Source organism: Streptomyces sp. NPDC008139, from assembly GCF_042957025.1.
In the GTDB taxonomy this organism is placed as follows: Bacteria; Actinomycetota; Actinomycetes; order Streptomycetales; family Streptomycetaceae; genus Actinacidiphila.
On the sequence record NZ_JBIBHM010000015.1, the window covers coordinates 56,006 to 112,016 of the forward strand.

Annotated in this window: 56 protein-coding genes, 1 tRNA gene and 3 pseudogenes (2 of these 60 cut by a window edge); 24 read left to right on the forward strand and 36 right to left on the reverse strand. The window is 69.9% G+C overall.

Going from position 1 to position 56,011, the window contains the following annotated elements:
• The 4 genes from ACFZBB_RS28645 to ACFZBB_RS28660 form a co-directional block, all read left to right on the forward strand.
• Positions 1-664, forward strand: the 3' portion of a protein-coding gene (locus tag ACFZBB_RS28645) for a zinc-binding dehydrogenase (RefSeq protein WP_391128177.1). The gene continues 329 nt to the left of window position 1, outside the view; only the last 664 of its 993 coding nucleotides appear in the window; its start codon lies off the left edge, out of view; its stop codon occupies positions 662-664.
• Between the two features lie 149 nt (positions 665-813).
• Positions 814-1,269, forward strand: coding sequence for a TerB family tellurite resistance protein (locus ACFZBB_RS28650; protein ID WP_391128180.1), 456 nt, complete (start codon positions 814-816; stop codon positions 1,267-1,269).
• A 371-nt stretch (positions 1,270-1,640) separates the two neighbouring features.
• Entirely contained in the window at positions 1,641-2,492 is an 852-nt protein-coding gene (locus ACFZBB_RS28655; RefSeq protein WP_391128183.1) for a hypothetical protein, read from the forward strand.
• A 155-nt stretch (positions 2,493-2,647) separates the two neighbouring features.
• Positions 2,648-3,406, forward strand: coding sequence for a hypothetical protein (locus ACFZBB_RS28660; RefSeq protein WP_391128186.1), 759 nt, complete (start codon positions 2,648-2,650; stop codon positions 3,404-3,406).
• Between the two features lie 105 nt (positions 3,407-3,511).
• Here ACFZBB_RS28660 and ACFZBB_RS28665 read toward each other — a convergent pair whose 3' ends face one another.
• On the reverse strand, positions 3,512-4,441 hold the full coding sequence (locus tag ACFZBB_RS28665) for an endonuclease/exonuclease/phosphatase family protein (RefSeq protein WP_391128189.1): 930 nt from the start codon (positions 4,439-4,441) through the stop codon (positions 3,512-3,514).
• A gap of 559 nt (positions 4,442-5,000) precedes the next feature.
• On the opposite strand from ACFZBB_RS28665, the gene ACFZBB_RS28670 reads away from it, so the two are divergent.
• Positions 5,001-6,383, forward strand: a complete 1,383-nt coding sequence (locus tag ACFZBB_RS28670; RefSeq protein WP_391128192.1) for a ricin-type beta-trefoil lectin domain protein — start codon at positions 5,001-5,003, stop codon at positions 6,381-6,383.
• Positions 6,384-6,535: 152 nt separating this feature from the next.
• Entirely contained in the window at positions 6,536-8,212 is a 1,677-nt protein-coding gene (locus ACFZBB_RS28675) for a beta-1,3-glucanase family protein (protein ID WP_391128196.1), read from the forward strand.
• A gap of 75 nt (positions 8,213-8,287) precedes the next feature.
• Here ACFZBB_RS28675 and ACFZBB_RS28680 read toward each other — a convergent pair whose 3' ends face one another.
• The 4 genes from ACFZBB_RS28680 to ACFZBB_RS28695 form a co-directional block, all read right to left on the reverse strand.
• Positions 8,288-9,214 (reverse strand): teichoic acid biosynthesis protein C, encoded by a 927-nt coding sequence (locus ACFZBB_RS28680; RefSeq protein WP_391128199.1) that lies wholly within the window; start codon positions 9,212-9,214, stop codon positions 8,288-8,290.
• Between the two features lie 180 nt (positions 9,215-9,394).
• Positions 9,395-10,210, reverse strand: coding sequence for a sugar phosphate nucleotidyltransferase (locus tag ACFZBB_RS28685; RefSeq protein ID WP_391128202.1), 816 nt, complete (start codon positions 10,208-10,210; stop codon positions 9,395-9,397).
• Between the two features lie 120 nt (positions 10,211-10,330).
• The gene (locus ACFZBB_RS28690; protein ID WP_188280613.1) at positions 10,331-10,759 is read right to left on the reverse strand and encodes a hypothetical protein; all 429 of its coding nucleotides are present in this window, start codon (positions 10,757-10,759) and stop codon (positions 10,331-10,333) included.
• 312 nt (positions 10,760-11,071) lie between these two features.
• The gene (locus ACFZBB_RS28695) at positions 11,072-12,202 is read right to left on the reverse strand and encodes a sn-glycerol-3-phosphate ABC transporter ATP-binding protein UgpC (RefSeq protein WP_391128205.1); all 1,131 of its coding nucleotides are present in this window, start codon (positions 12,200-12,202) and stop codon (positions 11,072-11,074) included.
• A 184-nt stretch (positions 12,203-12,386) separates the two neighbouring features.
• Between ACFZBB_RS28695 and ACFZBB_RS28700 the strand changes: the two genes are divergently transcribed.
• A tRNA-Thr gene (locus tag ACFZBB_RS28700) sits at positions 12,387-12,460 on the forward strand.
• 70 nt (positions 12,461-12,530) lie between these two features.
• Here the strand turns inward: ACFZBB_RS28700 and ACFZBB_RS28705 are convergent.
• The 12 genes and pseudogenes from ACFZBB_RS28705 to ACFZBB_RS28760 all read right to left on the reverse strand — a co-directional run bounded on the left by ACFZBB_RS28705 (position 12,531) and on the right by ACFZBB_RS28760 (position 18,630).
• Entirely contained in the window at positions 12,531-12,677 is a 147-nt protein-coding gene (locus ACFZBB_RS28705) for an integrase (protein ID WP_391128208.1), read from the reverse strand.
• 58 nt (positions 12,678-12,735) lie between these two features.
• The gene (locus ACFZBB_RS28710) at positions 12,736-12,963 is read right to left on the reverse strand and encodes a hypothetical protein (protein WP_391128211.1); all 228 of its coding nucleotides are present in this window, start codon (positions 12,961-12,963) and stop codon (positions 12,736-12,738) included.
• Positions 12,960-13,448: pseudogene (locus tag ACFZBB_RS28715) on the reverse strand (hypothetical protein); the annotation flags it as partial. The gene ACFZBB_RS28710 and the pseudogene ACFZBB_RS28715, both read right to left, overlap by 4 nt.
• A gap of 42 nt (positions 13,449-13,490) precedes the next feature.
• Positions 13,491-13,676 carry a hypothetical protein gene (locus tag ACFZBB_RS28720; RefSeq protein WP_391128213.1) on the reverse strand — a complete coding sequence of 62 codons (186 nt, stop codon included), beginning with the start codon at positions 13,674-13,676 and terminating at the stop codon, positions 13,491-13,493.
• A pseudogene (locus ACFZBB_RS28725) lies at positions 13,676-13,878 on the reverse strand (excisionase family DNA-binding protein). The gene ACFZBB_RS28720 and the pseudogene ACFZBB_RS28725 overlap by 1 nt, the downstream one beginning before the upstream one ends.
• Positions 13,871-15,149, reverse strand: a pseudogene (locus ACFZBB_RS28730) (replication initiator). Before ACFZBB_RS28730 ends, ACFZBB_RS28725 begins: the two co-directional pseudogenes overlap by 8 nt.
• Before the next feature lie 168 nt (positions 15,150-15,317).
• Complete coding sequence (locus ACFZBB_RS28735; RefSeq protein ID WP_391128216.1) at positions 15,318-15,512, reverse strand: hypothetical protein; 195 nt, start codon at positions 15,510-15,512, stop codon at positions 15,318-15,320.
• Between the two features lie 16 nt (positions 15,513-15,528).
• On the reverse strand, positions 15,529-15,720 hold the full coding sequence (locus ACFZBB_RS28740; protein WP_391128219.1) for a mobile element transfer protein: 192 nt from the start codon (positions 15,718-15,720) through the stop codon (positions 15,529-15,531).
• Positions 15,721-15,736: 16 nt separating this feature from the next.
• Entirely contained in the window at positions 15,737-15,868 is a 132-nt protein-coding gene (locus ACFZBB_RS28745; protein ID WP_391128222.1) for a hypothetical protein, read from the reverse strand.
• 53 nt (positions 15,869-15,921) lie between these two features.
• Positions 15,922-17,298, reverse strand: coding sequence for an FtsK/SpoIIIE domain-containing protein (locus ACFZBB_RS28750; RefSeq protein WP_391128225.1), 1,377 nt, complete (start codon positions 17,296-17,298; stop codon positions 15,922-15,924).
• A gap of 5 nt (positions 17,299-17,303) precedes the next feature.
• A complete protein-coding gene (locus ACFZBB_RS28755; protein WP_391128228.1) occupies positions 17,304-17,654 on the reverse strand; it encodes a hypothetical protein in 351 nt (116 codons plus the stop codon).
• Between the two features lie 187 nt (positions 17,655-17,841).
• Complete coding sequence (locus ACFZBB_RS28760) at positions 17,842-18,630, reverse strand: UTRA domain-containing protein (RefSeq protein WP_391128231.1); 789 nt, start codon at positions 18,628-18,630, stop codon at positions 17,842-17,844.
• Positions 18,631-18,736: 106 nt separating this feature from the next.
• On the opposite strand from ACFZBB_RS28760, the gene ACFZBB_RS28765 reads away from it, so the two are divergent.
• The 5 genes from ACFZBB_RS28765 to ACFZBB_RS28785 all read left to right on the forward strand — a co-directional run bounded on the left by ACFZBB_RS28765 (position 18,737) and on the right by ACFZBB_RS28785 (position 21,189).
• Positions 18,737-19,144, forward strand: a complete 408-nt coding sequence (locus ACFZBB_RS28765) for an NUDIX domain-containing protein (RefSeq protein ID WP_391128524.1) — start codon at positions 18,737-18,739, stop codon at positions 19,142-19,144.
• Between the two features lie 46 nt (positions 19,145-19,190).
• Positions 19,191-19,604 (forward strand): ATP-binding protein, encoded by a 414-nt coding sequence (locus ACFZBB_RS28770; protein ID WP_391128234.1) that lies wholly within the window; start codon positions 19,191-19,193, stop codon positions 19,602-19,604.
• Positions 19,601-19,861, forward strand: coding sequence for a hypothetical protein (locus ACFZBB_RS28775; RefSeq protein ID WP_391128237.1), 261 nt, complete (start codon positions 19,601-19,603; stop codon positions 19,859-19,861). The genes ACFZBB_RS28770 and ACFZBB_RS28775 overlap by 4 nt, the downstream gene beginning before the upstream one ends.
• Positions 19,862-19,864: 3 nt before the next feature.
• Positions 19,865-20,386: a DUF6907 domain-containing protein gene (locus ACFZBB_RS28780; protein ID WP_391128240.1), complete on the forward strand. Its 522-nt coding sequence runs from the start codon at positions 19,865-19,867 to the stop codon at positions 20,384-20,386.
• A 548-nt stretch (positions 20,387-20,934) separates the two neighbouring features.
• Positions 20,935-21,189 (forward strand): hypothetical protein, encoded by a 255-nt coding sequence (locus ACFZBB_RS28785; protein WP_391128243.1) that lies wholly within the window; start codon positions 20,935-20,937, stop codon positions 21,187-21,189.
• Positions 21,190-21,409: 220 nt separating this feature from the next.
• Here the strand turns inward: ACFZBB_RS28785 and ACFZBB_RS28790 are convergent, their stop codons facing one another.
• The 3 genes from ACFZBB_RS28790 to ACFZBB_RS28800 form a co-directional block, all read right to left on the reverse strand.
• Complete coding sequence (locus ACFZBB_RS28790; RefSeq protein WP_391128246.1) at positions 21,410-22,606, reverse strand: DNA methyltransferase; 1,197 nt, start codon at positions 22,604-22,606, stop codon at positions 21,410-21,412.
• Positions 22,607-22,828: 222 nt separating this feature from the next.
• A complete protein-coding gene (locus ACFZBB_RS28795; protein WP_391128249.1) occupies positions 22,829-23,524 on the reverse strand; it encodes a hypothetical protein in 696 nt (231 codons plus the stop codon).
• Complete coding sequence (locus ACFZBB_RS28800; protein ID WP_391128252.1) at positions 23,525-24,571, reverse strand: DUF262 domain-containing protein; 1,047 nt, start codon at positions 24,569-24,571, stop codon at positions 23,525-23,527. It abuts the gene before it with no gap.
• 885 nt (positions 24,572-25,456) lie between these two features.
• Between ACFZBB_RS28800 and ACFZBB_RS28805 the strand changes: the two genes are divergently transcribed.
• Complete coding sequence (locus tag ACFZBB_RS28805) at positions 25,457-26,005, forward strand: Uma2 family endonuclease (RefSeq protein WP_391128255.1); 549 nt, start codon at positions 25,457-25,459, stop codon at positions 26,003-26,005.
• A gap of 208 nt (positions 26,006-26,213) precedes the next feature.
• On the opposite strand, the gene ACFZBB_RS28810 is transcribed toward ACFZBB_RS28805, so the two are convergent.
• From ACFZBB_RS28810 to ACFZBB_RS28840, 7 genes are all read right to left on the reverse strand, one after another.
• Entirely contained in the window at positions 26,214-27,785 is a 1,572-nt protein-coding gene (locus ACFZBB_RS28810; protein WP_391128527.1) for a DoxX family membrane protein, read from the reverse strand.
• 290 nt (positions 27,786-28,075) lie between these two features.
• Positions 28,076-29,035, reverse strand: a complete 960-nt coding sequence (rlmB, locus tag ACFZBB_RS28815; RefSeq protein ID WP_355342096.1) for a 23S rRNA (guanosine(2251)-2'-O)-methyltransferase RlmB — start codon at positions 29,033-29,035, stop codon at positions 28,076-28,078.
• Between the two features lie 176 nt (positions 29,036-29,211).
• The gene (gene cysS / locus ACFZBB_RS28820; protein WP_355342093.1) at positions 29,212-30,603 is read right to left on the reverse strand and encodes a cysteine--tRNA ligase; all 1,392 of its coding nucleotides are present in this window, start codon (positions 30,601-30,603) and stop codon (positions 29,212-29,214) included.
• 150 nt (positions 30,604-30,753) lie between these two features.
• The gene (locus ACFZBB_RS28825) at positions 30,754-31,143 is read right to left on the reverse strand and encodes a TIGR03618 family F420-dependent PPOX class oxidoreductase (protein WP_391128258.1); all 390 of its coding nucleotides are present in this window, start codon (positions 31,141-31,143) and stop codon (positions 30,754-30,756) included.
• 97 nt (positions 31,144-31,240) lie between these two features.
• Entirely contained in the window at positions 31,241-31,858 is a 618-nt protein-coding gene (gene ispF, locus ACFZBB_RS28830) for a 2-C-methyl-D-erythritol 2,4-cyclodiphosphate synthase (RefSeq protein WP_391128261.1), read from the reverse strand.
• Positions 31,848-32,579, reverse strand: coding sequence for a 2-C-methyl-D-erythritol 4-phosphate cytidylyltransferase (gene ispD, locus ACFZBB_RS28835; protein WP_391128530.1), 732 nt, complete (start codon positions 32,577-32,579; stop codon positions 31,848-31,850). Before ispD ends, ispF begins: the two co-directional genes overlap by 11 nt.
• 322 nt (positions 32,580-32,901) lie before the next feature.
• Entirely contained in the window at positions 32,902-33,384 is a 483-nt protein-coding gene (locus ACFZBB_RS28840) for a CarD family transcriptional regulator (RefSeq protein WP_033174074.1), read from the reverse strand.
• 544 nt (positions 33,385-33,928) lie between these two features.
• Here ACFZBB_RS28840 and ACFZBB_RS28845 point away from each other — a divergent pair.
• Positions 33,929-34,546, forward strand: coding sequence for a DUF461 domain-containing protein (locus tag ACFZBB_RS28845; RefSeq protein WP_391128264.1), 618 nt, complete (start codon positions 33,929-33,931; stop codon positions 34,544-34,546).
• 132 nt (positions 34,547-34,678) lie between these two features.
• Here ACFZBB_RS28845 and ACFZBB_RS28850 read toward each other — a convergent pair whose 3' ends face one another.
• Together ACFZBB_RS28850 and ACFZBB_RS28855 are read right to left on the reverse strand one after the other, a co-directional pair.
• The gene (locus ACFZBB_RS28850; RefSeq protein ID WP_093716893.1) at positions 34,679-35,359 is read right to left on the reverse strand and encodes a response regulator transcription factor; all 681 of its coding nucleotides are present in this window, start codon (positions 35,357-35,359) and stop codon (positions 34,679-34,681) included.
• Complete coding sequence (locus tag ACFZBB_RS28855; RefSeq protein WP_391128266.1) at positions 35,356-36,708, reverse strand: ATP-binding protein; 1,353 nt, start codon at positions 36,706-36,708, stop codon at positions 35,356-35,358. The genes ACFZBB_RS28850 and ACFZBB_RS28855 overlap by 4 nt, the downstream gene beginning before the upstream one ends.
• 182 nt (positions 36,709-36,890) lie before the next feature.
• Between ACFZBB_RS28855 and phoU the strand changes: the two genes are divergently transcribed.
• The 4 genes from phoU (at position 36,891) to ACFZBB_RS28875 (ending at position 39,555) form a co-directional block, all read left to right on the forward strand.
• Positions 36,891-37,574 carry a phosphate signaling complex protein PhoU gene (gene phoU / locus ACFZBB_RS28860; protein WP_355342077.1) on the forward strand — a complete coding sequence of 228 codons (684 nt, stop codon included), beginning with the start codon at positions 36,891-36,893 and terminating at the stop codon, positions 37,572-37,574.
• 263 nt (positions 37,575-37,837) lie between these two features.
• Positions 37,838-38,011, forward strand: coding sequence for a hypothetical protein (locus tag ACFZBB_RS28865; RefSeq protein ID WP_188280588.1), 174 nt, complete (start codon positions 37,838-37,840; stop codon positions 38,009-38,011).
• A 561-nt stretch (positions 38,012-38,572) separates the two neighbouring features.
• Entirely contained in the window at positions 38,573-38,923 is a 351-nt protein-coding gene (locus ACFZBB_RS28870; RefSeq protein WP_391128270.1) for a hypothetical protein, read from the forward strand.
• On the forward strand, positions 38,920-39,555 hold the full coding sequence (locus ACFZBB_RS28875) for a UTRA domain-containing protein (RefSeq protein ID WP_391128273.1): 636 nt from the start codon (positions 38,920-38,922) through the stop codon (positions 39,553-39,555). Before ACFZBB_RS28870 ends, ACFZBB_RS28875 begins: the two co-directional genes overlap by 4 nt.
• A 61-nt stretch (positions 39,556-39,616) precedes the next feature.
• Here ACFZBB_RS28875 and ACFZBB_RS28880 read toward each other — a convergent pair whose 3' ends face one another.
• Positions 39,617-40,375, reverse strand: a complete 759-nt coding sequence (locus tag ACFZBB_RS28880) for a phosphoglyceromutase (RefSeq protein WP_391128276.1) — start codon at positions 40,373-40,375, stop codon at positions 39,617-39,619.
• 92 nt (positions 40,376-40,467) lie between these two features.
• On the opposite strand from ACFZBB_RS28880, the gene ACFZBB_RS28885 reads away from it, so the two are divergent.
• On the forward strand, positions 40,468-41,850 hold the full coding sequence (locus ACFZBB_RS28885; protein ID WP_391128279.1) for an MFS transporter: 1,383 nt from the start codon (positions 40,468-40,470) through the stop codon (positions 41,848-41,850).
• Positions 41,851-42,007: 157 nt separating this feature from the next.
• On the opposite strand, the gene ACFZBB_RS28890 is transcribed toward ACFZBB_RS28885, so the two are convergent.
• The 3 genes from ACFZBB_RS28890 to mshA form a co-directional block, all read right to left on the reverse strand.
• Complete coding sequence (locus ACFZBB_RS28890) at positions 42,008-43,720, reverse strand: glycosyl hydrolase family 28-related protein (RefSeq protein WP_391128282.1); 1,713 nt, start codon at positions 43,718-43,720, stop codon at positions 42,008-42,010.
• Between the two features lie 114 nt (positions 43,721-43,834).
• Positions 43,835-44,425: a YbjN domain-containing protein gene (locus ACFZBB_RS28895; protein WP_391128285.1), complete on the reverse strand. Its 591-nt coding sequence runs from the start codon at positions 44,423-44,425 to the stop codon at positions 43,835-43,837.
• Positions 44,418-45,713 carry a D-inositol-3-phosphate glycosyltransferase gene (gene mshA / locus ACFZBB_RS28900; RefSeq protein WP_391128533.1) on the reverse strand — a complete coding sequence of 432 codons (1,296 nt, stop codon included), beginning with the start codon at positions 45,711-45,713 and terminating at the stop codon, positions 44,418-44,420. The genes ACFZBB_RS28895 and mshA overlap by 8 nt, the downstream gene beginning before the upstream one ends.
• Positions 45,714-46,971: 1,258 nt before the next feature.
• Here mshA and ACFZBB_RS28905 point away from each other — a divergent pair.
• The 3 genes from ACFZBB_RS28905 to ACFZBB_RS28915 all read left to right on the forward strand — a co-directional run bounded on the left by ACFZBB_RS28905 (position 46,972) and on the right by ACFZBB_RS28915 (position 50,693).
• On the forward strand, positions 46,972-47,772 hold the full coding sequence (locus tag ACFZBB_RS28905; protein WP_391128287.1) for a class I SAM-dependent methyltransferase: 801 nt from the start codon (positions 46,972-46,974) through the stop codon (positions 47,770-47,772).
• Between the two features lie 139 nt (positions 47,773-47,911).
• Entirely contained in the window at positions 47,912-48,973 is a 1,062-nt protein-coding gene (locus ACFZBB_RS28910) for an NlpC/P60 family protein (protein WP_391128290.1), read from the forward strand.
• 277 nt (positions 48,974-49,250) lie between these two features.
• A complete protein-coding gene (locus tag ACFZBB_RS28915) occupies positions 49,251-50,693 on the forward strand; it encodes a SpoIIE family protein phosphatase (RefSeq protein WP_391128293.1) in 1,443 nt (480 codons plus the stop codon).
• A gap of 177 nt (positions 50,694-50,870) precedes the next feature.
• Here the strand turns inward: ACFZBB_RS28915 and ACFZBB_RS28920 are convergent, their stop codons facing one another.
• The 3 genes from ACFZBB_RS28920 to ACFZBB_RS28930 form a co-directional block, all read right to left on the reverse strand.
• Complete coding sequence (locus ACFZBB_RS28920; RefSeq protein ID WP_355342053.1) at positions 50,871-51,224, reverse strand: DUF2516 family protein; 354 nt, start codon at positions 51,222-51,224, stop codon at positions 50,871-50,873.
• Between the two features lie 124 nt (positions 51,225-51,348).
• Positions 51,349-51,954, reverse strand: a complete 606-nt coding sequence (locus ACFZBB_RS28925) for a hypothetical protein (protein WP_391128296.1) — start codon at positions 51,952-51,954, stop codon at positions 51,349-51,351.
• Positions 51,951-52,427: a helix-turn-helix domain-containing protein gene (locus tag ACFZBB_RS28930; RefSeq protein ID WP_391128299.1), complete on the reverse strand. Its 477-nt coding sequence runs from the start codon at positions 52,425-52,427 to the stop codon at positions 51,951-51,953. Before ACFZBB_RS28930 ends, ACFZBB_RS28925 begins: the two co-directional genes overlap by 4 nt.
• Positions 52,428-52,562: 135 nt before the next feature.
• On the opposite strand from ACFZBB_RS28930, the gene ACFZBB_RS28935 reads away from it, so the two are divergent.
• Positions 52,563-52,877, forward strand: coding sequence for a trypco2 family protein (locus ACFZBB_RS28935; RefSeq protein ID WP_391128302.1), 315 nt, complete (start codon positions 52,563-52,565; stop codon positions 52,875-52,877).
• Positions 52,874-56,011: the 5' portion of a trypsin-like peptidase domain-containing protein gene (locus tag ACFZBB_RS28940; RefSeq protein ID WP_391128305.1), read on the forward strand. The gene runs 417 nt beyond the window's last position; only the first 3,138 of its 3,555 coding nucleotides appear in the window; its start codon is at positions 52,874-52,876; the stop codon falls past the right edge of the window. The genes ACFZBB_RS28935 and ACFZBB_RS28940 overlap by 4 nt, the downstream gene beginning before the upstream one ends.

A 56,011-nucleotide genomic window follows, 5' to 3' on the forward strand; every position in this document is an offset into this window, starting at 1 on the left:
GCTGCACGCGCTCCCCGACGGCCTGGACGCCGCCGCGGCCGTCGCGATGATCGGCACGGGCCGTACGACGGTGGGCATCCTGCGGCTGGCGGAACTGCGGGCGGCCGACACCGTGGTGGTGCTGGCCGCCGCGGGCGGCATCGGGACGCTGGTGGTGCAGTACGCGCGGCAGCTCGGCGCGACCGTCGTCGGGGCGGCGGGCGGGGCGGAGAAGACCGAACGGGTCCGCTCGCTGGGCGCGGGTCTCGCCGTCGACTACGGGCGGCCGGAATGGACGCGGGAGGTGCGGGACTTCCTGGGGGGCGCGGGCGCGACCGTCGTCCTCGACTCCGTGGGCGGCGGCCTCGCGCGCGCCGCGGTCGGCCTGCTGGCGCCCGGCGGCCGGCACCTCGTCTACGGCTGGTCCTCGGGCGAACCGTTGCGTTTCGCCGACAGCGAACTCGCCGAACGCGGCATCACCTCGCGGGTCGTCGTGGGCCCGGCCCTCCAGGAGTTCACCGGCACCCCGGAAGGGATGCGCACGCTGGAGACCGAGGCGTTGGAGGCCGCCGCCGACGGCCGGCTGCGGCCCGCCGTACAGCGTTTCCCGCTCGCGGACGCCGCCGGGGCGCACCGGGCGCTGGAGTCGCGGGCGACGATGGGCAAGGTCGTCCTGATCCCGTAGCCGGGGCCTCGGGCGGGCGACGGCGTACGGCCCGCACACGTGCTCGCCGGGTGCCGTCTTTCCGACTTGGGAACTCCTTTACGCTCCCCGAGAGTTCTCAGATCGCGTACGGACCACGTACCGAACCCCGCCCGAGGAGAGACCCGCTCATGGCCCTGTGGGACCGCTTGAAAGACTCCACCAAGACGATGCAGACCCAGCTCAACGCGAAGAAGAACGACCTGAAGAGCGGGGCCTTCCGCGATGCCAGCATGGCGATGTGCGCGCTCGTGGCCGCCGCCGACGGCTCCGTCGACCCGTCGGAGCGGCAGCGCGTCGCGTCGCTGATCGCGACCAACGACGTATTGCAGAATTTCCCGGCGCCCGACCTCCAGCGCCGTTTCGAGGACTACCTGACCAAGCTCACCGCCGACTTCGCCCTCGGCAAGGTGGCGATCCTCCAGGAGATCGCCAAGGTGCAGAAGAAGCCGACGGAGGCGCGTGCCGTCATCCAGATCGGCATCGTCATCGGCGGCGCCGACGGCGACTTCGACAAGACCGAGCAGGCCGTCGTGCGCGAGGCGTGCTTCGCGGTGGGCCTCAACCCGGCGGAGTTCGACCTCTGACCGGGCCCGCGTGACCGGGGGTTTCCGTCACCGGGGGCTTCCGCGACCGGGGTTCGTGGTCCGGTCGAGATCGTGATCCGGCGCCCCTGCCTCCGGCGGTGCGCGGCCTGGTGACGGCCGCGCCGCCGGGGCGGGTGCGGGCGGCGCGCGGCGCGTCCGTACGTCGAGAGGCGCGTCGGTACGCCGTAGGGCGCGTCGCTACGCCGTCAGGCGCGTTCTTACGCCGTAAGGCACGTCCGCGCTGTGCGGCGCGAGTCGGGCGCGATGTGTCGTCCGCCGAGCGTCCCGTTCCGTGCGGCACATGCCGCGTGCCCATTTTTGGCCATATTGGGCTGTTCGAATGACATGACCCTCTGCGTCACCATATCTTCGTGCTGATACCAGCGGAAACCGGTACAGCACTGCGCGCCACCGGGCGACTCCTGGGAAGCGAGGTGCTGACCGTGCCGGTGGGGGGCTCTGCGTGCCGCGCGGCGGCCGTGGCGGCACGAGCCGTCACACCGGTCGCCGTCGCCGTCTTTGCCGTCGCTGTCCTCGTCGGCTTCGTGGCCGGGGCGGGCCGGGCGTCGGCCGCGACGGAGACCAGCAGCGGCGGGGAAGCCGGGAGCGGCGCGCACGAGCCGGTGACCGTGGCGGTGTGCGTCAACGGCAGGATCGTCAGCCGACTGCTGAATCTGGATGTCTCCTTACGGCTCCCGGTGGGCCGCCTCACCGTGAAGGTCGGTGCACCCTGCGGCCCCCGGCCGCCGTCCGGCGGGGGCACGCCGACACCCACGCCGACGTCGTCCCCGACCCCCACCTCTTCCCCCTCCCCCACGTGCGCCCCCACCGCGGCCCCGACGGCCTCGGGCCCCGTAGCCGTACCGCCGCCCGTGACGCCGCCGCCCACGAATGGCGCGGGCCGCCCGACACCGTCCCCCACGGGCTCCGCGCCCGTTCCTCCCCCGTCCGCCGCGCCGGCCGCCGCCGCGTCCGCCCGGCACCGTACGGCCGCCGCGTCCGATGTACGCCCGGCCGCGCCCTTGTCACCGACGCCGTCGTCGGCCGGGGACGACGACGCGAAGCCGCGCGGCACGGGCGCCGAACCGCCCTTCGACGCGCAGCCGCCGCCGTCGCCCGGCCCCGGCGAGAGCGTGTCGCGCTGGTGGCTGCTGTCGATGCTGGCCGTCCTGCTGCCCGCCGTCCTCGCGGCCCTGCCGCGCTTCGTCGCACGTCGCCGCTGACCTCGGTTCGTCCGGAGCGGTCGCGTCGTCCGGAGCGGTCGCGTCGTCCAGAGGTCACCTCATCCAGAGGTCGCGTCGTCCAGAGCAGCCGCGCACCCGCGCGCATCGCCCTACCTGAGACCTGAGCACCGCCGTACCGAAGCCCCAGGAGTCGTATGTCCATGTACGTCGTCTCGCTGCTGTCCGTCCTCGGCGGTGTCGCCTTCGCCGCCCTGCTGGGCCGCTTCCTCGGCCAGGAACAGCGGCTGGCGAGCGTCGAGTTCAACGGTCAGGCGCTGTCGCTCATCGGCGGTGTCCTGCTCAGTTCCTTTATCCTGCTGACCGGTTTCCAGGTCGCCGGCAGCTGGTCCGCGCTGAGCACCGCGCGGTCCCGTACGTACGACGAGGCCAGGGCGCTGGGTGACACGTACTGGGCGGCGGGCGGTCTCGCGAGCCCCGACCGCGTCAAGGTGCGGGCGCTGCTGCGGGAGTACACCTCCGACGTCAGGACCGTGGAGTTCCCCGAACTCGCCCACGGGCACACCAGCCCCGAGGCGTGGCATGCCCTCGACCAGGTGCGCGCGGCCATCGGCACCTCCGCTCCCGGCCACCAGACGGCGGAGTCCGCCGCCACGACGGCGCTGGCCACCGTCTACGAAACGCGCACCGACCGCGCCGCCGAGGTCAAAGCGGGCATGCCCCGGATCACCTGGCTCGCCATGCTGGTCGCCGGCGGGTTCCTCATCGCCTTCCCCCCGGTCCTCGGCCTCACCGCCACCGCCCGCCATCTCGTCGCCCTCTGCTTCGTCGGCGCCGCCATCGCCTTCGCCATCTGCCTCACCGCCCAGCTCAACCACGCCTTCCAACACCCCTTCGGCGTCCGCGACACCGCCTTCACCTTCGCCGAGTCCCGCTTCCACCAAATGGACGGCTGACGTCCTGCGGACGGCTCCCTGCCGCGAGCGCGCCTCAGCCGTAACGAACGGCAGCCCGTTCCCGCGCGGGTGGACGGCAGGGGCGCTACAGGGGGGCCGGGGGGGTCACCACTGCACGTCCGCCACCAGGGGGCGGTGGTCGGAGAGGGGGGTCAGGGGGGCGGTCGCCGGGGTCAGGGGGGCGGTCGCCGAGGTCAGGGCGGGGCGGACCGAGGAGGGCGGGACGCCGTTCGTCAGGATGTGGTCGAACTGGACGAGGGGGCGGTGGGCGGGGTAGGTGGGGGTGCGGGCGAGGTCGTGCCAGCGCTCGCGGCCGGTGGCGGCGAGGACGGTCCTCGGTACGGCGCCGATCAGGTTGAAGTCGCCCAGGAGCAGGTAGGGGCGGGGCAGGTCGGCGATCCAGCGGCGTACGGCGGCGAGTTGGCGGGCATTCCAGCCGGGCACGAAGGACAGGTGCAGGGCGACGGCCGTGAACGGTCCGCCGTTGCCCTCCAGTACGGCGGCCAGCACGGCCCGCGGCTGGTCCCGTACCCATACGAGCCCCGGCCGTCCGGCCACCCGCAGCGGCAGTGCGAAGGGCGCGGGCGCGAGCCGCCGGGCCCGCCAGTGCCGTACCGGCAGCCGGGTGAGCAGGGCGACCCCGTGCGCGGGCGCCTCGCCGTACACCTCCACCCCGCCATCCGCATCCGTACGTGCACCCGCACCCGTATCCGTATCCGTATCCGTATCCGGCGGACCGTAGACCCGGAGGTCCGGCGCTTTCGGGTCCAGGACCCATCCCTCGCCCGGGACGGACCGGCCGTGGACGGCGGAGGCGAAGCGCCAGTGCGCGGCGCCCATCGCGTCGGCGGCGACCCGCGCCTGGTCGATCCGCCCGGACCGTTCCTGGGCGCGGTCGACCTCCTGGAGTGCCACGACGTCGGCGTCCAGCCCCGCCACGGCCGCGCCCAACGGTTCCCCCGCCGCCTCCCCCACCCCGAACGCCACCGGCCGCCCCCCGGTCATCGCCTGCCCATGCAGCACGTTAAACGTCACAAAGCGCACACTCCGACGATAGCCACACCCCCTGACCAGCAGCGCCCGACGGGGCGGGCCGTACCCGCGAGTCGGGCGCCGCGAACCGCCCGGTGCGGACCGAGCCGTCGGTGAACCCCCTACGGGCCGCCCCCCGGACACCGGTGTGCGGACCCCCGCGAGGTCACCGACCCGCCGGAAGCCAACAGCCCGCCCGCCCAAGGTCGTTGGGCCCGGCCCGGCCTGGCCGCCCGGTGGGCAGCGTTCCGGCCACCGCGGCCGGCCTCGGTCCCCCGCCTCCGGGCGGGCAGCCCAGAGAGCGCTCTCACCACATCTTGACGGCAGTGCATGTACACGGGTTCAATCAACTTCGCTCAGTTGTCTACACCACCGGACGCCCCGCCTCCGCGCCGCGACCGGTTCACCGCCGCGCCCATTGCACCCCCCACTGCATCCGCCGCACTCGTCACACCCCGCCGTACCACCGCATCCGCCGCGGTATCCGCGGCACCGCTCCCCCTCCGCGCGTTCCCTGGCAACTCTTCCCGTCCGCCGATTGACGGACCGTCAGGAGCTCTCCGTGACCCACCGCTCATCCCCCCACAGCAGATCCCCGCGGTCGGCCTCGCGCGCCCGCGCCCTCTCCGGGCCCGCCGCATTCCGCGCCTTCCGCGCATGGCGTCAACTCGCCCTCGCCACAGCGCTCGGCGCGCTCGCCGTGTTCGCCGTCGGCACCCCGTCCGCGGACGCGGTCACCGTGCCGGGCGCGCCGTCCGGCTGGACCACCGTGTTCAGCGACGACTTCGCCGGCGCGGCGGGCAGCGCGCCGAACGGGTCGAAGTGGACGTACGACACCGGCCCCGGTTCGAACTTCGGGACCGGCGAGATCGAGACGATGACCAACTCGACCAGCAACGTCCACCTGGACGGCAACGGTCACCTCAACATCACCGCGCTCGGCAGCGGCAACAACTGGACGTCGGGCCGCATCCACACGCCCACCGCGGTCGCGGGCGCCCCGGCGGGCGGCAAGTTGCAGGTCACGGCGTCGATCCAGCAGCCCAGCCCGGCCAACGGCCTCGGCTACTGGCCCGCGTTCTGGATGCTCGGCCCCGGCCAGTGGCCCGAGAACGGCGAGATCGACATCATGGAGGACGTCAACGCCCTGTCCCAGGTGGCGGGCACGATCCACTGCGGCACGTACCCCGGCGGCGTCTGCAACGAGGGCAACGGCATCGGCAGCGGCCTGCGCGCGTGTTCCGGCTGCCAGAGCGGCTTCCACACGTACTCGATGATCCTCGACCGGACGAACACGTCCAACGAGTCGATCACCTTCTACCTCGACGGCGCCTCGTACTTCAGCGTCAGCGAGGGCCAGGTCGGCGCGGCCACCTGGCAGGCGGCGTACGACCACAACCTGAACATCATCTTCGACCTCGCGATGGGCGGCGGTTTCCCCAACGGCGTCTGCGGCTGCACCTCGCCGAGTTCGGCGACGACGTCCGGCGGGACGATGAGCGTCGGATACGTGGCCGCGTACACGACGACCGGCGGCGGTACGACCCCGCCGCCGTCCGGCGGCAAGGCCATCACCGGCTACGGCGGCCTGTGCCTGGACGATCGTGCGTCAAGTACCGCCAACTACAACCCCGTTCAGGTCTACACGTGCAACGGCACGGCCGCGCAGCAGTGGACCGTCGTCGAGGCGGGCAGCACCCTGCACGTCCTGGGCAAGTGCCTCGACGTCAACGGCGGCGGCACGGCCAACGGGACGCTGGTCGATCTCTACGACTGCAACAACACCGGCTCGCAGGTGTGGATACCGCAGTCCAACGGGTCGTTGTACAACCCGCAGTCCAACAGGTGCCTGGACGACACCGGTTGGTCGACCACCGCGGGCACCCAGGTGGAGATCTGGGACTGCACGGGCGGGGCCAACCAGGTCTGGCACCTGCCGTCCTGACGGCATTTCAGCTCTCGACGACCTGAGGCCCCGACGGCCTACGGCACTCCCGGCCCCAGGTCCTGACGTTCTTCCAGGCAGTCCCCCCACGCGAGCCGCCGCCCCGACGCACCGACGGCGGCGGCCCGCCTGCCACCTCCAAGGAGGAGTACGTGGTCTCCAGACGATCCTTCGTCACCGCGGTCGGCGCGGGCGCCGCCGCCGCGAGTTCCCCGCTGTGGGCGCGCGGCCTGACGTCGCGTGCCGCGGCGGCCGGTCCGTCACTGCCCATCTCGCTGAAGAACAACTCGGGCAACGGCACGGTCTACGCCTACATCAGCGGCTCCGACAGCTCCGGCTGGCCCGGCTTCGTCACCTCGTCCGGGCACTTCCAGCGGCTGCCCAGCCCCTCGTCCGTACTGACCCCGATCGCCGACTTCTCCCTCCAGTTGGGCGCCTCGGGCTCGGCCGCCACCACCTTCACGCTCCAGGACTACGTGATCGGCGGCCGGGTCTGGTTCTCGGTCGGCAAGAAGATCCAGTTCTACGTCAACCCACCCGGCGGCAACGGCGGCGTACCCGGTCTCGTACAGCCCGGTTTCACCAGCAGCGACCCCAACTGGCTGACCAACTGGACCTTCTGCGAGTTCACGTACAACAGCGCCAACCTGTACGCGAACATCAGCTACGTCGACATGGTGGCGCTGCCCGTCTCCATGGCGACGACCGGCAGCGGCGGTTCGCAGTCGGTCAGCCCGCTGCCCTCGGGCGCGCTGGCCTCCATCGCCTCCGGGCTCCAGGCGCAGCACGCCGCCGACGGGGCACCGTGGGACAAGCTGGTCGCCACCGACTCCTCGGGCGCCGCGCTGCGCATCCTGGCGCCCTCGCACGCACCGACCGACTTCGGCGGGTACTGGAACAACTACCTGAACAGCGTGTGGAGTTACTACCAGTCGCACACGCTGACCATCAACGGGCAGGGCGGCATCGGCTCGTACTCGGGCACCGTCTCCGGCAACACCCTGGTCTTCTCGGGTCTGAACACCAACGGCGTGCCGTTCACCAAGCCCAGCGCCGTCGACATCTTCGGCTGCGCCAGCGGCCCGCTCTACAACTCCGGCGGCGACGCCCGCGGCGCGGTCGCCGCCCGGCTGGCTGCCGCCCTCAACCGCAGTTCGCTGCTGGTCGGCGGCGGCAACAACCAGCCCGACGGCGTCGCGCCCTCCGCGTACTACACGGACGCGACGACCAACCACTACGCGCGGCTCGTCCACAAGTACGCCAACGTCGGATACGCCTTCCCGTACGACGACGTCGGTCCCACCGGCGCCGCTCCCGTCGACGGTCACATCCAGGACGGCGCGCCGACCTCCTGGACGGTCTCGCTCGGCCCCGGCGCGGGCTCCGGCACCACACCGCCACCCGGCGGTGGCGGGACCGGCGCCTACTCGACCGTCCAGGCGGAGTCCTACAGCGCCCAGAGCGGCACCCAGACCGAGGCGTGCACCGACTCGGGCGGCGGCCAGGACGTCGGCTACATCTCCAACGGCGACTGGCTCAAGTACGCGGCCCTCGACTTCGGTTCCTCCTCGCCCCTCCAGTTCATCGCCCGGCTCGCCTCCGGCGCCGACCCCGGCGTCAGCGGCGCCCTCCAGGTCCGCCTCGGCAGCACCACCGGGACCAAGATCGCCGAGATCGACTTCGGCAACAACGGCGGCTGGCAGAACTGGCAGACCGTCCCCGCCAACGTCACCGCCTCCGTCACCGGCACCCACGACGTCTATCTCGTCTTCTCCTCCGGCTCCTCCGCCGACTTCCTCAACATCAACTGGTTCACGTTCACCCACTGATCCCTGTCCGTCCCCTCAGCCGCCGCTGGGGCCGGGCCGCGCGATGTGCGGCCCGGCCCCAGCGGGTGGGGAACGTCAGATCAGGACGTACTTGTAGTAGACGCTCGCGTAGCGGGAGGAGCTGGTCATGGAGGGGCGGGAGGCGAAGCCGAAGCACAGGCGCGGGTTGTCGTTGACGGTCCGGTAGACCATCATCCCCTCGGGCTCGCGGTAGAAGAGGGTCTTGCCTGCCGCGGTGAAGGAGCGCTGGACGACCTTGCCGGTGTTCATGTCGGTGGCCGTGACGTAGGAGTTGATGTCGGCCGGGTCCTCGTGCCCTGTGCCGTCCAGCGTGTAGAGGTAGTTGTCGAGGAACGTGTAGCCCTGGAAGGTCACGGAGCCGTTGCCGAGGGTGGGTTGGGCGAAGTGCGCCAGCGGGCTGGAGAACTTGCCCGCGGCGGCGTCGGCGAGCGAGAACAGGCTGTAGTGCATGCCGCCGCTCTCGCTGCGGCGGACCAACAGCCGTTTGTTGACCGGGTCGGTGGCGCAGGAGATGGTCTTGCTGCCGGTGAGGAACTTCTTCACCGACGACGGGGTGCCGCCGTTGACGAATTTGAAGCGGGCGAGCGCCGTGCCGCGACCGGCGTCACTGTGCTGGTCGGAGTCGCACTCCATCCAGATGTAGGACGCGGTGCCGACCGGCTCCACCCCGATCGACACCCCGTGCCCCGCGTTGCTGACGTGCATGTGGCCGGTCAGCCCGCCGCTGATGCTCAACTGGTTGACGCACAGGTCGTCGCCGTCGCTGCCGTTCTGGATCTGCGCGATGTACAGGCGCCGGTTGACGTTGTCGTAGGCCATGCCCTGCATCGCGTGGTGCGTCTCGTGCAGCGAGACCCCGCGGAACCGCTCGTACGACGGTTGCGACAGGTCGAACCGTTGGGAGGCCGGGACGTCGGCCGACGCCGGTGACTCGCCCAGCGCGACGCCCGCGCCGACTCCGAGCAGGCCGGTACCGGCCACTTTTAACGCCGTGCGGCGCGAGAGGGATCGCGACAGTGATTTCGACATTGCGCCACCCTGGCACCACCCTTCACACCCCGCAATGCCCAGGGCGGAGGCGGGGCATCAGACGGGGCGGGCGGTCCTACGGGGCGGGCGGTCAGACGGCGGCGGGCGGGCGGCTGGACGGGCCGGGCAGTCCTACGGGCCGGGCGGCTGCACGGGGCGGGCGCTGAGTTCCTTGGCCGCCTCCGTGAGGTCCTTGGCGGTGTCGATGGCCCGCCAGTAGGCGCCCTGAGGGATCGGGAAACCGGCCAGCCTCCGCTCGCGGGCCAGCCGCGGGAAGGTCGTGCGCTCGTGGTCGCCCCGGTCCGGGAGCTGGGCGGTGAAGCCGGGCGCGAAGACGTACACGCCCGCGTTGATGAGGAAGGGCGAGGGCGGGGCCTCGATGAAGTCCAGCACCTGGCCGAACTCGTTGGTCTCGACGGCGCCCCACGGGATACGGGGGCGGGCCAGCGCGAGGGTCGCGATCGCGTCGCGCTCACGGTGGAAGGCGGCCATCTCGCGGAGCGAGAAGCGGGTCCAGATGTCGCCGTTGGTGGCGTACCAGGCTTCGTCGGGCCGGGGCAGCGAGGCCGCCGCGTACTTCAACCCGCCGCCGCGGCCCAGCGGTTCGCGCTCGACGACCGTGGTCACGTTCAGCGGCTGCGGAGTGCCGTCCAGCCACTCCTGGAGCACCTCGGCGAGGTGGCCGCAGGACACGACGGCGTCGGTGACGCCCTCGGCGGCGAGCCACGCGAGCTGGTGCCCGATGATCGGCGTCCCGGTGCCGGGGATCTCCACCATCGGCTTGGGGCGGTCGTCGGTGTACGGCCGCAGCCGCGAGCCCTGGCCGCCGGCCAGGAGCACGGCCTGGGTGACCGGCGCGGCGTCGTGGCGCGTGGCCTCGGGGCGCGTGGCCTCGGCGCGCGAGGTGTCGGGGGCGGTCGAGAGGGAACGGTCGTCGGCGCGCGTCATGCAGCGCACCCTATGCGAAGGCGGCGTACGTCCCGCACCGGGCGGGCCGTACGCCGCAAGGGGTTCCTCGCACGTGCTGGTGGTGGGAGGCGGCCGGAGAGGCCACCGTCAACAGCGATGTCAGCCAACCGAGGCGACGCCCGTCGCGAAGGCGGTGTCGCACACCGGGCGCGACCACGCCTGGGCGCGCTGCGTGGCGCCGTCGTACTTGGCGACGGCGGCGCGCCCCAGCGACCGGGCGATCGACGCGCAGTACCGTGCGAGCGACGGCTGACGCGCCATCTCGACCTGCAACTGGGTCAGAGCGGCGCCGGGGTCCTTCTCCTGGAGTTCGTCCAACAGACGGCGGCGCAGCACCTCCTGCGGCGCCTTGGAGGCATCCTGCGCGGCAACCTGCTCCTTCGTCTTCGCGGATGCGGTGAGCACCTGCGAGTCGGAGGAGGAGTCCGCCCACGGGACGCGGGTGACGGCGAGCGTTCCCGACAGCACGAGAACGACCGGAAGAACGAGCGCGAATGTCTTGCCGAGACGGCGAGCTACCTGGTTCACGCATCGGATCGTAGCGACTGGTGATGATTTGGCGACATTTAGTCACCCTGACGAGGGAGTGAAAAACTCGGAGAGGGTGTTCGGGCGTTGACGAACACACCCGAAAGGCCGGATATGCGTATGTATTTGTCGACAACGTGTACGGATGGCAGGGGTGGGGGCGAGGCGGGGGCGAGGCGGCTCACGTACCGACGGAACACGTACCGGCGGAACACGTACCGGCGGAACACGTAGCGGCGGAACACGGCGACGGCCCGCCGGTACGTGAGGAGTCACGTACCGACGGGCCGTCGGCGTGGAGGAACCGGTGGATCAGTGGTTGTTGGTCAGGCGCTCGCCGGAGGAGGTGGCGAAGACGTGCGTCTCACCGGCGCGCGGCACGACGTGCAGCACGGAGCCCTTCTCGGGGATCGCGCGGCCGCCGACGCGGATGACGACGTCCTTGTGCTCGTCGCCGACCTTGGCCGAGCCGTACACGTAACCGTCGGCGCCCAGCTCCTCGACGACGTTGACGGTGACGGCGAGACCCGCCGGGCCGTCCTTCGTCAGCGACTTGGAGCTGTCGTTCTCGGAGACGATGTCGAAGTGCTCGGGGCGGACGCCGACGGTGACCGTACGGTCGCCCTTGTCGGACGCGGTCTGCACCGCTTCGCGCTCGACGTTCACGACCGCGTTGCCGAACTTCACTCCGCCGTCGGTGATCGGCACCTCGATGAGGTTCATCGCCGGGGAGCCGATGAAGCCGGCCACGAAGAGGTTCGCGGGGCGGTCGTACATGTTCCGCGGGCTGTCGACCTGCTGGAGGATGCCGTCCTTGAGGACCGCCACGCGGTCACCCATGGTCATGGCCTCGACCTGGTCGTGCGTCACGTACACAGTCGTGACGCCCAGACGGCGCTGGAGGCTCGCGATCTGCGTACGGGTCTGGACGCGGAGCTTGGCGTCGAGGTTCGACAGCGGCTCGTCCATGAGGAACACCTGCGGCTCACGGACGATCGCGCGGCCCATCGCGACACGCTGGCGCTGACCACCGGAGAGCGCCTTGGGCTTGCGCGCCAGGTACTCGGTGAGGTCCAGGATCTTCGCGGCTTCCTCGACCCGCTTGCGGATCTCGGCCTTGTTGACGCCCGCGATCTTCAGGGCGAAGCCCATGTTGTCCGCGACGGTCATGTGCGGGTACAGCGCGTAGTTCTGGAACACCATCGCGATGTCCCGGTCCTTCGGCGGCAGGTGCGTGACGTCCCGCTCACCGATCCGGATCGCACCCGCGTTGACGTCCTCGAGACCCGCGAGCATCCGCAGGGAGGTCGACTTGCCGCAACCCGAGGGCCCGACGAGAACCAGGAACTCGCCGTCCCCGACCTCGATCTCCAGGCCGTCCACCGCGGGCTTGTCGCCACCGGGGTAGATGCGGGTCGCCTTGTCGAACGTGACAGTTGCCATGACTGGTTACAGTCCCTTCACCGGCAGGAACGTGCCGGACGATCCGAGTAAAGGAAGGATTGGTCCAGTCCACACTGTGTGAACCTTCCCGTGACGCTACCTTGCCCCCCGCCCCTTGTCACCAGCCCCCCGCCCCCCACTTTCCCTCCCACCCCCCGATTCGTGCCCGCTACACTTCTCCTGCGCCTCCTTAGCTCAGCTGGCCAGAGCACCGCTCTTGTAAAGCGAAGGTCGTCGGTTCGAATCCGACAGGGGGCTCAAGCCGCAGGGCCAGGCCAGGGGAGTGATCCCCGAGCCTGGCCCTGTCCCATGATCACGGCCGCGCCACTCACGTGCCAGAAGGCCCCGGACCTGCCTCGCCCCGGCTCTTGCGGATCATCGCGCCGAGCGCGCCCGCGATGTGCTGATCACGGTCACTGGCCATGTGCTGATAGATCAGCGCGGCCCGCGCCGTGTTGTGCCCCATCCGCGTCATGAGTTCCCTGGTACTCGCCCCGGCGGCCGAGGCCAAGGTGTTGCCGGTGTGGCGCAGATCATGGAAGGTGCACGTCATCCGGGATGCCCGCCGCGTCACGGGCCGCCATCCAGTCGTCCCGGAAGTTGCTCCGCCGCAGGAGCCCGCCTTTCGGCCCCTGGAAGACGTGCACCTCTTGGCCCATGCCTGTGAAGTGCTCAAGGTGACTCAGCACGTCGGGCAGCAGCTCAGCGGGAAAGGCCACCGGCCGCACACCGGCTGCCGACTTGGGCGCCTTGTCCTTCAACTTGCCGTTCTACGTCTCGGACTGCGCACGCCGAACCCGTACCGTGCACCGATCGGTGTCGATGTCGCGGCGGCGCAGCGCGGCCAGCTCCCCGAAACGCAGCGTAGTGACGGCTGCCGGCAGCACCAGGAGCCGGTGTCGGGGCTGGATAGCCTCGGCCGCAGCAATGACCTGATTGACCGTCGTACCGGTCGTTCTGGCACGGCGTACCGGTCGGCTCCCTTGACCCAGCACGGGTTACGGCGGATCAGCTCATCCTCAACGGCCGTGTTCAGGATCGCGCGCAGGAGTTGGTATGCCTTGACCACGGTCGGCTCACCGACACCATCGGCCAGCAGCCGGGCACGCCAGGCCCGCACCCGCGACGTGGTGATGTCGGCAACGGTCCCCGCCCCGAAGGTGGGCTTGATGTGCAGCCGGATCACCGTCTCGTTCCGCTCCCGAGACCGGTCGGCCAGCTTGCGATCCCGCAGCCAGGCGTCGGCGAAGTCGCCGAAGTTGACCTTCCCCGCGTCAGGGTCGGCCCACTACCCTCGCGTCAGATCGGCCTCGCTCAGCGACAGCGCGATCTCCGCGTCGGTCTTGGACGGGTACGTCTTCTCACCCGGTCGCATCAGGCCGGTATCGGGGTGCGGGTAGCGGATCTGCCAGCGCCCCGAGCGCAGTTGCCGGACCGACCCGAACCGGCGCCGGTTGCCCTTGGCGTTCGCCATCACGCCACCGCCCGAAAGCGACGAGCCACCGGCAGGACCGTATTCGCGGCCACGTAAGCATCGAGGGCGCTTTCCGGGACGCGGACGTGGCGGCTGATCTTGACGAAGGTGATGCGCCGTTCCTCTATCAGCCGCCGGGGAACCGCTCGGTCGTTCCTAGGCGTTCGGCGACCTGGGCGACGGTCAGGTATCGCTCAGCCATGGGTGGGTTCTCCTTCCGTTCCGGGGGCGGCTTCGAGAGATGCGGCGAGCCAGCGTTCGGCGGGGGGTGAGGCCGGTGCCAGCGAAGGTCCAGTGGGAGAGGACGTACGTCGTTTCTTCCGACGAGTGCGGCGTTCCGGCTTGGGCACGGCGATAGTCGGCACGGGCAGTTCGCAGGGCGCCGAGGGTGGTGTAGCGGCCGGTCTTGCTGGAGAAGTGGCCGCGGAAGCCGAGCACGTGGGCCCAGGCGCGCAGGCGGAGATGTTCCAGGTCTTTGCGGGCGCCGAGAGTCCATGCGGTGCGGATCATGCAGCGGGCGTGGTCGGCGAGCTGGAGGTGGGCGAGTTCGGCGAGGAAGCGGATCGGGCGGTCGAGGGTGCCGGTCGCTGTTTCGGCTCCCTTGATCTCGTACTTGGCGATGTACGCGGCCACCGCCCGGTCGGTCAATTCGGTTGACCCGGCGAAGTCGACGCCGCGGATGGCGCGTACGTCGAGTTGGCGGCCGAATGCGAGGGCGTGGGTGCGACCGTCGATGTTCGGCCCGGTGAGGCGGGCAGTTCCCGCAGCGGCGCGGATGGCGTCGGTGAGGAGATCCGCGGCGGCCAAGGTTGCGGGCGGTGGGGTGGTGCCGCCTTCGTGGCCGTCTACACGGATGACCGCGTGGAAATGGACCGCGCCGCGCCTTCGGTACTCGGCGACCTTGGCGAAGGAGACGCGAGCGTGCCGCCGGAAGGTGCGTTGGGTGAGTCCGGCGCGCTTGGCGATCTCGCGGCGCAGGTAGATGGAGAAGCGGCGCCACAGGGCTCCGGCGTGGGCGTTCCAGAGGAGGCGGCTTCATAGTCGTACGTGTCCGCGTTCAGCGGGGTGCCGAGCGCGGGGGCGTCGGTGTCGGGGGTGGTGCCGCAGCGGCAGCGGCCGGAGTCGGGCCGGTTGTGGACCGGGCCGAAGCCGGGGGCGGTGAAGGTGGCGAAGACGCGGGGGTGGTGGGCGACGTCCTACGGGGTGCCCTTGCCGCCGCGGAGTCCTGCGGTGATCAGGTGGAAGGTGTCGCGGCGGTAGGTCTCCGCGCAGGCCGGGCAGCGAGTCGTACGGCGGTTGTTGCACCGTACGAGGAGGTGGCCGGCGGGCAGCCGGTCGGAGGTGATGCGGTGCAGGACGGCACCGACTTCACCGGTAGTGGTGTCGAGGGCGTGTTCAGTGTGGTGGCCGTCGAGTCGGATGGGGTGGGTGCAGCCGCCCAGGCCGGAGAGCTGGCGGAGGAGTTCCTTGCATGGTGCCGAGGGCGGCCAAGGCGCCGAGTTCGGACAGCGGAGGCGGGGTTGCGCGGGTGATGATGGTTCTCCTTCACGGACTGCGGTTCGTGGGGTAGGGCTGCCGGGGTGGCGGATGCTTGGCGGTATCGGCGCCGCCCCGGTGGTCAATTTCCTCTTAACTACTCGTCTAGGTGTGTGTGCCGTTGACGATCTCGACACCGTTGCGTGTGCTGTCGTCGATCGCGGGCGCGAGGAAGCTGTGGGCGAGGTAGAAGCCGAACAGGGCGATGACGACGGCGGCCCAGAGGCGGATGCCGAGGAATTTGATCGCGGCCCAGGCGATGATGCCGAGGGCGGCGACCAGGGGCAGGCTGACGGTCACGGGCGGGCGGGTCCTTTCATCGGGCGGGGCAGCGGTGGGTACGGGCGGCCAGTTCGGCGGCGGTGCGGGAGTCGTAGTCTGCGGAGAAGCCGCAGCGCGGTGCCGTGCAGGCGGCGGTGTGCTTCCCACGGCCGCGGGCGTCGTTGGAGGTGCCGACCTGAACGGGCCCGATACGGATCAGGTCCCGGAAGCGGCGGTTGGCGGGCACGGGTGCTGTCTTCCTTTCAGAGCTGGGCGGCGATGGCTTCGGCGCGTGGGGCCGGTACGCCGAGCCGGCCGCGGAGAGTTGCGGTATCGATGGCCGTGCCCGTACGGGCGAGGTGGTCGGCGGCGACCTTGCGGGCGTGCGCGACCAAGGCGGCCGGGACGGGAACGACGGGGGGAGATGGCGCAAGGAGAGCGGAAAGGGTCAGTCGGTGACCGGCTGGGCCTTGGCCAGCGAGACAGGCCGTGCGTCGGGCCGGGACCGAACGACCGGCCGGAACCGTTCCAGCGAGGGCAGGTTCAGTACGAGGTGCGCGTTCGCGTCACAGATGGCCGCCGCGTCAGCAAGGGAGAGATACGGCGTGCGGATGCGGGACCAGCCGCCGGAGGTGTCCCCAGCGACCGCGAGACCAGGCCGTTCGGGGGCGATGGCGCAGGCGGCGCCCACAGCTTCGGGGGCGATGTCGCCGAGCGCCATCTTCGCGGAGGCTTCGTCGTTGACGCGGTGGCAGACGCGGCCGGTGAGCTGGGCCCGCAGCATGGTCGCGCCTTTGCCTAGTTCGGCGCCGAAACGCTGGCCGCAGACCTCCAGGTAGATGCCCGCAGCGCGGCCGAGCTGGGCGAGGCGGATGAGTTGGGTGACCATTTCATCCCGCCGCTCTTCGTCCTTCTTGGTGGCGACGAGGAAGAGTTCGGCCGCCTCGTCCACGAACAGCACGATCGGCACCGGTCGTTGCGACTCGGGCAGTCCCCATACGTCGGAGGTGATCTCCTCGTTCGGCGTCGAGGGGGCGATGCCCTGCCGGGCTTTGATCAGGTCGTAGCGGTCTTCCATCTCCCGTACGAGTACGGGCAGTAGTTCGGCCGCCTGCTCGGGGTCGGTGGCCAGCGCGGACAGCCGGGCCGCGAACGGCGCCAGCTCCACGCCGCGCTTGCAGTCGATGCGGACCAGGGCGACCGGTTGAGCGGCCAGCCCTGCGACCAGATGCCGCAGGTACATGGACTTGCCCGAGAGCGTGGCACCGAGGGTGAGTTGGTGCGGTATCGCGCGGTAGTCCCGTACGAACGCGGTCGCGTCCTCCCGTAGTGCCACCGGCACCTTGAGGAAGCCTCCCGCCGCCCTCCGAGGCATCCGGACTTTCCGGAGAACGTCGAAGCCGACGAGCCGCAGTTCCACCACGCCTGGCTTGACCTCCGTCACGTACACGGCGTGCACGCCCCAGGCGCGCCGGAGCCGTTCGGCCGAGGCGGCGACGTCAGCCGGTTCCTGGCCGGGCGCGAGCCGCAGCCGGAGCCGTAGGCCGGTGGAGGTGGGTCGGATGAAGCCGCGCCGGGGAGGCACCGGCCGTACCTCCCGCCGGGTCGTCGTCCGTACGGCCAGGGCCCGCAGCCGTGAGGGGGCGACGGTCAGCCCGCAGGCGTCCATGACCGACCCGTACGAACCGAGCAGGCGGGCGGTCGAGACGGGCAGCCCGACCAGGGACCGGTACGCGGCTGGCTGCTCGGCCCGCAGATAGGCGGTGCACCCGCCAACAGCAGTGACGGCACCACCCACCTCCACCAGCGTCATCAGGTCCGACATCGGACTCAGACCCCCACCTGGGCCGGGAAAGCGGCCGGGGTGACGGCGGCGGCGCGGAAGGCGATCCCGTGCCGCTGCTGTCCGCTGAACGTGCTCTCCCACGGCCGGGCCACCAATCCCGGCAGCGCGACCGGCGCCCCGAGGGCCAGCCCCTCGCCCACACCGCTCTGCGGGATGGTCACCTTGAGCAGCGAGGACTCACCGTCCTCGATGTAGACCACGCCGAGCGTCATCAGCGGCTCACCGCTGTTCGCGTCGGTGGCGATCTCCCCGGTCTGCCGGTCCTTGATCTTCGTCTCCGGAGCTTCGGTCAGCAGGATCGTTGCCGCCGATGTCTCCACACGGATGGAACGCAACGCCTTCCCCTTCACTCATGACAGCTAGTCGTCTAGACAAGTGTCGTCTAGTGCACCCGAAGAACCGGGCACGAGAACCACTGTGCCACACAACCCGGCTACTCGTCTATATGAGTTTGCCGAGAAAGGCGTACGAGTCACGGGTGTTGGGCCGTCCCTGCCCGTGTCGCGACACCATCCGCCCAGGTCACGTGGCCGGAAGTTGATACGCCAGCACGTACGCGTCCGCCGCCATCACCGTGTCGCAGACCTCGACGGCACGCCCCTCGGTGTCGAATGCCGTGCGGACCAGATGGATCACCGGCACGCCGGACGCGAGCTGGAGCGTCTTGACCTCAGTCGGCGCGGGCATGCGGGCGCGGATCTCCTCCTCGAAGTGGTCGAGGCGGTGGCCCAGTTCTTCGAGTCGGGCATAGATGCCACCGGGACCGGGGTTCGGCTCGGCGATGGGGGTGCCGCGGGCCAGGTCGAGCGGGAGGTAGGAGGTGGCGAACTCGACCGGGCGGCCGTCGAGGAGATAGCGGCGGCGTCGGGCCAGTACGCGACGGGGGCCGCCGAGCCGGGTGGCGATGTCCTGACTCGGCCGCTCTTCCTTGATCTCCAGACTGTCCACGGTGGGATGGCTGCCCGCCGCGTCGGCCTCCACGATGAACGCCGACTTGCCCTGCTCGCGGTGCCGGCGGGCGAAGCGGTCCGAGGCGAGCCGCCGCACGGGCGGGCGGGGCCGCACGAAGACGCCCTTACCGTGCTCGGAGACCACCAGGCCCTCGCCCTGGAGGACGGACAGCGAGTTCCGTACGGTCATCCGCGAGACGCCGTAGTGCTCGACCAGCTCCGTCTCGGAGGGCAGCTTGTCGCCCTCGGCGAACTTGCCCCTGTCGATCGCTTCGCGCAACTGATCGGCGATCTGACGGAACACCGCGCGGTCGCTCGTCGGGTCCAGCGCCCCTAGGACGCCGGAGGGAAGAACGGGCATGTGTACTCCTTTGGATATCTAGACGAGTGGCCGACCTTTGTTGCTACGGTGGGCAGCCTAACCACCCGAGAGGATGAGGTACGTGCCGATCGAGCGTCCGCACTCCGTGAGCGTCGCCGGAGTCATCGTCGATGACGCCGGCCGGGCCCTGCTGATCAGGCGGCGCGACAACGGCCACTGGGAACCGCCCGGCGGCGTCCTGGAGGCGGGGGAGACCATCCCCGACGCACTTCAGCGCGAAGTCCTGGAGGAGACCGGCGTCAAGATCGCTGTGCCCGCCACCCTGACGGGTGTCTACAAGAACATGACCGGACTCATCGTCTCGCTCGTCTTCCGCTGCGAGGCGATCGACGGCGAGCCCTCCACCGGCACCGAGACCAGCGCCCTGCACTGGGCCACCCGGGAAGAAGTCTCCGAACTCGCGGACGAGGCGTACGCGATCCGCGTTCTCGACGCCCTGGACGCGAAGTCCCCGCCTGCCGTGCGCGCGCACGACGGCGTGCAACTCGTCTAGCTCAAACCGTTCGCACATGGCCGCCCACCAGCAGAAAGTAACTTGTATGCACGAGTATATGAGTAGTCCGCGAGTCTGGAGATTGACTTGCCCAGGTTCACCCGAAGAAGTTGGCCGCGTACGCCGCTGGACCCGCGATGTGCTGCGCGATTCCTCCTGTGCGGACGACGCGGCGCTCATCGTCACCGAGCTGAGCGCGAACGCCGTGCTCCACACCGCCAGCGGGAGCACGGGGGCCTTCCACGTCAGCCTCGCCGTCTCCCCTGCGGTCGTCTCCATCTCGGTGACCGACTCCGGGGGGACGAAGAGCGCACCGACCGTCGAGCACCCCGACGCCGAGGACACCCACGGCCGCGGCCTGGCCATGGTCACCGCCCTTGCCCACCACGTCGAGACCCGCGGCGACCATCACGGCCACACCGTGACCGCCCACCTCACGCAGCCCAAGGACGCCTCATGACCCCCGGCCGACCGTCGACGGCGGCGCCCTCTACCCACAGCCCGTGGACGATCGCGCGCATTCAGCAGACGTTGAGCAGCGAAGTCATGATCCGCCGCTTCCTCCTGGACCTCACCCACGCCCCCGAGCACGAAGTGATGAACGTCTTCACGGCATGGCAGAAGGTCGCTGCGGCGATCGAGCAGCACGCACTCAAGGCGGCACCGGAAGCGCCGGCCTTACCCGCATCCGTCCGACCGACTACGGAAGGACAGTGACCCATGAGCAGCGCGACGAAGGAACGCCCGACCACAGAGCCAAGTGCAACGGGCCGGGGCGACGACCATCCTCAGCCCCCACCATCAGCCGAGGCCCCGGCGACATGGACCATAACCACGACCATCGGCTACACCGCGACCGGATACCTGCCCGCATGGGCCGAAGACGACCCGAGCGCCACCGACGTACCGCCCCAGCGGTTCGCCACCGAGCTGGCCGACATCACCCACCACCAGGCGTTCTCGGGCCAGCTCATGACGGTGTCCGTCACCGACGCCCCTGGCACCGAGACCGTCATCCTGAGCGGAAGCATCGACTGCGCCCCCTACAGCGAAGACCCCGCCGCCCGCCTGCCCGTCGTCAACCTCCAGTTCGTAGACGACTACTGGCTCCACAACCTCGACCCGGAGAGACTTGCCACCGTCGCCGCTCAACTCCGCGCCCAGGCCGACCACCTGGACCAGGAAGTACGCCCTGCCCTGATCACCGCCCGAGACGACTGGACGACCTACCACAGCCCCTGACCACGAGCCCCGCCCCCAGGCCCCGACCGCCACCAAGCCCCACAGCGGCCGGGGCCTCTTTCATGCCCCACGCGGCCACCGACGACTGAGTAACAACCTTCTCTACGAGTTCAAGGCACCCGGCTGCGCTCCGCTCCGCCGGGCGCGCTTCCCGGCTCCGCTCCGGGCGCCGCTCCTGCCTTCGGCCCGCTCCGCCCGCGCTGCGCCGACGCGCGCCAGCAGTGGATAGGCCCGAGGGCATGAGTCGAGAACCAAGCCCGCGGCTTCAAGAGGATGCCTCCAGCGGGGCGCTCGGACTCCGGGATGGGAGAGGCGCCGTTCGCGAGTGCCGGCCGGAGCGGGGCGAGCGTCGTGGGGCTCCCATCCCGACCACCTTCGACCCAGGCAGAGCCGAGCAGTCGCGGCCCTGGGCGTCAAGGTCGTTCGTACGGTGGCGCGCTCCACCTTGACGCCCTGAACCACGACCGCTCCACGGAGTGTGGGTCGAAGGCGGACGGGATGGGAGCCGGAGTGGTTGTGGGCTGGTGCCCAAGGGTATCGGGATCAGCGTGGATGACGACCGAAAGAGCGAGCTAAGTGATCTTGTCAGTCAACTGGGCGCTGGAATCAGCGAAGCTCATTACCGCCCTGCGTACGAGGCAGCCGCCAACGTCTGCTCAGGGATCTTCAGCACGATTCCTGTCGATCTCCACGGCGTGACGCACGAGGCGATCATGGCCGGGTACGCCGCCGCACTCAGAGACCTGGAGAAGGGGAACCTCGATGACCAGGTACGCGAGCGGGCTGACCTAATCGATGGATAGCCCCGACACCCCCTGAAACTGTGCAGTACCACAAGGGACACCCGTGCCCGATGTAGCGGGAATCAGCGGGGACCCACGGTGTTTGACGGGCAGACCCACGAGAACGGCCCCAGACCGATGCGCCGGGTCAGGGGCCGTTCATCTGCGGTGGGTGTGGGATTCGAACCCGCGGCGACATCGCTGCCACGACGGTTTTCAAGACCATTCGTAACCAATGCGGTCAGCGATGGCCTGCGGTCTTCTCTCGCAACTGAAAGTCGAGGACGCTTTCGGCAACTTCGCCCTTTACATATTCCTTGGCTGCCTTATTTAGCGATGTAAGCGACCGCGTAACCTTGAACTGCTCCGACCAGACCACTTCCCAGCCACGCATCTTTGCTCCCTCAGCGCATATGTCGGCCAATCGGACGTGAATATCCTTGTAGTATGAATCCTGAACTACCAACGACATGCTGGCCCCCAATTTTGCAACACGCGTCACTTCATCGAGGCCAGCCGTCAAATCGCTAAAATATTGCACCGCCTGCTTCAGGTAGTACCCACCCGACGCCTTGCTAGAGTGACCTGAAATATCCTTGATCAAACCAGACGCCAGCCCTCCCAGGGAGTCACCCAGCGAGCCGATCGGGCCGCGAATCAGCGTAGTGCCCATCAATCCAGATCGCAGGCTTCTATCCACTGAGGTATCAATTCCAAGTACAGCCAATTCCCGACTGTAAGCAATACCATAATCGATACGCGTAAGATACGGCGGCGACGTCACGATTACGTCGACTGAACCATTCATCAACGGCAACGCCCGAGAAGAGGCAGTGACCATGGTCGCCCGAGAAGCAGAAACAGGAAATTCCTGAAGTCTACCGAGTAGGAAATCCTCTTCGATCCCAATTGCGGCGTCAACCTCATCATTTGAGAGCGCGACTAGATCTTCAGAGGACTTGGAAGACTTCACCCAGGTCGGGTTACTTCCCTCGAACTTCCGTGTCATTCCGCGTACTGCTCGGAATATTGCAACGTATCCAAGAGACGATTGCTCAGCCGGTGATTCAATGAGTTGGCAAGTCCAATCACGAATTCTAGCCACCACCCCTGGACTCAACCAACGAGAAAGTGGATCTTTCGCCATAGATTCCGGCGAGGAACGGCGCCGTTTAGGAACTGGGACACCGCGTGCTCTATCGCCGATTTGGCATCGCAACTGCGCAATAATGTTGGCCGCGGGATTTAGATCTACTCCAATTGCAGTATGACCCAAATGCTGCGCGGCCAGCGTAGTAGTGCCACTTCCGTTCCATGGATCCAGAACTACAGCAGAATCATTCAAATTTTTCGAGTGGGCAGCAATGTGCGCGGATGCGAAGTCAAAGGAAAAACCCGCATAGTACGGAAAAATGTCAGCAAGGCCAGCGGTATCCACGGACGGTCGCTTCGGCGAGATGACACACCGGCCATCGAGCCCCGCGAGCAACATGGGCGGGGCGTCTTGCCCGCTGAAGCGGCCAGCGCCCGACTGAGGGCTTCTCAACAGCACTTCTCTCACGTGGGAACACCTAGGGGTCCCACGATCATAGCTGATCATCCCCCAAGTACTAGCAGGACGTGCTATGAGCAGGACCACGTAGAGGTACCCCGAGGTGATCTAGTTCCCCACCGCCTTAACGGACGCAGCTCTGTCGTCCAACCAGTACCAAATCGCCAAATGGAAGTGCTGCACGAGGTCGATCAATCCTTTCACCATGGTCTTAAGGTCACTAGGACGCTTGCTGCGACCCACGGTAACGGGATCTTCCAACCAGTGAGCTACATCATTCCTCTTGTCTCTGATTTCCTTGAGAAGCATGGTGTCCTTTGGGTCACTGCGCCAATCCCCATCGAGTCCCAGCAGGGCCCAAAGGGCTTTGAAGTGCTTCTCATTAATAGTGGATCCGTCCGCGAGCTTGAAAAGCTCTCCAAAATCCACCACAGGGCGCGAATCTGAGCCATGCGAGGCAACAGCCTGGACGACATTGGCTCGCGCAATGAGGGAAGCGACGGTATCGCTACCACATTGCCGGAAACTAGAGGCATCAATGGCGGCTATAAGTGAAACCGGAAGATGTCGACGCTCGATGTTTTGGGCTACCAGGTCTGCCGCCAGAGCAGCAGGGAGGTCGCGCATGAGCTCTTCTAGCACTCCCCCCATGACAACGTAGGAGAGCGCCCTATTCATCGCTGCGAACCCGTCGCGATCGAAGGTTGCGACAGTCCCGGTCTTCTCTAGAGAGCCCAGCCTTCTTTCTTCTCGATCTAGCTGTTCTACCGCCTTGTCAAAAACTGAGTCTACGGCTCTCTTCATTTAGGAGAACAGTTCCTCTGATCGCAGCACACGCTTCTTCAGCATAGTCCGGCTGTTAGTTCCCACACGGCTTGCCGAAACGAGCTCCTCATCGAGTTCCCACCCTGTCTTGGGAACCTTAGGCTCATTTCCAGCTCGATAGATTCGAGCGATTCCTACCAAGACCGCCTCGAATTGATTCAAAGGCGTGGTATGAACTCCCTTACGCTTGAATTCTCCACCAATTACAGATTGGAGGAATCGAACCGTTTTAAGGAAGAGCTCCCTGTCCTGGGCGAGATCCGTCTCCTCGCCTCGCTGCAGCATGTAATCATTCAGGAAGGCGGTCACCTTGCCATTGAACTTTTCCAGACCGTCGAGGTAAGCGAAGAATTTGAGAACGATCTCTTCGGATGTTCCGTCATTTAGGTTCTTGGAACCCAACTTCAGGAGAGCCTTATATTCTGGAGTGACTGACAAGTCCTCAATCAACGTATTGAACGGACCACGGTAGACACAGCTGCGCACCTCTTGAGCTGTTAGCTCGACGGCACCGGCATTAAGGCGCCGGAAAAGCTCAAACCTAACCTCATGATCCGACTTGTCACTGAGAACTTGAACCCGCAGATACCGCTTCCCGAGCATCAAGCGAATAGGAACTGGAAGGTCTTCGTAGGCAAGTTTCGAGAATCCGGAAAGCTGGCTCATGTCACCTAGGCGAAGTGGGTCTTTCGCAAACTTCAGCGTCTCGGAGCCGGGAACATCGATAGCAAAAAACCGCAGTATCGTACAGACCCTCTGTAGCCCGTCAACTACATCCCAGGTGCCATCTCTATTCGTAGCCACAAAAATGGCGGGAATCGGCAACCCCAAGAGCAAGGACTCGATCAGAGCCGATTGCACCGGCTCCTTCCATCGGAACTGCCTCTGATAGGAGGGGGCGACTTGGATCTCGTCGCTTTCGACCATCCGTACGATCTCCCGGATTGACAGATCGAAGTAATCCGTATCGACAGCACGCCGATGCTTGTCGAGTTCAGCTTGCAGATCTACGACGTCATTAGCCACGTAAGTCTCATCCCAATTAATTAGAGCACGCCGATAATCGATCGTAGCAGCGGATCGAGCCAATGGTGATGGAGCTCGCAGAACAGACATCGACCGCTGCAAGGAAATATAAATATTTGAGTCCTTTGTTCCCATTTGTCACATGCTTCCGCTCCGAAGCGGCTGAGCGTGCAGCATGTGGTGTCGCACAACTCGAGTCCGGCCAGAGAACCAGTCACGTACGCCGGCTCCCTGCAGGGCCGTGAACGTTCAGTCACACCGTGAATGGGGCTGGGCGGCACCATGCCAAGTCATGGACCACCTGTGGGCGGCGTATGCGCGACAGGCTGGCCTTAGCTCCGTGACCACCGCATTCACCGAAGTCCGAAGGGCCCTCCGGAGCCACATACGTAGGCCATACGCGGCCTGAAGCGGCGACCGGCTGAGTGTCTGATTGCGCTTCAACGCCCTGGACTCCCGCAGATGCTGGTGGACCGTCTCCAAGGTCAACCACATTGCAGCCACAGGTCGAGAGTTCACTAGCTAGCTTCGGGACGAAGGGGCCACCGTGCCAGCGTCGCGCCAGAACGAGGGGGGAGTAGCGGTCATCTGGGTGTACTGACGGATAGGCCCGTGCTCGCTAGCTTCTCGAATGAAGTTGCTGGTCACTGAGGGCAATGCCCAGCCGCTCTTGTAAAGCGAAGGTCGTCGGTTCGAATCCGACAGGGGGCTCTCTGTGAACCCCAGCCCAGACAGGATCTGAGCTGGGGTTTTACGTTGGCGGATGCGGTTGGCCGGGCGGGTGTGGACAGTCCCGGTCGGCGTCCGTGAACGGCGCGGGCTCTGGGGCGTCAGGTCCGGCTAGTCCGGGAGACCGGTCGGCCCGTTCATGGGAGGCACAGCAGCATGGACCCGCAGCGCTTCGCACTCCTTGATGAGGCCCGCAGGAGTCTGCCGGACGGGTTCAAGGCCGAGATCTCCGGCGACACGATCGTGATGATGGTCGGCCCCTCCGGCATCCACCAGCGCAATCTCCTGGTGGTAAGGCGCCAGTTCGACGCACACTGCCCTGGCGACCTGCTGCCGAGCGAGAACACCGACCTCGTCTCTCCCGGTGTGGGCAAGAGCCGCAACCCCGATCTGACCTACCTGCCCGCTGACGTCCTGGAGACCACCGACAATCAGGTCCCCGCGGAGAGCGCGGCCATCGCCGTCGAGCTGGTGTCGCCGTCGAACCCTGAGAACGAATGGGTGGGCAAGGTACGGGACTACCCGATGATGGGAATCCCGCTGTACCTCGTGGTCGACGCGAGGCTGAAGACGGTCACGCTCTTCAGCCGTCCCGACGGCGGGAAGTACCACCGTCGCGAGGACGCCGACTTCGGTGAAAGCCTTCGCGTCCCGCAACCGTTCGGCTTCGACCTGGGCACTGGGACGCTGCTGCCGTACTCGTGAGGTCCTTTCCCGCGCAGAGGTCCGCGCGTGGCGGTCCACAGGACGCAGAAGCCGTCGGGCAACTGCCCGAAGGTGGCGATGTCCTCTCCGGGCCTCCCGGGGGCACCGCCGCGTTGCAGATCCGGCCGCCGGCGGACGGGCGGTGGGGCCACCGCAGCGCGAGGACCGCGCCCTCTATGACGAGGGCGCGGTCCTTGGGGGGGAAGGCTCAGGAGGTGCGGGTGGGGAACGGGGAGGAGGGGTCTCCGAGGACGTGGAGGCCGAGGAGGCCGCCGATGGCGCCCTGGGTGGGCTTGGGGGCCGGGGCGGACGGGGCGGGAGCCTCCGGCTGGGAGGGCGGGGCGGGCGGCGGTGCCTGCGAAGTCCCGCCGGAGGAACCGCCGCTGGAGGAGGACGTCGAGCCGCTGGTCGGGCGGGAGCCCGCGGAGTGGCCGCCGCCGGTCGACGAGGAGGACGTGGACGACGAGGACGTCGGCGCCTTGGACGTCGGCTGCCCCTTGGCCTTCTTCTTGTCCTCACCCTTCTTCTTGGACTTCGGCGACGCCGACGGCTTCGGCGACGCGCCCTGCGAGCCGCTGCCGCCGGAGACCTCGGGCAGCGGGGAGCCGGGCAGGTTGTTGGTCGGGATGACGGTCGGCCGCTGCGGCCTGTCGTCGTGCATGCTGGACGCGCGGACGGCGGCGCCGAGCACCGAACCGATCAGCAGCGTCAGACCGGCGATCACGGTGGCGAGCACCGTGCCGCGCCGCAGCACACGGCGGCGCAGGTCCCACACCGCGACGCGCGGGCCGAGCCGCCGCCAGGCGTCCCCTGCGAGGTGACCGTCGATGGAGTACACCGGCGCGCCCGCGATGATCAGCGGGCTCCACGCGGCGAGGTAGATGAAGTCCGGGGCGTCGTACACCGGGACCGTCCGCCAGCTCACCGTCACCAGCAGCGCGATCGACAGCCCCGCGCCGAAGAAGGCCGCGAGGCGCTGCCACAGACCGCAGACGGTCAGCACGCCGACGACCACCTGGAGGAAGGCGATGCTCAGGCCCGCGCCCACCGGGTGGTTGAGCGCGGCGTCGCGCAGCGGCTCCGCGAGGGCCCACGGATGCAGGGAGTTGAGCCAGGTGACCATCGAGCCGCGCTTGCCGCCGTCGAAGTAGACGGGGTCGCAGAGCTTGCCCATGCCCGCGTAGATCGACACGAAGCCGAGGAAGATCCGCAGCGGGAGCAGCACGATGCCGAGGTTCATGCGGCGGTCGGGGTACCAGGCGTGCTTGGCCGGTTCGCCGTTGCGGGTACGCGGCCTGCGCTCGGTTCCGTCGAAGGACGAGGAGTCGCCGACGTAGCCCACCCGCTGCTCGTCGGAAGCGCCGTCCGCGCCCTCGTCGTACGCGCCGGTCGCCGGGCGTACGCCGCTGAGCAGGCCGGTCGGCGAGTGCGCGCCGCGCTGGCCCACGACGGTCGGCACGGGGGGCGCCGCCGTGGTGTCGTCGATCCGCGGCAGCACCTGAGTGGCCGCGCCGGAGGAGTTCGCGCCGCCGGCCACGCCCGCGCGGCGGACCGCCTGGAGCAGTTCCCCGGCCGCCGGGTCGCCCGGCGTGGAACGGCCCGACCACACCACCGGCGACAGCTTCCGCCGCCCGGCCGCGCCGGGCCGTGCTTGCGTCACGACGGGGATCTGCGCGGTGTCGTCGAGGCTGAGGGCACGGCCCGGGGTCGCGCCGAGCTGCACCCGGAAGCTCGCGTGATTGACGATGACCTGGGCGGGATCGCTCGGCACCCTGGCCATGCTCAACGGAGCGGGCTCGTCGAAGCCGGGCAACCCTCCCCCCGTAGGAGTGCGGGGTGTTCTGGTGTCCACACTCATCTAACCGAGTGACGGACGTTTAGGACACTGTCTCCGCGCCCCCGCGATGTCCGAGACCCGTCAACGCCCGGTCAGCGCCCCGGCGATGACGATTCGAAGACGCGTCCGAGAACGCCTCAGGAAGTGTCACAGGGCGGCTCAGAGCCTGCGCCGCGCAGGCTTTTCAGACCCGGCGCCACGACCCGCCCCAGACCCCGCGCCACGACCACGGCTCAGGCCCTGCGCCGCGACGCCTCGTACAGCACAACACCCGCCGCCACACCGGCGTTCAGCGACTCCGCCGCGCCGCCCGGCATCGGAATCCGCACCAGCAGGTCGCACGTCTCGCTGACGAGCCGCGACAGCCCCTTGCCCTCGCTGCCCGCGACGATGACGACGGGCCCCGACAGGGCGTCCAGCTCGTGCAGTTCGAGGTCGCCGTCCGCGGCCAGGCCGACGACGGTGAGCCCGGCCTTCTGGTACGACTCCAGCGTGCGGGTGAGGTTGGTGGCGCGCGCCACCGACACCCGCGCCGCCGTACCCGCGGACGTCTTCCACGCACCGGCCGTCATCCCGGCCGCGCGCCGCTCGGGCACGACGACGCCGTGCCCGCCGAAGGCCGCCACCGAGCGGACGACGGCGCCGAGGTTACGGGGGTCGGTGACACCGTCGAGCGCGACGATCAGCGGGTCCTCGCCCGCGTCGTGCGCGGCGGCGGCCAGATCGTCCGGGTGCGCGTACTCGTACGGCGGGATCTGGAGCACCAGGCCCTGGTGGTTCAGGCCCGCGGTGAGCCGGTCGAGCTCGGGGCGCGGGGCTTCGAGCAGCGGTACGCCGCGGTCGGTGGCCAGCCGCAGCGCCTCCCGTACCCGGTCGTCGTTCTCGATGAACTGCTGGACGTACACCGCTGTGGCCGGGATGTCGGCACGCAGCGCCTCCACCACCGGATTGCGGCCGACGACCAGCTCGGAGGTCGACTTGGAGCCGCGGCCCGACGGGCGCCGGGACTGCGAGGAGACGGCCCGCTTGGCCGCGGCGTTGGCGACGCGGTTCTTCTTGTGGCCCTTGCGCGCCTCCGCGGGCGGCGTCGGGCCCTTGCCCTCAAGGCCCCTGCGCCGCTGCCCGCCGCTGCCGACCGTGGCGCCCTTTTTGTTGGATGTACGGCGGTTCCTGCGCTGGCTGTTCCCGGCCATGGGGCACTCTCACTTCGCTTCGGTCATGCTCGCCGGACATGGGTCCGGCGTACGGATATACGGGTCGGGTCGGGTCGACGGGTCGGGCCCGTCGGCCGGGGCCGCGGAGGCGATCCGCCAGGAGGCGGTCCGCCACGGAGGCAGTCGGCCGCGGAGGCGGTCGGCCGCGGGATCGGTCAGCCGCGCAGCGTCCAGCGCGAACCCGTCGGTGTGTCCTCGATCTCCAGACCCGCCTGTACGAGCTGGTCGCGGATCGCGTCGGCGGTCGCGTAGTCCTTGCGGGCGCGGGCCGACTGCCGCTGTTCGAGGACCAGCCGGACCAGGGAGTCCACGACGCCGTGCAGGTCGTCGCCGCGGTCGGCGCCCGTCCAGTGCGCGTCGAGCGGGTCGAGGCCCAGCACTCCGAGCATCGCACGGACCTCGGCCAGACGCGCGACTGCGGTCTCCTTGTCGTCCGCCGTCAGCGCGCTGTTGCCCTGCCGGACGGTGGTGTGGATCACGGCGAGCGCCTGCGGCACTCCCAGGTCGTCGTCCATCGCCTCGGCGAAGGCGGGCGGCACCTCGGCGGCGGGCTCGACCGGCCCGGCTTTCTCGATGACCCGCTGCACGAAGCCCTCGATCCGCGCGAAGGCGGACTCCGCCTCGCGCAGCGCCTCCTCGCTGTACTCGATCATCGACCGGTAGTGCGGGGTGCCCAGGTAGTAGCGCAGCACGATCGGCCGCCAGCGCTGCACCATCTCGGAGACCAGCACCGAGTTGCCGAGCGACTTGCTCATCTTCTCGCCGCTCATGGTGACCCAGGCGTTGTGCACCCAGTAGCGGGCGAACTCGTCGCCGTACGCCTTGGCCTGCGCGATCTCGTTGTCGTGGTGCGGGAAGATCAGGTCGATCCCGCCGCCGTGGATGTCGAAGACGCTGCCCAGGTACTTGTGGGCCATCGCCGAGCACTCCAGGTGCCAGCCGGGACGGCCGCGGCCCCACGGGGTCTCCCACGACGGCTCGCCGGGCTTGGTCGACTTCCACATCGCGAAGTCCCGCTGGTCCCGCTTGCCGGTCTCGCCCTCGCCCTCGGGCTGGCGCAGATTGTCCAGCTCCTGGTTGGACAGCTCCAGGTACTCGGGGAACGAGCGCACGTCGAAGTACACGTTCCCGTCGGCCTCGTACGCGTGCCCGCGCTCGATGAGGCCGCGCATCATCTCGATCATCTCCGGTACGTGGCCGGTGGCGCGCGGCTCGTACGTGGGCGGCTGGCAGCCCAGCGCGTCGTAGCCCGCGGTGAAGGCGCGCTCGTTCTCGTACCCGATCGCCCACCAGGGGCGGCCCTGATCGGCCTCCTTGGCGAGGATCTTGTCGTCGATGTCCGTCACATTGCGGATGAACGTGACGTCGTAGCCGCGGTAGCGGAACCAGCGCTGGATGATGTCGAAGTTGAGCCCGGACCTGATGTGCCCGATGTGCGGGGCCGCCTGCACGGTGGCGCCACACAGGTAGATCGAGACGCAGCCCGGCGTGAGCGGGACGAAGTCACGGACCTGGCGCGCGTTGGTGTCGTACAGGCGAATAGTCACCCCACAAGGGTAGTGGCCCGGAGCGGGTGCCTTGTGCGGTCTGACACAGGGCACACACAACGGTGACAATCGGCTGTACGGCGGCCCCCCGTCCCCGGCCCCGCCCGGCTGTACGGCGGCCCGGCTGTATGGACGGCGGCCCCGCGCGGCTCAGCCGTGCTCGACGATCCGGTCCGCGCTCACCCGTACGACGACACGCACGTCCCCGGGCTCGTCGTTGCCGTACGCCTCACCGGTGTACTTCCGGCTCAGCGCGTTGATCAGATCGTCGCCGCCCTCACGGGTGAGGGTCGCCGTGCCCCGGATCTCCAGGTACTTGTACGGGTTGTCGACCGGGGTCACCAGCACGGTGGTGCGGGGGTCCTTGAGCAGATTGAGGTGCTTGCGACGGCCCTCCTTGGTGGAGACGAGCACGTCGTCACCGTCACGCGTCACCCACACGACGGACAACTGGGCCTGGCCGTCCGGCTGGAGGGTGGCGATGGTCGCGAAATTCTTGTCGTCGATCAGGGCGCGGGCGGAGTCCGAGAGGGCGGCCATGAGCGGGTCCTTTCACATGCCGGGGCGGTGATCTTCCGGCTACGCAACGTGCCGGGCGGGCGGAGAATTCCCTCACCCGCCCGTGGATTTTCCTCGCTCACTCGTGCGGGTGAGCGCGCACCACCAGTGCCGTCGCGACGGCCGCGAGGCCGTCGCCGCGGCCGGGGAAGCCCAGGCCGTCGCTGGTGGCGGCGCTCACCGAGACGGGGGCGCCGACCGCCGAGGTCAGGACCTTCTGGGCCTCGTCGCGACGGCGGCCGATCTTGGGGCGCTTGCCGACGACCTGGACCGCCACGTTGCCGATGACGAAGCCCGCGTCGCGCACGATCCGGGCGGCCTCGGTGAGCAGGGCGGTCCCGGAGGCGCCCGCCCACTCGGGCCGGTCGGTGCCGAAGTGGGCGCCGAGGTCACCGAGGCCGGCGGCGGAGAACAGGGCGTTGCAGGCCGCGTGGGCGACGACGTCGGCATCGGAGTGCCCGGCGAGCCCCGGCCCCTCCCCCTCCCAGAGGAGTCCGGCGCACCACAGCTCGCGGCCTTCCTCGAAGGCGTGGATGTCGGTGCCGATGCCGACCTGGGGAAGCACATGGCCGGGCGGCAGCCCGGAGCCGGGCAGATCGGACCCGGACACGCCGCCGCCGGGCAGATCGGACCCGGGCACGCCGCCGGGCAGATCGGACCCGGACACCCCGTGCCCGAGCGGGCCGTCAGTAGCCATCGGTGGCCCTCCTGCGGGCGAGTACGGCCTCGGCGAGCACGAGGTCCAGCGGGCGGGTCACCTTGAACGCCTCTTCGTGGCCCGGCACGACCAGCACCGGTACGCCGAGCTGTTCGACCATGCTCGCGTCGTCGGTGACATCGCGGGTGACGGTGGCGTGCGCCTTGGCGAGCGTGCCGCGGTCGAAGCCCTGCGGGGTCTGGACGGCGCGCAGCAAGGCGCGCTCCGGGGTGCCGGTGACCAGATTGGTGACCGCGTCGACGCTCTTGACGGTGTCGGCCAGCGGCAGCGCGGGGACGACGGCGGGGGCGCCGCCGCGTACCGCCTCGACCACGCCGTCCACGGTCTCCACCGGCACCAGCGGGCGGGCCGCGTCGTGCACGAGGACGACGTCCACGTCGTCGGGGAGCGCGGCGAGGCCGAGCCGTACCGACTCCTGCCGTACGTCACCGCCGGGGACGACCCGTATGTCGGTGGACTCGGGCAGGCCGTGGGCGTCGAGCAGCGCCCTGACCTCGGGGACGCCATCGGGCGGGGCGACGACCACGATCACGTCGACGGCGCGGGCGCGGGCCATCGCGCGGACGGCGTGCACCAGGATGGGCACCCCGCCGAGGGTGCGCAGGGCCTTGGGCGCGCCGGGGCCGAGCCGAAGTCCACGGCCGGCGGCGGGAATGACTGCTGCGGTACGCAGGTTTGTGTCCTTGTATGAGGTGGGTATCGCCTGGGAGTACCCCCAGCCGAGGTGGGGAACAGTGCCGGGCAAGCACTCACCGCGGACCCCTTCCGTGAAGTCCGCGGGGATGTGCCACGCCCGGTACCGCCTGGTGGGCGGTGCCGTATGTCTCCGGCCGTATGTCTCCGTACGCGGGCACAAGCATGCCGCAGCACCCGGTCGTCATGCCCGACCGGGTGCCGCGGTAATTCCCTCGGGTGGTGTTTCCGGGGGCAGTGCGTCGCCGTACGTCACGGTCGGCGTGGCCACGCCGATTGAGACGAGAAACGAGAACCTCGATGGCACGTGGTGGGCGCGCGCGAGGATCTTAGGACGCGAGAACCTCGTCGAGCAGCGCCTCGGCCTTGTCCTCGTTGGTGTTCTCCGCCAGAGCGAGTTCGCTGACCAGGATCTGCCGGGCCTTGGCGAGCATGCGCTTCTCGCCGGCCGACAGGCCGCGCTCGCGCTCACGACGCCACAGGTCGCGGACCACTTCTGCGACCTTGATGACATCGCCGGAAGCGAGCTTCTCCAGATTTGCCTTGTATCGCCGGGACCAGTTGGTGGGCTCCTCGGTGTACGGCGCGCGCAGCACCTCGAAGACCCGGTCCAGACCCTCCTGACCGACCACGTCGCGTACGCCGACGAACTCCGCATTGTCCGCGGGCACACGTACCGTCAAGTCGCCCTGGGCGACCTTGAGCACCAAGTAGGTCTTGTCCACACCTTTGATCTGGCGAATTTCGATTGCCTCGATCAGCGCGGCCCCGTGATGGGGATAGACCACGGTGTCGCCAACCTTGAACGTCATGTGACAGGTACCCCTTCCGTGGCTATCCAGGGTAACACGGGAACGCCCTCATCTGAATGGCGTTTTCGCAGGTCAGAGCATATCTCAGGGCTTGACAACGGCCCCCGGGACGTGCTGGAGCATGCCTCCCGCGCGAGGTATCCGCAGGTGGGAGCAGGTATACGGGGAGGCTGAAACGCTGCCGTTACAGGCTCTACCGCCACTGAACAAGGGGCAGTACGTCCCCATTTGTCGCTCCCGGACGAGTGGATCATCGCTACTCCGTTCGGGAACCTGCCCGCAGATGATCCAATTTTGCACAGTCGTGGAACAACGGCGGAACACTCGCGGAAAACCGTCCGCGTCGATCATGAACGGCGTCGGGTAATCACGTCGGGGGAATGCGGAATGCAATGGGTACGCGCACCCGGCCCGCCACCGGGCGGGTGAACCGCACGGGTGAGCCGGGCTCCCAGGGGCCACCCGGTGCGCGGGCGCGTCAACGGCTCGGTAATCTAAGGCCGCTGGAAGATCTTCCGAACCTGATCTAGGAGATGCCGCCGCCGTGGTCCGCAGCTTCCGTCGCGGCGCCCTCGCCGCCGTTTTCGCGCTCTCGCTCGCCCCGCTCGCCGCCTGCGCGGCCGGGAACGACGCGCAGACCCTGAAGGTCCAACCGGACAGCGACTCCGTGACCCACGGCGTGATCAAGGTACAGAACGCCGTGGTGCTCACCCAGAGCGCCGGAAACGGACCCGCGACGGTCTCCGCGCGCCTGTTCAACAACGGCGACGACGCCCAGACCCTCCAGTCCGTCCAGCTCGGCTCGACCAGGGTCACGCTCGCGGACAAGGACGGCGGCCAGACCGTCAGCGTCCCCGGCCACGGGACCGTGCTCCTCGGCGGCAAGGGCAACCCGTCCGCCGTCGTGGACAGCGGCACCGAGGCGCTGCGCGACGGCGACGTGCAGAACGCCGTGTTCGAGTTCAGCTCCTCCGGGCCCGTCGCGATCCAGCTCAACGTGATCCCGGCCACCGGCGACTACCAGCAGTTCGGACCCAGCTCGCTGCCGACCACCCAGGCCCCGACGCCGAGCACCACGCCGACCGGTTCGGCGACGCCCACCGGCTCGGCCACGCCGAAGGGCACCGCGACCCCGACGGGCACCGCGACCCCGACCTCCTGAGGTCGGTTTTCGGACAACCTGAAACGGCCCGGTGGCACGCTCGCCACCGGGCCTTTCCCGTATACGAATCCAGGACGCGCTCTGCCGTCCGCGCGCTGTGTGAGGGCCCGGATCCAAGGCCCGCACCCGGGTTTACGGCTCGAACTTGTAGCCCAGGCCGCGGACCGTCACCAGGTAGCGCGGCGCGCCCGGGTCGGGCTCGATCTTGGCGCGCAGCCGCTTGACGTGCACGTCGAGGGTTTTGGTGTCACCGACGTAGTCGGCGCCCCAGACCCGGTCGATGAGCTGCATACGGGTCAGGACGCGGCCCGCGTTGCGCAGCAGCATCTCCAGCAGGTCGAACTCCTTGAGCGGGAGGTCGACCTTGCCGCCGGAGACGGTGACCACGTGCCGGTCGACGTCCATCCGGACCGGACCGGCCTCCAGTGCGGCCGGGGAGATCTCCTCGGGCTCGCCGCGACGGCGGAGCACCGCGCGGATGCGGGCGACCAGCTCCCGCGAGGAGAACGGCTTGGTCACATAGTCGTCCGCGCCTATTTCCAGGCCGACGACCTTGTCGATCTCACTGTCCTTGGCGGTCACCATGATGACCGGGACATTGGACTTCAGCCGGAGCTGGCGGCAGACCTCGGTGCCGGGCAGGCCCGGCAGCATGAGGTCGAGCAGCACCAGGTCGGCGCCATTGCGCTCGAACTCGTCCAGCGCGTCGGGCCCGGTCGCCGAGATGGCGACTTCGAAGCCCTCCTTGCGGAGCATGTACGACAGCGCGTCGCTGAAGGACTCTTCGTCCTCGACGACGAGTACGCGTGTCACGGAAGGACCTCCGGGGCGGGGATGTGTTCGGGGAGAGAGCGGAAGAGCTGTTCGTCCGACGGCTCGTCCAGCGACTCCTGGTCGGAATCGAGATCGGAGTCGCGGTCGGAGTCGGAGTCGGGATCGGAGTCGGGGTCCGCGTCCGCCTCGGCCACCGGATCGGTGCCGGGCGGCAGTGCGCGGTCGCGGGCGATCCCGGCTTCGGGAAGCCGCAGTGTGAAGGTGGAGCCCTGACCCTCGGCGCTCCACACGGTGACCTCCCCGCCGTGCGAGGCGGCCACGTGTTTGACGATGGACAGCCCGAGCCCGGTGCCGCCGGTGGCCCGCGAGCGCGCCGGGTCGACCCGGTAGAAGCGCTCGAAGACCCGGTCGCGGTCCTTCTCGGAGAGGCCGATGCCCTGGTCGGTGACGGAGATCTCAATGAGATCCCCGCCGGGTGCGTTGATCCTGCGCCCCGCGATGCCGACCCGCGTACGGGCCGGACTGTAGTTGACAGCGTTCTCGACGAGATTGCCGAGGGCGGCGGCGAGCTGGCCCCGGTTTCCCCATATGTGCAGGTCAGGGGTGGTTCCGGTAGCCATGGTGATCTGTTTGGTGTTGGCCTGGTGACGGCAGCGGTCGACGGCCTCGGCGACGAGGTCGTCCACGGCCACCGGCTCGGCGTCGTCGAGCAGGTCGTCGTCCTGGACCCGGGAGAGGTCGATGATCTCCTGGACCAGGCTGGTCAGCCGGGTGGCCTCGATCTGCATCCGGCCCGCGAAGCGGATGACCGCCTCGGGGTCGTCCGAGGCGTCCATGACGGCCTCCGACAGCAGGGAGAGCGCCCCCACGGGGGTCTTCAGTTCGTGGCTGACATTCGCCACGAAGTCACGGCGGACCGCCTCGATCCGCCGGGCCTCGGTGAGATCCTCGACCAGCAGCAGCACCAGCCGGGAGCCCAGCGGGGCGACCCGCGCCGAGACCGCGAGACCTTCGCCGCGGCTCACACCGCGGCGCGGCAGGTCCAGTTCCACCTGCCGTATCTCGCCGTCCCGCCGGGTCTCGCGGGCCATTTGCAGCATCTGGTCGACGGCCAGCCGGCCGCCGCGTACCAGCCCGAGGGCGTACGCCGCCGAGCTGGCCTTGACCACCGTGTCGCCCTCGTCCAGGACGACGGCGGAGGACCGCAGGACCGAAAGGACGGTGTCCACGCCCGGCGGCAGCGCGCCGGTCATGTTGTCGGGCCGCATGGCCGTACGGGTGGGGCGGGCCTGTTCCCGCTCGCTCCAGCGGAACGCGAGCACGGCGATCACACCGGTCAGCAGACCGGCTATCGCACTGGCTGCGGCGACTGCCGCGTTCACGTCCATAGCCCCAGGTTAGGTGGGTCGCGCAAGCGATCCACAACCCCGGAAGCTACCTCTCGGATGCTCGTTGCCAAGAGTTCACCTTCACGTGGGGAGTGGTTCACTCAGGGTGTGCGGTCGGTACGCGTACGCCCATCAGCGTGGCAGCGTGGAGGAGAAACCTCTGTTCGGACGGAAGGAAAGCGATGCGGGACGCATATCACGAGGAGCTGGACTCGATCGGTGACGGTCTGGTCGAGATGGCCCGGCTCGTCGGCTCCGCGATCGGCCGCGCCACCACCGCGCTGCTCGACGCGGACCTGAAGGTCGCGGAGAGCGTCATCGCCGCCGACGAGAAGGTCGACGAGATCCAGCGGGAGCTGGAGAACCGGGCGATCACCCTGCTGGCCCGGCAGCAGCCGGTCGCCACCGACCTGCGGATCGTGGTCACGTCGCTGCGGATGAGCGCGGACCTGGAGCGGTCCGGCGACCTCGCCCGCCACGTGGCCAAGCTGGCCCGCCTGCGCTTCCCCGAGTCGGCCGTGCCGCGCGACCTGCACAGCACCATCCTGGAGATGGGCCAGCTCGCGCAGCGCCTGGTCGCCAAGGCCGGCGAGGTCATCGTCAGCAAGGACGTGGACGACGCGCTCCAGCTCGAAGCGGACGACGACCGCATGGACGAGCTGCACCGCACGCTCTTCCAGCACCTGCTGGACGACCGCTGGAAGCACGGCATCGAGACGGCCGTGGACGTGACGCTGGTCGGCCGGTACTACGAGCGTTTCGCCGACCACGCCGTGTCGGTCGCCAAGCGCGTCGTCTACCTGGTCACCGGTGAGCACGCGGACGAGATGACGCCGCAGACGCCGTCGGCGGTGGAGGGCGCGTAGCGCCGTCCGGCGGGGGTTCTGGGGCGGTGCGTCGCGGGTCGGTGGCGGCGCGGAGGTCTTTCGTGGGGGCAGAGGTCTTTCGCGGCGCGCGGGCCGGTGGCGGCGCGGGGTCTCTCGCGGCGCGCGGGCCGGTCGCCGCGCGTAGGGCGCGTAAGGCATTCGGGGGAGGCCGGAGTGCGCTCGTGCGCCGGGGGTGCGCTATTGAAGGGCGCGGCCGGCGCGGAGTTCACTGGTGGGTAGGCAAGCCTGAGGAGGGTGTACTGATGCAGGAATCCCCCGTCACGCCAACTCCCGTACGCGACCAGCCGTCTTCCGACCACGCCCCGCAGCCGCTCCGGACCCCGCTGCCGCTGGTCGCCGCGTGCGGCTGCGGCTCGGGGTGCGGCTGTGGCTGCCAGTCCGGCGGCGCCTGCCAGTGCGGAGGCTGCACCGGCTGACGCCCCGTCCGTCCCGGCTCGTCCGATCCGTACCGTCCCGTCGCACCAACCGTTCACACGGACGACGGCCCGCGCTTCCTGACGGACGCGGGCCGTCGTCATGCCCGGACGCGGGGGCGTGTCCTGTCCGGACGCGGAACCTTGCGACGTCCGGACGAGCGGAACCTTGTCACGTCCGGACGAGCGGAACCTTGTCACGTCCGGACGAGCGCGGCCTTGTCACGTCCGGACGAGCGGAACCTTGTCACGTCCGGACGAGCGGGGCCTTGTCACGTCCGGACGAGCGCGGCCTTGTCATGTCCGGCGCCTACGTCGCGTCTGGGCCACCTCTACAACCGTTGCCCTTCATCACGTGTCTATCTCCCCACAACCGCGCGGTCCCGGGCCGGACCGGTGGTCAACTCCCATGGGGAGAGGCGTACTGCTCGTGGAGATCGTCAGTCACAGGCGACGCGCCGCGGCGCTCGCCGCCGCCCTCCCCCTCCTCCTCGCGGGTGCCGTCAGCGCCGCCGCCCCGGCCGTCGCGGCCGACCCCCCCCGGCCATTTCCACCACCGCCTCGGTGACGCTGCCGCCCAAGGTGGTGGCGGGTCCCGACGGTGTCACCAAGGTCACCATCGGCTTCGGCAAGGACCGCCCCGGCCACCCCACGGGGCCGCGGACGATCACCGTCGACTTCGGCGACCTGACCGGCGTCGCGGACGTCGTCTTCCTCAATCCGCCGTGCGCGCAGAACAGCGCGCGGCCGACCATCGCGGTGTGCACAGTGCCGCACGACACGGCGGACGGCACCGACACCGTCAGGTTCAGCCTCTTCGCGCAGGGCGGTCTCCAGGGCGGCCCGGCGCACGTCATCACGTACACCGGTACGTGGGGCGGGGTCGCGGCGGCCCCGCCCCACCTACCGAGGTGAAGGTCGGCACCTCGTCCGACGTCCTCGCCCAGAGCCAGGACCCCACCGGCGTAAAGCCCGGTGACACCTTCTCCGTACCGCTCACCGCGCACAACCGCGGACTTGAGGCCGCCGACGGATTCCGGCTCGACCTCGTCGCGAGCCCCGGCCTGAAGCTGGTGAAGGACCCGGCGTGTACGTACGCCACGACCGGCGAGGGCGAGGACCACACGACCTGTACGTATAAAGAGGAGCGGCCGGCCCAGGACGTCGCCGCCCGCCTCGGTGGCCCGCGCCGCGTCCTGGCCCCACGCCGCCGCTACCTCCTCGACGGCCGCCCGGTCGAGTTCGCCACCTCGTGTCTGCCCCTCGACATCGCCCGTGGCACCCCCATCGCCGACCCCAAGCCCGGGCCCGGCGGCATCTACGCCCGCCTCGAAGAACTCGGCCACCGGCTCGACCACTTCGACGAGGAAATCCGCGCCCGCATGCCCGCCCCCGCCGAGGTCAAGCTCCTCCGCCTCGCCACGGGCGTCCCCGTCATCCACCTCATCCGCACCGCGTACGACACCGAGTCCCGCCCCGTCGAAGTCTGCGACACGGTGATGGCAGCCGACGCCTACGTCCTCGCCTACCAACTCCCGGCCACGTAAATTCCCATGCCCCCCACCTGGCGGAGAATCCGCAGGCAGGAGGCACCGTCGAGCAGTAGGACTACTTCTTGCCCTGGTTCTTGACCGCCTCGATGGCGGCTGCCGCGGCGTCGGGGTCGAGGTAGGTGCCGCCCGGGTTGAGGGGGCGGAAGGAGGCGTCGAGCTGGTAGGAGAGGGGGATGCCGGTGGGGATGTTGAGGCCGGCGATGTCGGCGTCGGAGACGCCGTCGAGGTGCTTGACCAGGGCGCGCAGGGAGTTGCCGTGCGCGGCGACCAGGACGGTGCGGCCCGCGAGCAGGTCGGGGACGATGCCGTCGTACCAGTACGGGAGCATGCGCAGGACGACGTCCTTGAGGCACTCGGTGCGCGGACGCAGCTCCGGCGGGATGTTCGCGTACCGCGGGTCGTCGCTCTGCGAGAACTCGGCGCCGTCCTCCAGGGGCGGCGGCGGGGTGTCGTACGAGCGGCGCCACAGCATGAACTGCTCCTCGCCGAATTCGGCGAGGGTCTGCGCCTTGTCCTTGCCCTGGAGCGCGCCGTAGTGCCGCTCGTTGAGCCGCCAGGAACGGTGGACGGGCACCCAGTGGCGGTCGGCGGCCTCCAGGGAGAGCTGCGCGGTGCGGATCGCGCGCTTCTGGAGGGAGGTGTGCACCACGTCGGGGAGGAGACCGGCGTCCTTGAGCAGCTCGCCGCCCCGGACCGCCTCCTTCTCACCCTTGTCGTTGAGATTGACGTCCACCCAGCCGGTGAACAGGTTCTTCGCGTTCCACTCGCTCTCGCCGTGGCGGAGCAGGATCAGTTGGTACGGAGCAGCAGCCATGGGCCCGAGCCTAATAGAAATCCCCTGGCGCCACCCGACCGCCCTCTGTAATATTCTCCAGCCGGTAGAGGTCATTACACAAAGGGGTCGCGGTGACGGCGTTCAGTCGGGCGGTACGGGAGACGGTGAGCGGTCTTCCCCGCCAGTTCTGGTGGCTGTGGACCAGCACCCTGGTGAACCGCCTCGGCGGCTTCGTCGTGACGTTCCTCGCCCTGTATCTCACCGTGCAGCGCGGCTACTCCGCCTCGTACGCGGGCCTGGTCGCGGCCCTGTTCGGGCTCGGCGGCGCCGCGGGCGCGGTACTCGGCGGGGTCCTCGCCGACCGGATCGGCCGCCGCCCCACACTGCTCGCCACCCAGCTCGGCGCCGCCGCCACCACCGCGGTGCTCGGCTTCGTGACCAACCCGCTGGCCATCGCCGCCGTCGCCACCCTCGTCGGCCTGACCAGCAGCGCCTCCCGGCCCGCGCTCTCCGCGATGATCGCCGACCTCGTACCCCCGAAGGACCGGGTGCGCGCCTTCTCCCTCAACTACTGGGCGATCAACATCGGCTTCGGCGTCTCGGCCGCCGCCGCGGGCTTCATCGCCTCCGAGGGGTACGTGTGGCTGTTCGTCGGCGACGCGCTGACGACCGTGCTGTGCGCGCTGGTCGTGTACGTCAAGGCGCAGGAGACGCTGCCGGTGACGGCGAAGGTGACGTACGTCAGCGGGAAGGCGGTGAGCGGGACGACGGCGAGCGGGAAGGCGGTGAGCGGGACGACGGCGAAATCCCGTCCCCGTAAGGCGACTTCGCGGCGCGACCCGGACTCCACCGACATCCGGCTCTCCGACGTCCTGCGCGACCAGCGCTTCATGGCCCTGGTCGGCCTGACCTTCCTGCTCGGCTCGGTGATGAACCAGGCCAACTCCACACTCGCCGTCGACATGGGCGCGCACGGCCTGTCCGCCCGCCAGTTCGGCGTCGTCATCGCCATCAACGGCCTGGTGATCGTGCTGCTCCAGATCCCCGTCACCCGGCTGGTACGGCGGTACGGCAACGCGGCGCTGCTGGGCGTCGGTTCACTGCTGATGGCGTGGGGCTTCGGCCTGACCGTCCTCGCGGGCTCGGTCGCCCTCTACTCGCTGACCGTCGTCGTATGGACCCTCGGCGAGATCGTGCACGCCCCCGCCTCGATGTCGGTGGTCGCCGACCTCGCCCCGGCCACCGCCCGTGGCCGCTACCAGGGCATGTACACCCTGTCCTGGTCCGCCGCGGCCTTCGCCGGTCCGCTGGTCGGCGGCGTCACCCTCGACCAGCTCGGCCGTAACACCGTCTGGCTGGGCTGCGCCGTCCTCGGCACGCTCGCGGGAGCCGGTTACTACCTGCTGCTGCGCGGCCGTCCGGCCGCCCCGGTCCTTCCAACCGCCCCTGTGGCGGCCGGAGTCGAGGCCCAGGCCCCGGCTCCCCACGACGCCCCGGAACAGGTCGGCGGCTGAGCGCCGCGGACCGGCCGCCGACAGGGACACCAGCCGGGACACGAAGGCACCCGACCGGATACGAGGTCACCGGACCGGGGCACGAGGTCGCCCGGCCGCCGCGGCGCTCCCCGCGGCGGCCGGGCGCGAAGCGCGGTCGCTCGGCCGGAAGCCCCGGTCAGCGGCGGAGCCGCAGAGCGCGCTGCGCCTCGTAGAGGTTCGGCGGGTCGATCCCCGGGGTGCCGTAGGACTCCAGGCGCGAGTGCAGCGGGCCCGTGAAGTCGGGGACGTCGATCTGGCCGAAGGGGGTCACCGTGGAGATGCCGACGGTCGCGCTGTAGGGCGCGATGTCGTCGATCTTGACGCAGCCCGCGCGGCCGTTGGTGACGGTGACGTTCCAGTGGGTGAAGCGGGCGCCGTACAGCGGTCCGGCGGAGGCGTCGCCGCCGTGCTGACCGTCGTTGGAGACGCTGATGTCGGTACGGACGCAGGCGAACGGCAGGCCGCGGTGGGTGTCGAAGGTGCCCATCTCCATCCGGCCGCGCGACCAGACGTTGTACGACGACAGGCCCTCGGCGTTGATGCCGTGGAGCTGCGTGCCCGACGGGGCGGCCACGGTGCGCTGGTCGATCGCGAAGTCCTCGACGAGGTTGTCGTGCGAGCCCTCGCGGCAGGCGTACGGGTGGTGGCTGCCGCGCCCCGAGACGCGGGTACGGCGGAAGGTGGTGGCCTTCGCCGCGACCATCAGGAAGCCGTTGTCGACGTCGACGGCGTGGACGTCGTCCACCCAGCAGTCCCAAGTGCACTGCGCGACCAGCCCGTTGTACCCCTTGTCGAGCAGGTGCGGGGACTGCGGTGTGGGCGTCATCCGGATGGTCAGGCCCTCCACACCGGAGTTGACCAGCGGCTCGACCATCGTGGTGATCCTCGGCCGCCACAGCAGCCGGGTGTCCAGCGGCAGCGGCCGGTCGAAGGTGACGCGCCGTCCCCGGACTTCGGTGATCAGGGCCGGCCATTCGTAGGGGACGTACGAGAGCAGCTTGCTCTTGTCGGACCAGTCGTACGTGGCCGCGCCGTCGACGTCGCCCGCCATGTGGTCGAGCAGGCCGTGCGCGGGGTCGTCGGCGTATTGCAGCAACACGCGCGCGCCGGGCCGCAGTTGGCGGGCACTGTCGACGGTGACGCTCCAACTGCCCCGACCGGCCTCTTCGGTGACGGTCGCGAGCGTCCGCCACTGGTCGCGCTTGTTGCCGGTCCAACCCTCGAACGGCCAGTCCTTGGCGCGGATCGCGTCGGTCAGGGAGGCGTAGCGGTCGGCCGGGCACATCCAGACCAGGCCGCCCGCCCAGGACCACGACGACTTGTTGCCGCCGTACCGGCTGCCGTACGGGCCGATGAGGTCGGTCAGCGACCTGGTCGCGTACAGCACGGTGCGTCCGCTGCCCGCGCCGCGCAGGGTGGTGTTGCTCCAACCGAGCCGGATGACGTCGTCGATGCGGTACGTGCCCGGCGGGAGGTGGACGGTGCCGCCGCCCGCCCGGCCGACCTCGCGCAGGGCGCGGTTGATGGCGGGGGCCGCGTCGGCCGAACCGTCCGCCTTGGCGCCGTAACGCAGGACGTTCGCGCGGACGGGGTGGCGGCGGAAGCGGCGGGAGCCGCCGTCGCAACCGGCGCGGGCGACGTACGGGATCTGCAGGTGGGTGTACGGGGTCGCGGTGAACTCCCGCCAGAGGGCGAGGGGTTGACGGCCCCCTTGGCCGGACGGTCCGGCCGCCGCGTCGGCGGCCTTCGCCGTACCGCCGAACGGCGTGCCGCCGAGCGCCGTCGCGGCTGCCGCCGCCGAGGTGACCTGGACGCTCGCGGTCAGCAGCTTCCTGCGGCTCATCGCCATGCTTCCACCCTTCACACGTAGGCGCTGTCACGTATCTGAACATGGTTCAGATCTACGACTGACGTGAGGGTGTCATGTGGTACGGATCAAGGGGAAGGGGTCGTGCGGTGATTCCTAGGACTGATCTTCGGTCAGGTGAGTGAACGCGTCCAGATTCCTGGTGGACTCGCCGCGCGACACCCGCCACGCGTACTCCTTGCGGATGGAGGTGGCGAACCCCAGCTCCAGCAGCGTGTTGAAGGAGCCGTCCGCGTTCTCCACGACCGCGCCGAGCAGCCGGTCGACCTCTTCCGGGGTGACTGCGGCCAGCGGGAGGCGGCCGTTGAGGTAGACGTCACCGAGCCGGTCGATGGCGTAACTCACCCCGTACAGACGGAGGTTGCGCTCCAGCAGCCAGCGGTAGAAGGCTTCCTGGTTCTCGTCGGGGTGGCGGACGACGAAGGCGTTCAGCGACAGGGTGTGGGCGCCGACCAGGAAGGAGCAGGTGGTGGAGAGCTTGCGGGTGCCCGGCAGTTGGGTGACATACGTGTCCGGGCGCGGCGACTCCCACGGCAAGTCGGCTTCACGCAGGGCCTGTTCGAGCGCGCGGACGGCTCGCGCCCGGAGGTCGCCGCGCGGGGCGTCGGGGGTCGCGCCGCCATTGGCACCGTCATGGGCGTCGTCATTGGTGTCACCGTTGACGTCCACCGGGGTCTCCTCAGCCATGCGCCGATCGTAGGTGACGGCGGTGGTCTGCCTGCGCAGCCGCGTACACCTCGGTGGTGTCGGCCGCGGCCTTCCCCCAGCCGAACTCCCGCGCGTGCCGGGCCGCCGCCGCGCCCAGCGAGTCGCCGAGCGCCGGGTTGTCGATGAAACGGCGCAGCACCCGCGCGTAGTCCCGGGGGTCGTGCCCCGGGACGAGGAAGCCGGTGCGGTCGTCCGCCACCGCGACCGGCAGCCCGCCGACCGCCGCCGCGATCACCGGCGTACCGCACGCCTGCGCCTCTATCGCGACCAGCCCGAAGGACTCGTTGTACGACGGCATGACCAGGACGGTCGCCGCCCGGTACCAGTCCGCGAGCCGCTCCTGGTCCACCGGCGGCTGGAACCGTACGACGTCGGACACGCCGAGCCGCGCGGCCAGTTTGTGCAGCGCCTCCGGCTTGGCCAGACCGCTGCCGCTGGGGCCGCCGACGATCGGCACGAGGAGACCGTCGCGCAGCGTCGGGTCCTCGTCCAGCAGCACCGCGACGGCGCGGATCAGCACGTCGGGGGCCTTCAGGGGCTGTATCCGGCCCGCGAAGAGCGGGATCACCGCGTCCTGCGGCAGCCCGAGGCGCCGACGGGCCGCCGCGCGGCCCGGCTCCGGGCGGAAGCGGTCCAGATTCACGCCGGGGTGCACGACCGCGACCTTCGAGGCGGTCGCCTCGTAGTACCGCACCAACTCGTCGGCTTCCTCGGCGGTGTTGGCGATCAGGCGGTCGGCCGCCGCCACGACCTGCGTCTCGCCGATCACCCGCGCGGCGGGCTCGGGACAGTCGTCCTCGGCCAGTGCCGCGTTCTTGACCTTGGCCATGGTGTGCATCGCGTGCACCAGCGGCACGCCCCAGCGCTGCGCCGCCAGCCAGCCGACGTGGCCCGAGAGCCAGTAATGCGAGTGCACCAGGTCGTAGTAACCCGGGCGGTGGCCCGCCCACGCCTGCATCACCCCGTGCGTGAACGCGCAGAGCTGCGCGGGCAGCTCCTCCTTGGCCAGGCCCTCGTACGGACCCGCGTCCACGTGCCGCACCAGTACGCCGGGGGCCAGCTCGACCGCCGGGGGCAGCGCCCCCGTGGTGGCCCGCGTGAAGATCTCGACCTCCACGTTCAGGTCGGCGAGGCGCTTGGCCAGCTCCACGATGTAGACGTTCATGCCGCCCGCGTCGCCGGTGCCCGGCTGGTGCAGCGGTGACGTGTGCACGCTCAGCATCGCGACTCGGCGTACGCGGCGGCCCCCGGTCCGGCGACCCCTCATCCCCAGCGCGTGCTTGTGCTTCTGCGCACCGCGCAGCGCGGCGAGCCGGGACGACGTCTGCTGGGTCACCATGCGTTCCTTCCGAAGGCCGTACCCCCGCGTTCAACCATGGGGAACGCCGGAACTGGCGGTTCCATTTCCTTGTTGCCGAAGCGTGACCTTGGGGGGTGGCTGGTGTCTTGGTTCGTTTTCCCGCCCGCCCACCCGTGCGGGTGCTTTCTTCGTCTGCGGGTGCCGCCCGTGCCCGGTCGGTCCCGGCCCGGGGCACCTCCTCGGGCGACGAACCTGCGGCCACTTCCACTCGCTTCTGCCCCTGCCCGTTCGTCCCCCTGCGGGGGCACCCCGCACCGTCCCCTCCGGTCCGCCGGCGTCCGCCTGTCCGCTGTGGCTGAGGGGGGGGAGGGGGTGGGCGGGGGTGCGGCCCAAACTGCGCGACCGGCCGTCCAACCGTGGGGAGGGGGGTGGGTGGGCGAAGGGGGGTGGGTGGGCGAAGGGGGTGGGTGGGGCGAGCCCGCCGGCACCCGGCGGTCCGTGGGAGCGGCGGAGGGGGGCGGGTGGGTGTCCAGGCCCTGCGCGACCGGCCGTCCAACCGTGGGGAGGGGGGTGGGCGGACGAAAGGGGGGTGGGTGGGGCGAGCCCCTCGGCACCCGGCGGTCCGTGGGAGTGGCGGAGGGGGTGGGTGAGGTTCAGCCCGGCGGCGGTCGCCCGCCCGCAGGACCGAGGAGGGGGGCGGGGGTGAGCCCGTCGGCGGTCGCCACTCGTGGGGGGCCGGGAGGAGGACGAGCGCGGGTAAGCACGTCGGAGGTGGCCCACCCGTGGGGGCCGGAGAAGGGGGCAAGCCTGGCGGAGATGGCCCACCCGTAGGGGCCGGGGAAGGGGGCAAGCCTGGCGGAGATGGCCCACCCGTAGGGGCCGGAGAAGGGGGTCGGCGGGTCAGGGCAGGGCATGGGCGGGCGGGCGGATTGGCTGGAACTCACCCCGTGGTGGGGGGCGGCTGGTGGTGGAGGGCGGCCCGCCGAAAGAACCCCCCACCCCCGGAAACCCCCACCGGACAGGCGGACGCCGACGTACCGGAAGGGGACGGGCCGGGGTGCCCCCGCAGAAATGCGGTGACAAGAACGGCACCGGATACACAGGCACCAGGCAGCCGCATTTCGAGGAGGTACCCCGGACCGGCACCGACCCACGCACAAGCGGCACCCGCAGACAAAGAAAGCACCCGCACGGGTGGGCGGGCGGGCAAGACTAGAGTCGAGGCATGCGCGGCATGGTGGGGGTGGTGACCAGAGGAACCACCGGGCCCAACCGGCTGCGCCGGATGGACCGGTGGATCGCCACCGCGCTGGAAGCGGAACTGAGAAGAGCCGACCACCCCGTCGTCGTAGACCTCGGATACGGCGCCGCACCGTGGACAGCGGTGGAACTGCTGAGCCGCCTCCAAGCGGTAAGAGAAGACGTCCAGGTCGTCGGCGTCGAGATCGACCCGGCCCGCGTCGCGGCGGCAAAACCGTACGAGCGCGACAACCTGAGCTTCATACACGGCGGCTTCGAAGTACCCCTCCCCGGCACCCTCCCCAGCGGAAGCCGCCCCGTCCTGATCAGAGCGGCAAACGTCCTGCGCCAGTACGACGAAAGCGAGGTCGCCGCCGTATGGACCCGGCTGCGCGGCCGGCTCGCCCCCGGCGGCCTCCTCGTGGAAGGCACCTGCGACGAGATCGGCCGCCGCCACGTCTGGGTGGCGCTCGGCCCCGAAGGCCCCCGAAGCGTCACCTTCGCCACCCGCCTCGGCTCCCTCGACCGCCCCTCCGACCTGGCCGAACGCCTCCCGAAGGCGCTGATCCACCGCAATGTGCCCGGCGAACCCGTGCACGCGTTCCTCACCGCCTTCGACCGGGCCTGGGCCTCGGCCGCCCCCCTGTCCGCCCTCGGCGCGCGGCAGCGCTGGATCCGCGCCGTCACCTCGCTGCGCGCGGACGGCTGGCCGGTCGTGGACGGCCCCGCCCGGTGGCGCCAGGGCGAGGTCACGGTCGCCTGGCCCGCCCTCGCCCCGCGCGGGTAACTCCCTCTCGCCCTTCCCCTTTACGGCTGGCCGTGCCACCATCCGCCAAGATGTGACGGCCCGTCAGATAAGCCCTGCTTTCAGGGGCCCGAGGAGCCGCGCGAACAGCCACCACGCCCGTGACGTGAGGGAGGCTCGGATGACCCGCGGAATCCGAAGCGGCGCCTGCGCGGCAGCGCTCACGGCGCTCACGGCGCTCACGGCCACGGTCGCGCTGACCACCGCCACGGCCACGGCCCCGGCGCAGGCCGCACCCCCGCGCACCTTGGCCCAGGTCAGAGCCGAGGTGGACGCGCTGTACCGGCAGGCGGAGGCGGCGACGGACGCGTACAACGCGGCCGGGGAACGCGTACGGGCCCAGCAGCACGACCTGGTGGCGCTGGCGGTGGCCATCGACCGTACGCAGACACGGCTGCGCACGCTCACCGCGCAGGCGGGGGCGCTGGCCCGCGCGCAGTACCGGGCCGGCGGGGTGCCGGACACGCTGCGGCTGGCGATGTCGGGGGACCCCGACACCTTCCTGTCGGACGCGGGACTCGCCGCCCGTGGCGCCCGCGCGGCGAGCGCCACGATCGACGCGCTGGCCGACACGCGCGGGAAGCTGGACGGTTACGCGCACGCCGCCACCGAGCGGTGGCAGCAACTGGTCGACGCGCAGCGGACGGCGGCCGGGGCGCGGCAGCGCGTACGGGCCAGGCTCGCCGAGGCCACCGCGCTGCTGGCCACGCTCAAGGAACAGGAGCGCGTCCGGCTCGCGCGGCTCGAGGACGAGGCGGCGTACCGCGCGCAGAGCGACTGGCTGGCGACCGGTGACGCGAAACGCCTGGTCACCGCCGCGTCCACGGAGTCCTCCGTCGCGGGCCGCCGCGCCGTGGCCTTCGCGACCCGGCAGATCGGGAAGCCGTACGTGTGGGGCGCGGCGGGGCCGTCCTCGTACGACTGCTCCGGGCTCACCTCCCAGGCGTGGGCGGCGGCGGGCCGTCCCATCCCGCGCACCTCGCAGGAGCAGTGGGCGCGCCTCCCCCATGTGCCCGTGGACCGGATGCGCCCCGGCGACCTCGTCATCTACTTCTCCGACGCCAGCCACGTCGGCATCTACGTCGGCGGCGGCGCGATCGTCCACGCGCCGCGCCCGGGGCGGGACGTGGTGGTGGCGGGGGCCGGTTCGATGCCGATCCTGGGGGTCGTACGACCGGGTTGATGACGGTTCGCGCGTGTCTGGACGTAGGGAGACGTGGGGCGCAGAGGGATACGTGGGCGGGTACGCGTACGGGCTGCGGTCCGGATGCGGGTCGCGGCGGGGGCGGGGTTGCGGCCACCACGCGTGACCTTGGTCATGTGCGGATCAACACATCCACCGCGAAATCCCCTGCTGACCGCCGCATATGACGCTGACGGTTCACTCTCTGCCCTCCCGTCACCTTGCCTCCAGCCACTAGGGTCTCCGGAGATCCTCGGGGGAGGGAAGGAGTCGCTTGATGTCCGCAGCCCAACGCGGCACCGATCGGCCCTCAGCCACCGACGAGACGCGCGGGGCCGAGGGCCCCGCCGCCGTGCCCGGTTCGGGTACGGCTTCCCCGGCCGGGCCCGCGCCCATTTCCGTACCGCCGTCCGTACCGACGTCGGTCGCCGTGCCAGGGTCCGTTCCCGTACCGACCTCCACCGCCGTACCGGCGTCCGTTCCCGTACCGACCTCCACCGCGCCGTACACAGAGTCCGGCGCCCTCTCGCTGCCCCGGCAGCGGCAGGATCCGGGCAGCGGTCCCGCGATCTTCACGCTGCTGGTGATCGGCGAGGACGCGACGGACGCCTTCACCGCGCCGTGGTTCCAGGAGGGCGGCGGGCCGCGGATCCGTATCCTGCGGGCACGTAATCTCACCGCGGCCGGCCGTCTCCTCACCGACGACGTGCACTGCATCCTGCTCGACCTGCCCGACGTGCTGGACGGCCTGCGGCAGGTGCTGCGGCTCGCGCCCGGCACCGCCGTACTCGTCCTGACCGACGGCGCGGACGACGGGCGGGCCGCGGAAGCCGTACGGGTCGGCGCCCAGGACCACCTCGCGCGGCACGAGGTCGACGCCGGGACCGTCACGCGCGCCGTCCGCTACGCCGTCGAGCGCAAGCGCGCCGACCTCGCGCACCGGCAGCTCACCGAGACGAAGCTGCTCGCGCAGGAGAACTCCCGGCTGGAGCGCGGCCTGCTGCCGACCCCGCTGCTGGACGGCGCGAGCCTGCGTTTCGCGGCGCGTTACCGCCCGGGGCGCAGCCGCGCCCTGCTCGGCGGCGACTTCTACGACACCGTCCGCGCCCCCGACGGCACCGTCCACGCGATGATCGGCGACGTCTGCGGCCACGGCCCGGACGCCGCCGCTCTCGGGGTCCAACTCCGCATCGCCTGGCGCGCGTTGACCTTCGCCGGGCTCGGCGGGGACGCGCTGCTGCGTACGCTCCAGCAGGTGCTCGAACACGAGCGGTCGGACGACGAGATCTTCGCGACGCTCTGCACCGTCGACATCGCGCCGGACGCGCGCAGCGCCGATCTGCATCTGGCCGGACACCCGGCGCCGCTGCTCTCGACCCCCGGCGCTCCCGGCAGCGTGCCGGAACTGCTGCCGTACACCGAGGGCGGCCCGGCGCTCGGCCTGCTGCCGGACGCCCGCTGGCAGCGGATACCGGTACGGCTGCGCGGCGAGTGGAGCCTGATGCTCTACACCGACGGCCTGATCGAGGGCCGGATCGGCCAGGGCACGCAGCGGCTCGGGCAGGACGGGATGGTACGGATGACCGCCCGGCTGCTGGCCGAGGGCCTGCGCGGCGAGGAACTGCTCGACGCGACGCTCACGGAGGCGCGGGAGCTGAACGGCGGGGAGCTGACGGACGACGTGGCGGTCGTGCTGCTGGAGCGGCCGAAGCGGATCTGAGGCCGGTCCGCTGGGGGGCTGGTCCGCTGGGGGGCCGCCGCCCGGTGGATGCGGCCCGGTGCGTACGGGCCCCGGTGCGTACGGGCCCCGGTGGGCACGGGCCCCAGCGGGTTCGGGCACCGGCGGGTTCGGCGCGGGGCGTACGGGCCCCGATGGATACGGCCCGGTGGGCGCGCGTCAGCCGTTGTACGGGCCGTACGGGCCGTCGCTGCTGCTGCCACCGCCGCGGCGCCGCCGCAGGCCGCCGCCACGGCGGGGTCCGGTGATCTGCCGTACCGCGGGGCGTACGTCCACCATGTACACGATCACGGCGACCAGGCCGATGACCGGCAGGAACGACAGCACCGAGAACAGCTTCATCACCACGGCCGCGATGCCGAGGATGATCAGCCAGAACGCCTTGGTGTTCTTGTCCGCCGCCCGGTACGCGTCCTCACGACGGATCGCCGCGTCGACGAAGGCGAAGGCCGCGAAGAGGAAGAGCGCCCACGACACCAGGCCGAGCACCCCGAAGAACCCCGTGATCAGCACGCCGTCCACCGCCCTTGTCGCTGTCGGCCGGCACTGTGCCGACCGTCCGCTTGTCGCCCGCCCAACCGTACCGGCTTCTGTACGAACAACGGGCCGGGCTCGCAAAGCGTGCCCGGCCCTCGCCTCACTCCGCGGACTTGTCGGTCGCCTTCTTCGCGCCGCCCGGCTTGCGGGGCGTGGTCTTGCGGGCAGCCGGCTTGTCGCCGGGCTTGTCGGCGGGCTTCGCGGCCAGCCGGTCGCCGATCGACTCGGTCAGCGGCTCGTCGGCCGGGATGTCCGCGAGCTTCACGGCCGGCGGGATCTCCATGATTTCGTCGGCCGCGCCGCCGCGCCACTGAGCGACCGCGCCCTTGCCGCGCTCGGCCAGCTCGTCGTACGTCTCGCGCGCCTTGACCGCGTACTCGGCGGCCCGGCCCACGCCCTGGAGCGCCAGGTCCTGCACGGACCCGCCGATCTTCTTCAGGTCCATGTCGATGCCGCTGATCGTCTCGTTCAGCCGCGTCTGCGCCTTGGTCGACGCGTCCTTGGCCTGCGCGGTGACCCGCTGCTGCACGTCCTTGGGGTCGGTGCCGCGGATCTTCTCGATCCGCTCGGGCGCCTGGTCCTTCAGCTTCTCCAGCAGCGCGGGCACCTCGCGGAGCTTCGCCGCCGCGAGGTCCGCCGTACCCGCGACCGCGTACAGCGGGGTCGGGTTGCGCAGGCTCTTGACGATGTCGTCGGTGATGGTCATTTCTCGGATTCCTCCCGTACGAGTGTCGGAGACGAATCCGCCTCCACGTTCTTCTGTTCTTCTTCGGCGTTCTTCTGTTCTTCTTCGGCCTGTCGTGCGGCTTCCTCGGCCTTGGCGGCCGATTCCGCGGCGGCGTTCTCTTTCCTGAAGGACTCGTAGATCTGGATGAGCACCTGCTTCTGCCGCTCGTCGATCGACGGGTCCGACATGATCACCGCCGGCACCTCCAGCTCGTCCCGCTCCCGCGCGTCGAGCATCCCCGCCTGCACGTAGAGCGTCTCCGCCGAGATCCGCAACGCCTTCGCCAACTGCTGCAGGATCTCCGCACTAGGCTTCCGCAGCCCGCGCTCGATCTGGCTCAGATACGGATTCGACACACCGGCCGCCTCCGCCAACTGCCGCAGGCTGAGCCGCGCCCCCCGCCGCTGCTCCCGCAGGTACTCCCCGACGTTGCCCACCTTCAGCGAAGCCATGCCTCCACCTTCCCCCACCACGCTAACTTTTGCAAGCACACCGCTTGCAACTGTGATCCTCCCGGCCTCACCGGCCGGCTCTCCCGAACTGATAGTCGTATCGGCGGCCGGTGCCTACGATGAAGGATCGGGGCGGTGGATGAGGGGGACGGTGTGATCGAACTGTCGGCCATGATTCGGGAATTACGGTGGGAACTCGACTCCGCGATGACCGACGGAGAAGGAGAACGCCTGCGATTTGAGCTGGGGACGGTCGAGGTGGAAGCGACCGTGACCGTCGGCAAGGAGGCAGGCGGTCAGGGAAAGGTCAGGTTCTGGGTGGTCGGGGCAGGAGGCGACGGAAAAGTCACGCGCTCGGACGTTCAGAAGATCACGCTGACACTTCAGCCGCGCCTCGCCGGTGGTGCGGCGGCGCTGATTGTCGGGGATGAGATTCCCGGGGAGCGGTGACAGAGGTGGCGGGCGGTTTCGACGCCGCCCGGGTGGCCGAGATCCTCGTGACGCGGGACGGGGCAGCGGGACGTAGGGGTTCGGGCTACGTGGTGGCGGCCGGCCGGGTACTGACGGCCGCGCATGTGGTCGCGGGGGCGAGCACGGTCCGGGTGCGGCTCGATGCCGGCCTGGCCGGTGAGCGCGTGTTGAACGCGGAAGTCCATTGGGCGGAAGCGGACCTCGACGTAGCCGTGCTTTCGGTGAGCAAGGAGGGCCAGGAGGCCTTCACGCCGGTGGAGTACGCCCGGGTGTCAGCGCGTAGTGCGCGGTTGACGTGCGCCGTGATGGGCTTTCCGCTGTTCAAGGTGCGTGACGAGGGGGGCGGTGCACCGTTCCGGGACGCATTCCATGACGCCCAGTGCACCTGCGACGTGCTGTCGAACCGCAAGGAGGGCACCCTCGACCTGCGGGTCGCGCCGCCGGCGCACTTCGCGGATCCCACGCGGTCGCCGTGGGCAGGCATGTCGGGCGCAGCGGTGTGGTGCCGTGACCGCGTGATCGGCATCGTGGGCCATCACCATCCGACCGACGGGCTGGACCACCTTGCGGTGCTGCGTGCCGACGCCTGGCACGCACGGCTCGGAGACGCCGCACAGCTCCTTGAGGAATCGGTCGACGTGCCCTTGGACCCCGAGCAGTTGGTGGACGTCGTGCCCACAACCTCCGTGGAAGGCCTGCCCAGGGAGGGGGAGTTGGACATGCGCTTGCGTAGCTACCTCGACGACGCCGGACACATCTCCGTACGTCATCCGTACCTTTTCCCTTCGTTGGTGGAACCGCCGCTGAACGAGGTGTATTTGACACAGCTGGCCAGCAGGCGTGGGGGCAGGGCAGCCGGCGGGGCCACTGAGCCGCCCGGGACGGAACGCGTCACCGCTGAGAGCCTCGTCGGCCGCCACCACGGCGTGCAAGTCGTCGGCGGTCCGGGCGCGGGCAAGTCCAGTCTGCTGCGCAGCATCGCGGGCGACTCCGCTCGTCAGTGGCTCGAAGGCGACGGCGGCGCCGAGGGGGTGCCGACGGTCCTACCGATCCTGGTACGGGCCGAGGACCTGATCACGGAGCCCGGCGGCATTCCCGACCGGCTCACCCGCGCGGTCCAGCGTGAGCTGGGCGGCACCACCCTCGGCACCGATGAACTGAACGCGCTGTTCCGACGCGAACCACCGCCTGGCACAAGGTGGTTGGTGTTGATCGACGGCCTGGACGAGGTGCCGTCCTGGCGCCGTATCGACGTACTGCACGTCATCGGAAGGCTCCGCGACCGGCCCGGCTGGCAGGTGATGGTAGCCAGCCGTCCACTGCCCGACGGCCTCCTGAACCGGATCGGCGACGACGAGCACCCCACATACGCCATCGAGCCGTTCCTCCCTGAGGAGTTGCCCGCCTTCGCCGAGAAGTGGTTCCGCGCGGTGGGCAAGCCCGACCCGGTCGCGACCGCCGCCCTCTTCACCGGCGAGGTGGAACGCAACCCGCGGCTGCGGGAGTTCGCCCGCATTCCCCTGATCGCGACCATGATGTGCGTGGTCTACGCCGAGGACGTCGAGGGTCCCGGCAAACAACTGCCCTTCAACCGTTCGGAGTTGTACGAGCGGTTCATCGACATCCTCGTCCAGCATCGCAATACGGCCGATGCCCGGCAGCGGCACCGCAGCCTCATCGACGAAGGCGACGCCGAAGCGCAGCAGGGTGTCACGGACCTGCTGCGTGAGGTGCTGCCGCTGCTGGAACGGCTGGCTCACGACCGGCTGGTGTTCGGGGGCGCGGGCAGCGATCTGCTGGACCGGGCGACAGCTCTGTCCGCGGTGCCGCGTCCCGCGTCGGTCACGCCTCACGCCTGGAGACAGATCCTGCGCGGCGTGCTGGAACACAGCGGCCTGCTGGAGCAGCGTGAGGGGAGCCTGCGCTTTCTCCACCCGTCGATCGAGGAGTACCTGGCCGCGCTCTACCTGTTCGGCCATGGGGGCCCGCGACGACACCTGGAGCGGCGGCGTTGGCCATGGGAGGACCTGGAGACCAAGGTCTTCCTGGCCGGTCTCCAGGCGGCAGCCGATCCTGCGGGGCTGGAAAAGCCGCTGGCCAGGCTGCTGAGGTGGCCACATCGGGGCACGCACCGCTTCGTCGTGGAACTCGTCGTCAACGGCATCCCCGTACCGGACCGGATCCTACGGCGCGCTGCGGTGATACTGCGCGAGGTGGTGATCCGCTTCGACCGCGGGCAGTCCGCCGAGGAGTGGGAGGCGGCGTGCCGTCAACTCGCGCTCCTCGACAAGCAGGAGCTGGTCAGCGCCCTGGAACGGCTCGGCGGCAAGAACCGCAGGGACGGCAACGCACGCTCACGGGTGGCCGAGATAGCGGCGGCGTACGACCAGGCGCTCGGGCTGCGGCTGATGTCCGCCGTCGTAACGGACCGCGGCCTGGACAGCGGTGTGCGGTTGCACATGGCGAAAACGCTGGGCCGGTACGCCCCCGACAACACCGTCGCCGTCCACGAAGTACTGGCCGCCGACGAGACGATGGGGGATCACCGAGCCGAAGCGGCCGAAGCGGTGGACCGGCACGATCCCGCGCGGGGCCTCGTGCTCTTCCGGCAGTTGACGAGGGGAGGGCCCGCGGCCAACGGCCCGGACCCCCTACGGATGGCCATGGCCTACACCCGGTGTCACCTCGGTGAAGGGCTGAACTATCTGGAAGAACTGGCCAATGGCAGATGGGGGCTCGATGGCGAGAAGCGCGTTGCCGCCGCGCGTGCCTTGATGGGGTACGACACGGGACGGGGAGTGAGCACCGCGTACCGTCTCGTCGACGATCGTCAGCTCCAAGGTACGGAGGAGACCTGGCGGATCGAGGCGGCAGAACTGCTCCCCATCTTCGGCCAGGACACCGCCCTGCGCTCCCTCTTGAGACTGTGCGCCGACCCGAGCCTGTCGGACCGGGGCCGTGTCACGGCGGGGCGGAAGGCAGGCCGGTTCCACCGGCAACTTGGCGCGGAGGCCCTGGTGCAACTGGCCGATTCGTGGGCTCCGGCCAACGGTGCCATGGCGGTGGAAGCCGCGACGGCGACGATCGACTTCTCTCCACGGCTGGGCGCGGAG

Excerpts from the sequence above, each read along its gene's own strand:
- ACFZBB_RS28650 (WP_391128180.1), top strand. The coding sequence starts at position 814 with ATGGCCCTGTGGGACCGCTTGAAAGACTCCACCAAGACGATGCAGACC.
- ACFZBB_RS28660 (WP_391128186.1), top strand. The coding sequence starts at position 2,648 with ATGTCCATGTACGTCGTCTCGCTGCTGTCCGTCCTCGGCGGTGTCGCC.
- ACFZBB_RS28685 (WP_391128202.1), bottom strand. The coding sequence starts at position 10,210 with ATGACGCGCGCCGACGACCGTTCCCTCTCGACCGCCCCCGACACCTCG.
- ACFZBB_RS28695 (WP_391128205.1), bottom strand. The coding sequence starts at position 12,202 with ATGGCAACTGTCACGTTCGACAAGGCGACCCGCATCTACCCCGGTGGC.
- ACFZBB_RS28705 (WP_391128208.1), bottom strand. The coding sequence starts at position 12,677 with ATGACGCGGATGGGGCACAACACGGCGCGGGCCGCGCTGATCTATCAG.
- ACFZBB_RS28720 (WP_391128213.1), bottom strand. The coding sequence starts at position 13,676 with ATGGCGAACGCCAAGGGCAACCGGCGCCGGTTCGGGTCGGTCCGGCAA.
- ACFZBB_RS28750 (WP_391128225.1), bottom strand. The coding sequence starts at position 17,298 with ATGTCGGACCTGATGACGCTGGTGGAGGTGGGTGGTGCCGTCACTGCT.
- ACFZBB_RS28760 (WP_391128231.1), bottom strand. The coding sequence starts at position 18,630 with ATGCCCGTTCTTCCCTCCGGCGTCCTAGGGGCGCTGGACCCGACGAGC.
- ACFZBB_RS28770 (WP_391128234.1), top strand. The coding sequence starts at position 19,191 with ATGCACGAGTATATGAGTAGTCCGCGAGTCTGGAGATTGACTTGCCCA.
- ACFZBB_RS28775 (WP_391128237.1), top strand. The coding sequence starts at position 19,601 with ATGACCCCCGGCCGACCGTCGACGGCGGCGCCCTCTACCCACAGCCCG.
- ACFZBB_RS28780 (WP_391128240.1), top strand. The coding sequence starts at position 19,865 with ATGAGCAGCGCGACGAAGGAACGCCCGACCACAGAGCCAAGTGCAACG.
- ACFZBB_RS28795 (WP_391128249.1), bottom strand. The coding sequence starts at position 23,524 with ATGAAGAGAGCCGTAGACTCAGTTTTTGACAAGGCGGTAGAACAGCTA.
- ACFZBB_RS28805 (WP_391128255.1), top strand. The coding sequence starts at position 25,457 with ATGGACCCGCAGCGCTTCGCACTCCTTGATGAGGCCCGCAGGAGTCTG.
- ACFZBB_RS28810 (WP_391128527.1), bottom strand. The coding sequence starts at position 27,785 with ATGGCCAGGGTGCCGAGCGATCCCGCCCAGGTCATCGTCAATCACGCG.
- rlmB (WP_355342096.1), bottom strand. The coding sequence starts at position 29,035 with ATGGCCGGGAACAGCCAGCGCAGGAACCGCCGTACATCCAACAAAAAG.
- ACFZBB_RS28825 (WP_391128258.1), bottom strand. The coding sequence starts at position 31,143 with ATGGCCGCCCTCTCGGACTCCGCCCGCGCCCTGATCGACGACAAGAAT.
- ispF (WP_391128261.1), bottom strand. The coding sequence starts at position 31,858 with ATGGCTACTGACGGCCCGCTCGGGCACGGGGTGTCCGGGTCCGATCTG.
- ACFZBB_RS28840 (WP_033174074.1), bottom strand. The coding sequence starts at position 33,384 with ATGACGTTCAAGGTTGGCGACACCGTGGTCTATCCCCATCACGGGGCC.
- ACFZBB_RS28855 (WP_391128266.1), bottom strand. The coding sequence starts at position 36,708 with ATGGACGTGAACGCGGCAGTCGCCGCAGCCAGTGCGATAGCCGGTCTG.
- phoU (WP_355342077.1), top strand. The coding sequence starts at position 36,891 with ATGCGGGACGCATATCACGAGGAGCTGGACTCGATCGGTGACGGTCTG.
- ACFZBB_RS28865 (WP_188280588.1), top strand. The coding sequence starts at position 37,838 with ATGCAGGAATCCCCCGTCACGCCAACTCCCGTACGCGACCAGCCGTCT.
- ACFZBB_RS28880 (WP_391128276.1), bottom strand. The coding sequence starts at position 40,375 with ATGGCTGCTGCTCCGTACCAACTGATCCTGCTCCGCCACGGCGAGAGC.
- ACFZBB_RS28890 (WP_391128282.1), bottom strand. The coding sequence starts at position 43,720 with ATGGCGATGAGCCGCAGGAAGCTGCTGACCGCGAGCGTCCAGGTCACC.
- ACFZBB_RS28895 (WP_391128285.1), bottom strand. The coding sequence starts at position 44,425 with ATGGCTGAGGAGACCCCGGTGGACGTCAACGGTGACACCAATGACGAC.
- mshA (WP_391128533.1), bottom strand. The coding sequence starts at position 45,713 with ATGAGGGGTCGCCGGACCGGGGGCCGCCGCGTACGCCGAGTCGCGATG.
- ACFZBB_RS28905 (WP_391128287.1), top strand. The coding sequence starts at position 46,972 with ATGCGCGGCATGGTGGGGGTGGTGACCAGAGGAACCACCGGGCCCAAC.
- ACFZBB_RS28910 (WP_391128290.1), top strand. The coding sequence starts at position 47,912 with ATGACCCGCGGAATCCGAAGCGGCGCCTGCGCGGCAGCGCTCACGGCG.
- ACFZBB_RS28915 (WP_391128293.1), top strand. The coding sequence starts at position 49,251 with ATGTCCGCAGCCCAACGCGGCACCGATCGGCCCTCAGCCACCGACGAG.
- ACFZBB_RS28925 (WP_391128296.1), bottom strand. The coding sequence starts at position 51,954 with ATGACCATCACCGACGACATCGTCAAGAGCCTGCGCAACCCGACCCCG.
- ACFZBB_RS28930 (WP_391128299.1), bottom strand. The coding sequence starts at position 52,427 with ATGGCTTCGCTGAAGGTGGGCAACGTCGGGGAGTACCTGCGGGAGCAG.